Consider the following 57671-nt stretch of genomic DNA (forward strand, 5'->3'; position numbering starts at 1 on the left):
GGACGTCAGCGACCTCTACCTCGAGCAGGTTCGCCCCGACGGCTACGTCTACGACGGCAAGGTGCTCCCCTTCGCCACCCGCGAAGAAGTCATCCAGGTGGCCGGCGGCGAGCCCAAGAAGATCACCGTCCGGACCACCAACAACGGCCCGCTGGTCTCCGACCGCAGCGACGAGCTCGGCACCGTCGGAACCCGCGCCCCCGTCGACGCCTCCGCCCCCGACCGGGGCAACGGCTACGCGATCGCCCTGCGCTGGACCGCCCTGGACCCGGGCAAGTCCATGGACGCCATCTTCAAGCTGAACCGGGCCAAGGACTTCGCGACCTTCCGCGAGGCCGCCCGCGACTTCGAGGTCCCCTCGCAGAACCTGATCTACGCCGACAACAAGGGCCAGACGGGCAACATCGGCTACCAGGCCCCGGGCCGGATCCCGGTCCGCAACCTCGGCGACGGCAAGATGCCCGCCCCCGGCTGGGACTCCAAGTACGCCTGGAAGGGCACCCCCGGCAGCACCGCCGGCTGGATCCCGCAGGACGAGCTGCCCTGGGACTACAACCCCAAGCGCGGCTACATCGTCACCGCCAACCAGGCCGTCATACAGCCGGGCGCGGGCAAGTACCCGCACACGCTGACCACCGACTGGGGCTACGGCGCCCGCAGCCAGCGGATCAACGACCTCATCGAGGCGAAGATCAAGGACAACGGCAAGATCTCCACCGATGACATGCGGACCATGCAGATGGACAACAGCAGCGAGATCGCCGCGCTGCTCACGCCCATCCTGTCCAAGATCCACGTCTCGGATCCCGATGTCCGCGCCGCCCAGAAGCTGCTCGACGGCTGGAACTACACCCAGGAGCCGGACTCGGCCGCGGCGGCCTACTTCAACGCCGTCTGGCGCAACATCCTCAAGCTGTCCTTCGGCGACAAGATGCCCAAGGAGCTGCGGGTCGAGGGCAGCTGCCTGAGCGTCCGGGACGAGACCGCCGGCCCCGACGACGACCTCGCCGAGGAAGTCCGCGAGTGCGGCGAGCGCGAGCCCGACGCGGCCCAGCCGGACGGCGGCGACCGCTGGTTCGAGGTGGTCCGCCAGCTGATCAAGGACGAGAAGTCGGCCTGGTGGGCCTCGCCCGCGACCCGCAACGAGAAGGCGACCACCACCCGCGACGAGCTCTTCGCCCGGGCCATGGCGGACGCCCAGTGGGAGCTGACGGCCAAGCTGGGCAAGGACCGGACCACCTGGAGCTGGGGCCGGTCGCACCAGCTGATGCTGCGCAACCAGACCATCGGCACCGAGGGCCCGGGCTTCCTGCAGTGGCTGCTCAACCGGGGCCCCTGGAACCTGGGCGGCGGCGAGGCCACCGTCAACGCCACCGGCTGGAACGCGGCCGGCGGGTACGGGGTCACCTGGGTGCCGTCCATGCGGATGGTCGTGAACCTCAACGACCTGGACAAGTCCCGCTGGATCAACCTGACCGGCGCCTCCGGGCACGCGTACCACTCGAACTACACCGACCAGACCGACCTCTGGGCCAAGGGCGAGCTGCTGGAGTGGCCGTTCAGCCCCGAGGCGGTCGGCAAGGCCGCGAAGAACACGCTGACGCTCAAGCCCGCCGGCTCGTGAGCGGCCGGCTCATGAGCTGAACCGGCGCACCCCCGAGGGGGTGGCCACGGCCTGCACGGGGTGGTCGTGCGGTTCCTCCGGGACCCGCGCGACCACCTCGTCGTCGTAGAGGAGCACCACCAGCGCCGGATGCGCGCCCGCCCGCTCCAGCCGCTCCAGCACCCGGTCGTAGCTGCCCCCGCCGCGGCCCAGCCGCATCCCGCGGCCGTCCACCGCCAGCCCGGGCAGCAGGACCGCATCGGCGGCGGTCACCGCCTGTGGCCCGAGCCGCGGACCGGCGGGCTCCAGCAGTCGCATCTTCCCCGGATGAGCGGCCTCGGCCAGGCTGCCGGGCCCCTCGTACGCCGCCCAGTCGAGGTCGTTGTCGGGCAGCAGGACGGGCAGCAGCACCCGCTTGCCGGCCCGGCGCAGCCCGTCGAGCAGCTCGCGGGTGCCGGGCTCGGTGCCCACCGAGACGTACGCGGCGACCGTGCCCGCGTCCGCCAGCTCGGGCAGCTCCAGCGCCCGGCGGGCGAGCGAGGCCGCCGCCGCGGCTGCGGCCTCCGGGGGCAAGGCGCGGCGGGCCGCCAGCAGTTCGCGGCGGAGCTCCGCCTTGAGGGCGGAGCCGACGGAACGGTTCTCTACCACAGCTGTGTCACAATCCCTTCTCATACCGGAACAAACACGGAGATGTTTACCGGAATCTAACATTGGGTCTTTGCGCACCGTCTATCGTTCTGCCCATGACTCAGTTGCACCCCGTGATCACGAAGGCCGTCATTCCGGCCGCGGGCCTCGGCACTCGCTTCCTCCCGGCGACGAAGGCCACCCCCAAGGAAATGCTCCCGGTCGTGGACAAGCCGGCCATCCAGTACGTGGTCGAAGAGGCTGTCTCCGCCGGACTGGACGACGTTCTCATGATCACAGGACGTAACAAGAGGCCCCTCGAGGACCACTTCGACCGCAACTACGAGCTGGAGTCGGCCCTCGTCGCCAAGGGCGACGACGACCGCCTGAAGAAGGTCCAGGAGTCCAGCGACCTGGCCACCATGCACTACGTCCGCCAGGGCGACCCGCGCGGCCTGGGCCACGCCGTGCTCTGCGCCGCCCCGCACGTGGGCAACGAGCCCTTCGCCGTGCTGCTCGGCGACGACCTCATCGACCCGCGCGACCCGCTGCTCCAGCAGATGGTGAACATCCAGCAGAACACCGGCGGAACCGTCATCGCCCTGATGGAGGTCCCGAAGGAGAACATCCACCTCTACGGCTGTGCCGCCGTCGAGGCCACCGACGAGGCCGACGTCGTCCGGATCACCGGTCTGGTCGAGAAGCCGGACGCGGCCGACGCGCCCAGCAATTTCGCGGTCATCGGACGCTATGTCCTCAACCCCGCGATCTTCGACATACTGCGGGAGACCCAGCCGGGCCGCGGTGGGGAGATCCAGCTCACCGACGCCCTGCAGAAGCTGGCCGCGGACGAGACCGTCGGCGGTCCGGTGTACGGCGTTGTTTTCCGGGGCCGTCGCTACGACACCGGAGACCGAGCCGACTACCTGCGGGCCATCGTCCGCCTCGCGTGCGAGCGTGAGGACCTGGGCCCGGAGTTCCGCACCTGGCTTCACAGTTACGTCACGGAGGAGATGGAACGGTCTTGACCAGCACCGCACCGCAGGACACCGGCCGGCAGCAGCAGCGTCTGTGGTCGGTGGACGAGCACCTGGCGGACATCCTGGCCGCGATCCGGCCGCTGGAGCCGATCGAGCTGCAACTGCTCGATGCCCAGGGCTGTGTTCTCGTCGAGGACGTCACCGTGCCCGTCGCCCTGCCGCCCTTCGACAACAGCTCCATGGACGGCTACGCCGTCCGGGTGGCCGACGTCCAGGGGGCGAGCGAGGAGTTTCCCGCGGTGCTGACGGTGGTCGGGGACGTGGCGGCGGGCAGTGACGAGCTGCCCGCCGTGGGCCCCGGCCAGGCCGCCCGCATCATGACCGGCGCCCCGCTGCCGCCCGGCGCGGAGGCCGTCGTACCGGTCGAGTGGACCGACGGCGGTCGCGGCGGCGGCGCCGTGACGGGGATGATCCCGGCCGGCTCGGCCCCCGAGGGCGCCGGCGGCGAGGTCCGGGTGCACCGGGCCGCCGAGGCCCGCGCCCACGTCCGGGCGCGCGGCAGCGACGTACAGGCCGGGGACCTGGCGCTGGCCGCCGGAACCGTCCTCGGACCGCCGCAGATCGCCCTGCTCGCCGCCATCGGCCGCGGCACGGTCCGGGTCCGCCCCCGGCCGCGCGTGGTGGTCCTCTCCACCGGCAGCGAACTCGTCCAGCCCGGCGAGGCCCTGGCCTCCGGCACGATCTACGACTCCAACAGCTTCGCGCTGGCCGCAGCCGCGCGGGACGCCGGGGCCATTGCCTACCGGGTCGGCGCGGTCGCCGACGACGCGGACACCCTGCGCGCCACCATCGAGGACCAGCTGATCCGGGCCGACCTCCTGGTCACCACGGGCGGGGTGAGCGTCGGCGCGTACGACGTGGTCAAGGAGGCGCTGTCCACGGCCGGGAAGCCGGAGGACGCGGCGGAGGGCGCCGAGATCGACTTCCGCAAGCTCGCCATGCAGCCGGGCAAGCCGCAGGGCTTCGGCTCGATCGGCCCCGACCGCACCCCGCTGCTGGCCCTCCCCGGTAACCCGGTCTCCTCCTACGTCTCCTTCGAGCTCTTCGTACGGCCGGCCATCCGCGCCCTGATGGGCCTGCCCGACGTGTCCCGGCCCAGCCTGCGCGCGGTGCTGCAGGCGGACAAGGCCATCGGCTCCCCGGCGGGCCGCCGCCAGTTCCTGCGCGGGATGTACGACGCCGGGTCCGGCACGGTCAGCCCGGTCGGCGGATCCGGCTCGCACCTGATCGCCGCGCTGGCGCACGCCGACTCCCTGCTGGTGGTACCGGAAGAGGTCACTTCGGTGGAGCCGGGCACCGACCTGGAAGTGATCCTGCTCCGCTGAAGGAGGGTTGGTGCGGGTAGCGTGTGTCGCACCACACAGGCCCTTGCACGGCCCAGAGCGGAGCGGCACAGCATGAGTACCCAGAGCAGGCTCACCCACATCGACGAGGCCGGGGCGGCGCGGATGGTCGACGTATCCGAGAAGGACGTCACCACCCGCACGGCGCGGGCCAGCGGGCGGGTCCTGGTCTCGCCGCGGGTGATCGAACTGCTGCGGGGCGAGGGCGTGCCGAAGGGCGACGCCCTCGCCACCGCGCGGATCGCCGGGATCATGGGCGCGAAGAAGACCCCGGACCTGATCCCGCTCTGCCACCCGCTCTCGGTCTCCGGCGTGAAGGTCGACCTGACCGTCGCCGACGACGCCGTGGAGATCCTGGCCACCGTCAAGACCGCGGACCGCACGGGCGTGGAGATGGAGGCGCTGACCGCCGTCGCGGTCGCCGGACTGACAGTGATCGACATGGTCAAGGCGGTCGACAAGGGCGCCGTCATCACCGATGTCCGGGTGGAGGAGAAGACCGGCGGCAAGTCCGGCGACTGGACCCGCTCGTGAACGCCCCCCGCGGCGGCGAGGTGTACAGCCACAGCCACGGCCACACCGATAGTCACCCCGCCCCCGGGCAGGCCTGGTCCGCGGCCCCGGACCGGACCGCGGAGCCGGCCGCCCTGCGCGGGCTGGTCGTCACCGCATCCAACCGGGCCTCGCAGGGCGTGTACGCGGACAAGGGCGGCCCGCTGCTCGCCGAGGGGCTGGGGCAGCTCGGGTTCGCCGTCGACGGCCCGCGGGTGGTTCCCGACGGGGATCCGGTCGAGCAGGCGCTGCGCGAGGGCGTGGCCGCCGGCTACGACGTCATCCTCACCACCGGCGGCACCGGGATCTCACCCACCGACCGGACCCCCGACGCCACCGCGCGGGTTCTGGACTACGAGATCCCCGGCATCCCGCAGGCCATCCGCGCCGAGAACCTTGCGAAGGTCCCGACCGCGGCCCTGTCCCGGGGGCTGGCCGGAGTCGCCGGCCGCACCCTGATCGTCAACCTGCCCGGCTCCACGGGCGGGGTCCGGGACGGCCTGACGGTACTGTCGCGCATCCTGCTGCACGCGGTGGACCAGATCCGCGGCGGCGACCATCCCCGCCCGTCGGCAGCGACCGGGAGCCAGAGCTGAACGGACCGTCCTGGCCGGTGGTGCTCACGGAGGGTGAGGTTTCACTCCGGCCGATAAAGCTGCGCGACCAGGGAGCCTGGCGCGAGGTGAACCGGCGCAACCGCGAATGGCTGCGCCCCTGGGAGGCCACGATCCCGCCGCCCGCTCCCTGGGGGCCGGTGATCCAGCGGCCCACCTACCGGCAGATGGTCCGGCACCTGCGGGCCGAGGCGAACGCGGGCCGGATGCTGCCGTTCGTCATCGAGTACCAGGGCCGGCTGGTGGGGCAGCTGACGGTGGCCGGGATCACCTGGGGCTCGATGTGCGCGGGCCACGTCGGCTACTGGGTGGACCGGGAGGTGGCCGGCCGGGGCGTCATGCCCACGGCGGTCGCGCTGGCCGTGGACCACTGCTTCCGGAAGGTCGGACTGCACCGGATCGAGGTGTGCATCCGGCCCGAGAACGGGCCGAGCCGGCGGGTGGTGGAGAAACTCGGATTCCGCGAAGAGGGACTGCGTCCGCGCTATCTGCACATCGACGGGGCGTGGCGGGACCATCTGGTCTATGCGCTCACGGCGGAGGAAGTTCCGGAGGGCCTGCTCGAGCGGTGGCGCCGGGCACGCGCATAGCCGGGCACGCGCATAAGCGAGTGCCTGTTTCATTCGCTCATTCGTTCGAATTTGACCGCTGTGGACCGGGCTCACCCATAACCTGATCCGAAGAATCACAAAAAAAGTCCGTGATATCAGCCAGATCGTGCGACACACCGGTCCAATTGGCCGATGCCTTCGGCCGCGTCCCTCTACGGTGTGGGGTGTGAGCAGCAGCGGCCTCATCTACGCAGTCATTGTCGGGGCCTGGGCCGCCTACTTGGTGCCCATGTGGCTCCGGAGGCAGGACGAGCTGAACGAAGCCCGTCCGACGGAACGCTTCTCCACCGCCATCCGGTTGCTTTCCGGCCGGGCGGGAATGGAGCGCCGTTACGCCAAGGAGCTGCGTGAACGCGGCGGCGAGGAGGCGGAGCCCCCCGCGGACCCGGACGCCGCGACGGAATTGGTGAATTCCGTCGACGCCGACGCCCGGGCCTCCGGCATGTCCCCGACCCGGGCGGAACCGCGGGCCCAGGCCGCCGAGCGCATCGAGCGCAACCGGCGCGAACAGCGCCTCCAGGTGCTCGCCCGGCGCCGCCGCACCACCGCGCTGCTCTTCCTCGTCTTCACCCTCGGCGCCGTCGTCGCCGCCGTCGGCGGGCTGCGGTTCCTCTGGGCCCCGGCCGTCCCCGCCGTGCTGCTCAGCGTGTACATCGTGCACCTCCGCGTCCAGGAGCGGCGCCGGTTCGCCTTCACCATGGACCGCCGCCGGGCCGAGGCCGCCGCGCGCCGGCTCCGGGAGAGCCGCCCGCGCCGCCGCGCCGCCGAGGCCCCGGCCGCCGCCGCGGGCGCTGATCCGGACCCCGCGCCACCGGTCTCCCCGCAGGAAGCCGGCCGGCGCGCCCTGGTCGAGCAGACCGACCACGCCGAGTGGGTCGACCAGCAGAAGGAACGCGAACGCGGCCCCGCCCGCGGTGACAGCTGGGAGCCGGTCCCGGTCCCGCTGCCCACGTACGTCACCGCACCGGTCGCCCCCCGGGCCACCGGCTCCCCGGCCCCGGACGCCTGGAGCCCGGCCCGCTCCAGCACTGCCGAACCGACCAACCCCCGGCTGCGTGCCCAGCGCCCGGCCCCGGAGGACAGCAGCCCCCAGCCCGCCACCCCCACCACCCCGCGCCCGCGGGGCCGCGACCGGGGGCGTACGCCGCTGTTCGACCAGTACGAGAGCGACGACCGCCCGCGCGCCGCGAACGAGTGAGCCATGACCTGCGCGGACGCTCCCGGAAACGGATTTTGGAGCACCCGCGCGGGGATGCTAATGTTTCACACGTCGCAAGGGCCTGTGGCGCAGTCTGGTAGCGCACCTCGTTCGCATCGAGGGGGTCTGGGGTTCAAATCCCCACAGGTCCACAGACATTGAGGATCCCGTCCGATCGCAAGATCGGGCGGGATCTTCTGCATTTCCGGCTCCGCAGGGCGGGGCGCCCGGTGGAGGACCGGGCGCCTTCCCGGTCAGGCCAGCGGCTTCGCCATGCAGCGGCTGGAGTCGTAGTCACGGTAGTAGCCGAACTTGGCGCACATCGCGTAGCCCGAGGAGAGGTACAGGGCGATGGCCTCCGGCTGCTGGTCGCCGGTTTCCAGAACCATGCGGGTCCGGGCGGCGGCGCGGGCGTCCGCCTCCAGCTCGGCCAGAATGCGCCGGGCCAGACCGAGGCCGCGGGCCTCGGGTATGACGTACATCCGCTTCAGTTCCGCGTCGCCGTCCGAGTAGCCCTCGTCGTTCGCCTCCTGCCGGCGCCAGCCGCCGCTGGCCACCGGGGAGCCCGCGGCGTCGTACGCCAGCAGGTAGAGGCCCCGCGGCGGGGCGAACATCGCCGGGTCGAGCGGGGTCGCGTCGCCCTCGCCCTGGTACCGCTCCTGGTACTCGAGCTGGACCTGGTCGTTGAGTTTCACCGCGTCCGGGTGGTCGTACGGCACGGCGCGGAGTTCGATCCCGTGAGACATCCGGACATCGTACGGAACCCTCGGGCTATGGTGCTGTGATGCTCACCGTGACCTCCGTGAACGTGAATGGGATCCGTGCCGCCGCCAAGAAGGGCTTTGTGCCGTGGCTGGCCGGGACCGATGCCGATGTGATCTGCCTGCAGGAGGTCCGGGCCGAGGAGGACCAGGTTCCGGCCGAGGTTCGGGCGCCCGAGGGCTGGCACACCGTGTTCGCGCCGGCCGCCGCCAAGGGGCGGGCCGGGGTCGCGCTGTACACGCGCCGGGAGCCGGAGCGGGTGCAGGTCGGTTTCGGCAGTGCGGAGTTCGACGGCAGCGGGCGCTACCTGGAGATCGATCTGCCGGGGGTGACGGTCGCGAGCCTGTACCTGCCCTCGGGCGAGGCCGGGACCGAGAAGCAGGACGAGAAGTACCGGTTCATGGCGGAGTTCCGCGGGTACCTGGCGGAGCTGAAGGCGCGGGCCGCCGCCGATGGGCGGGAGGTGCTGGTGTGCGGTGACTGGAACATCTGCCACCAGGAGGCCGACCTCAAGAACTGGAAGACCAACCGGAAGAACGCCGGCTTCCTGCCCGAGGAGCGTGAGTGGCTGGGGAGTGTGTACGACGGGGCCGGGGCAGGGGTCGGGTACGTGGATGTGATGCGGGAGCTGCATCCGGAACAGGAGGGTCCGTACTCCTGGTGGTCCTACCGCGGGCGGGCCTTCGACAACGACGCCGGCTGGCGGATCGATCTGCACGTCGCGACCCCCGGGCTGGCCGGCCGGGCCGTGAAGGGGTTTGTGGAGCGGGCCGAGACGCACCCCGAGCGGTGGTCTGATCATGCCCCTGTGACCGTGGTCTACGAGCTCGGCCTCGGCTGACCTTCCGGCCGGACGCGGGCCGCCAGTAGGCGGTCCAGGGCCATCGACAGCTCCGCCTCCACCACGCTCTTGGCCAGCGGGCGGAGCCGGCCCACCGCCTCCGGGTCCGCCACATGGGCCGAGATCAGGTCGGCGAAGAGGGCCGCCATCGCGTCCGCGTGCGCGCGGACCGTACGGCCGGTCTCCAGGACCGCCGCGAGCGGGACGCCCTCGCGGACCAGGGCCGAGGAGACGTCCAGCAGCCGGCGGCTGACGTGCACGATCTCGTCCCCGTCGGTGGCCAGGTAGCCGAGGTCCAGGGAGGCCGCCAGGTTCTCGGGGGTGACCTCGCCCTCGAAATAGTCGGCCAGCGCCTCGGGGGTGAGGCGGACCGGGGTCTCCTCGGACCAGCCCATGCCGAGCAGCTCGCTGAGCTGGCCGAGGTCACGGCCGCTCTCGAAGGCCGCCGTCAGTTCGGCGATGCCGCCGAGGGTATGGCCGCGGTCGAGGAGGGCGGCGATGGTCCGCAGCCGGGCCAGGTGGTGGTCGTCGTACCAGGCGATCCGGCCCTCGCGGCGCGGCGGCGGCAGCAGCTTGCGCTCGCGGTAGAAGCGCAGGGTGCGCACGGGGATGCCGGCTGCCTCGGCCAGCTCCTCTGTCCGGTATTCGCGTACCGTCTGTTCGTCCGCCACACGCGCAGCCTATGGCGTACCGAGGGTAACTTTCCCGGCGCGACCCCTACCCATGAGTACGGAGAAGCTCTACTCTCCCAACCGTGCCAGTGATTGCTGGCAGAGTCTGTGAAGGGCGGCGGGCGTGGGCGAGCATGTGCGCGTGGCGGTGATCGGGTCCGGCTTCGGCGGGCTGGGGGCGGCCGTCCGGCTGCGGCGCGAGGGGATCACCGACTTCGTGGTGCTGGAGCGGGCGGACTCCGTGGGCGGCACCTGGCGGGACAACAGCTATCCGGGGTGCGCCTGTGACGTGCCCTCCCATCTCTACTCGTTCTCCTTCGCGCCGAACCCGGACTGGCCCCGCACCTTCTCCGGACAGCCGCACATCCGCGCCTATCTGGAGCACGTCGCGGACACCTTCGGGCTGCGCCCGCACATCCGGCTGAACCACGAGGTCCGGATGATGCGCTGGGACGCCGACGAACTGCACTGGCGGATCGAGACCTCCGGCGGGGAGTTCACCGCCGATGTGGTGGTGTCCGCGACCGGGCCGCTGTCCGACCCGAAGATGCCGGAGGTGCCGGGACTGGCCGAGTTCCCCGGCAAGGTTTTCCACTCCGCCCGCTGGGACCACGACTACGAGCTGCGCGGCAAGCGGGTCGCGATGATCGGGACGGGCGCCTCGGCCATCCAGATCGTGCCGGCGATCGCGCCCGAGGTGGAGCGGCTGACCCTGTTCCAGCGGACCGCGCCGTGGGTGCTGCCGCGCACCGACCGGGCGATCAGCGGGGTGGAGCGCTGGCTGCACCGGCAGCTGCCGTTCACCCGGGCGGCCCGCCGCGGGCTGCTCTGGGGCATCCGGGAGCTCCAGGTCAGCGCCTTCACCAAGCACCCCAACCAGCTCGGACTGATCGAGTCCATGGCCAAGGCCAATATGGCCCGCTCGGTCAAGGACCCGGCGCTGCGGGCGAAGCTGACCCCGTCCTACCGGATCGGCTGCAAGCGGATCCTGCTGTCCAGCGAGTACTACCCGGCGCTGGCCCGCCCGAATGTGGACCTGGTGGCGAGCGGGCTCAAGGAGATCCGCGGCTCGGTGCTGGTGGCGGCCGACGGCACGGAGACCGAGGTCGACGCGATCGTCTTCGGCACCGGCTTCCATGTCACCGACATGCCGATCGCCGACCGGGTGGTGGGCGCGGAGGGCAAGACACTCGCCGATGTGTGGAAGGACGGCATGCAGTCGCTGCGCGGGGCGACCGCGGCCGGCTTCCCGAACTGGATGACGATCATCGGCCCGAACACGGGGCTCGGCAACAGCTCGATGATCCTGATGATCGAGTCCCAGCTGAACTACATGGCGGACTATCTGCGGCAGCTGGACGTGCTCGGCGGGCGGGCGGCGCTGGCCGCCCGGCCCTCGGCGGTGCACACCTGGAACCGTCGGGTGCAGGACCGGATGAAGCGGACCGTGTGGAACACGGGCGGCTGCACCAGCTGGTACCTGGACGCGAACGGCCGCAACACCACCGTCTGGCCGGGGACCACGGGCGAGTTCCGCCGGGAGACGCGGAGCGTGGACCTCTCCGAGTACGAGGTGCAGCGCGTCCGGGACCGGGAACCCGCCCCGGCCGCAGCGAAGGCCGCCCCGAAGAAGGCCGCCCCTGCCGAGGCCGCCGTTGCCGCGGAGGGGGCCGCATGAGCCGCCTGACGCACGTGACCAGCGGACCGTACGCCCCTCCCACCGCCCGGCGCGAGCTCACCGCGGTGTCCGCCGACGGCGCCCGGCTGCATGTGGAGGTGCACGGGGAGGAGGACGCGCCCGCCGTGGTGCTGGCGCACGGCTGGACCTGCTCCACCGCCTTCTGGGCGGCCCAGATCCGCGAGCTGGCCGGCGAACACCGGGTCATCGCCTACGACCAGCGGGGCCACGGCCGCAGCCCGGCCGCCGCCGAGTACAGCACCACCGCCCTCGCCGACGACCTGGTCGCGGTCCTCAAGGCCACCCTGGGCGAGGGCGAGCAGGCGGTGGTCGCCGGGCACTCCATGGGCGGGATGACCATCATGGCCGCCGCCGCCCGCCCCGAGTTCACCGAGCGGGCCGCCGCCGCACTGCTGTGCAGCACGGGCAGCTCCCGGCTGGTCGAGGAGTCCCTGGTGCTGCCCGTCCGGGCCGGCCGCGCCCGTACCCGGATCACAAGTGCGGTGCTCGGCTCGCGAGCCCCCCTAGGGCCGGTCACCCCGGTGGCCCGGAAGGTCCTCAAGTACGCCACCATGGGCCCCGGTTCCGCCCCCGAGCGGGTCGAGGCCTGCGCCCGTATCGTGCACGCCTGCCCGACCCGGGTCCGGCACGCCTGGTCGCAGGTGCTGGCCGGGCTGGACCTGGACCACGGCGTCGGGCGGCTCACCGTGCCGACCGCCGTGATCGGCGGCACCGCGGACCGGCTCACCCCGATCGTGCACGCCCGCGGCCTGGCCGCCGCGCTCCCGAACTGCGTCGGGCTCACCGAACTGACCGGCATGGGCCATATGACCCCGATCGAGGCCCCCGAGGCCGTCAGCCGGGCGATCCGCGAACTCGCCCGGCTGACCGGGCTGACCGAGATGAAGGAGAAGGCTTCGTGAGCGCTCGCAGGAGTCTGGAAGGCCAGGTCGCCGTCGTCACCGGGGCGGCCCGTGGGGTCGGCGAGCTGCTCGCCCGCAAACTCTCCGCCCGCGGCGCGAAGATCGCCCTGGTGGGCCTGGAGCCGGAGGCCCTCAAGGAGGTCTCGGAGCGGCTGCACACCGACAGCGACCACTGGTACGCCGATGTCACCGACCACGAGGCCATGGCCCGGGTCGCCCAGGAGGTCAAGCAGCGCTTCGGCAAGGTGGACATCGTGGTCGCCAACGCCGGGGTCGCGGCCGGCGGCCCGTTCGCCGACTCCGATCCGGACGCCTGGCGGCGGGTCATCGAGGTGAACCTCATCGGCGGCGCCGTCACCGCCCGGGCCTTCCTGCCCGTGCTGATGGAGAGCCGCGGCTACTTCCTCCAGATCGCCTCGCTCGCCGCGATCACCCCGGCCCCGATGATGACGGCGTACTGCGCCTCCAAATCGGGCGTCGAAGCCTTTGCGCACAGCCTGCGTGCCGAGGTCGGCTACAAGGGGGTCCGGGTCGGGGTCGGCTACCTGTCCTGGACCGACACCGACATGGTGCGCGGGGCCGACCAGGACGAGGTGATGCGGGAGCTGCGGCAGCGACTGCCGTGGCCGTCGAACCGGACGTACCCGCTGGGGCCGGCCGTGGACCGGATCGTGGCGGGCATCGAGCGGCGGTCGGCGCATGTGTACGCGCAGTGGTGGCTGCGCGGGATGCAGTCCGTGCGCGGTTACCTGCCGGGCCTCATCGCCACCGTCGGACAGCGGGAGATGAAGCGCTTCGAGCCCCGACTGGCCGGTGTTTCCAAGGGGCTTGTGGGAGCCGGCGGGGCCGCCGACGAGCAGGAGCGCACCGGGAGCCACTGATCGAAACAGGGGCGCGATTCCCTCGTCCGGGGAATCGCGCCCCTCCCCATGCCCGTTCAGGGGCGCGGCGGCAGCTTCGGGCGCCGGCCGTCCGGTACGTCCGTGTAGCCCGGCGGCACCGCGGCCGGGTCCTGCTCCAGCAGTTCCAGGGCCAGGTGCACCGCGTCGTCGAGCTGTGCGTACCGGCCCTCGGCCCAGTCCAGCGGGGTGCGCAGGATCTCCAGGTCCGGTTCGACCCCGTGGTTCTCCACCGACCAGCCGTACTCCGGGAACCAGGCGGCGTTCATCGGCACCGTGATCACCGTGCCGTCGCCCAGGGTGTGCCGGCCGGTCATGCCGACCACCCCGCCCCAGGTCCGCTGGCCCACCACGGGGCCCAGGCCCAGCAGCTTGAAGGCCGCGGTGATCATGTCCCCGTCGGAGGAGGTCGCCTCGTCGGCGAGCGCCACGATCGGACCGCGGGGCGCGTTGGAGGCGTACGACACCGGCTGGGCGTTGCGGGTGAGGTCCCAGCCGAGGATGGAGCGGGTCAGCTTCTCCACCACCAGCTCGCTGATGTGCCCGCCGGCATTGCCGCGTACGTCCACGATCAGCGCGGGCCGGGACATCTCCATCCGCAGGTCCCGGTTGAACTGGGCCCAGCCGGAGCCGCCCATGTCGGGGATGTGCAGGTAGCCGCACTTGCCGCCGCTGAGCTCGCGGACCACCGCGCGCCGCTTGGCCACCCAGTCCTGGTAGCGCAGCGGCCGTTCGTCGACCAGCGGCACGACCGCCACCCGCCGGGCCGGGCCCTCGCCCTCGGCGGTCTGGAAGGTGAGCTCCACCGTGGTGCCGCCGGCCGAGGCCAGCAGCGGGTAGGGCCCGGCGACCGGGTCCACCGCCCGGCCGTCGACATGGGTGAGGATGGCGCCGTCGCGGATGCCGGTGCCGGCCAGCGGGGAGCGGGCCTTGGAGTCCGAGGAGTCACCGGGCAGGATCCGCTTGACCATCCATTCCCCGTCCCGGCACACCAGATTGGCGCCGAGCAGCCCGATCGGCCGCTGGTAGTGCGGCGGGCCTTCGTTGCGGCGGGCGGGGGAGACATAGGCGTGGGAGGTGCCGAGCTCGCCGAGGACCTCGCGCAGCAGGTCGGCGAACTCGTCGGGCGAGGCGACCCGTTCGACCAGCGGGCGGTACTGGTCCAGCACGCCGTCCCAGTCGATCCCGCACATCTTCGGTTCCCAGAAGAACGCGCGGATGATCCGCCCGGCCTCCTCGAAGGCCTGCCGCCACTCGGCCGCCGGGTCCACCTCGTGCAGGATCCGCCGCAGGTCCAGGTAGACGGTCGAGTCGCTGTCCCCGGACTCGGCGGCCGGTACCGCCCGCAGGTCGCCCTCGTCGTTGAGGACCAGCCGGGTGCCGTCGCCGCTGACCGCGAACCAGTCGAGCTCGGAGGCGAGTTCGGTCTTGCGGGCCTTGGTGAGGTCGAAGTGCTCCAGGGTGGGTTTGCCGCTGGTGTGCGCCGGGTTGGCGAAGGTCTCGCCGAGGGCGCCGGAGATCGGCCAGCGCAGCCACACCAGTCCGCCGCCGGCCACCGGGTGCAGGGCCGAGTACTTGGACGCGGTCACCGGGAACGGCGTCACCCGGCTTTCCAGCCCCTCCATTTCGACGGTCACGGTGGCGTCGCCCGAGTCCCCTTCCAGCGGGTCGAGTCCGCCCGCGGCCGGACGCCCCTCGGCGGAGAGCGCGAACGGGGAGGGGGTCGCCGAGGACAGCGGCACCAGGTAGGGGCGGCAGCCCAGCGGGAAGGACAGGTCGCCGGTGTGCACGTCGTACACCGGGTCGAAACCGCGCCAGGACAGGAAGGCCAGATAGCGGCCGTCCCGGGTGAACACCGGATTCTCGTCCTCGAAACGGCCGTTGGTGACGTCGACGATCGTCCGTTCGTTGGGGCCGGAGATCCGGGCCATCTTGATCTGCCGCAGGGAGCGCCCGATCCCGGGGTGCGACCAGGTCAGCCAGGCTCCGTCGGGGGAGAAGGCCAGGTCCGTGACCGGTCCGTTGATGGACCGGATCAGCTCGGTGACCTCTCCTGCGCCAGAGTCCTCAGTGTCCGCAGTGTCCTCCGTTGCGTCGATGAGCAGCAGCCGCCCGTCGTCGGAGGCGATCGCGATCCGCTCCCCGTCCGGGTCGGCGACCAGTTCCAGGACCCGGCCCAGCTTGCCGGAGGCCAGCCGGCGCGGCTCCCGGGCGCCGGAGGCCCGCGGCAGGTAGGCGATCTCGATGGCGTCCTCGCCCTCGGCGTCCGTCACGTACGCGACCTGGCCGCCGGAGCCCAGCATCTCGGGCAGCCGGACCCGCACCCCGGGGGTGTCGGCGATGGTCCGGGCCGGGCCGTCCCGGTGGGTGAGCCAGTACAGGCTGCCGCGGACGGTCACCGCGCTGGCCCGGCCGGTGGAGTCCACCGAGACGCTCTGGACGTGGCTGGCGGCGGGCACCTGGTACGTACGCCGGCCCGCGCGCGGACCGCCCAGCCGGACCGGGAGGCGGCGCGGCAGGGCGTCGGGGGCGAGCGAGTCCACCAGCCAGATCTCGCCCGCGCACTGGTAGACGATCCGCTGTCCGTCGCTGGCGGCGTGCCGGGCGTAGAACTCCTCGTGGTCGGTGTGCCGGCGCAGGTCGGTGCCGTCGGGCAGGCAGGAGTAGACGTTGCCGACGCCTTCGTGGTCGGAGAGGAAGGCGATCCTCCCGGCCACGAACATGGGGGAGTCGATATGCCCGCCGAGGTGCTCCAGGAGCCGCTTGCCGTGCAGCCACAGCCGGCCGGTGGCGCCGCCGCGGTAGCGCTTCCAGGCGGCGGGCTCGTGCGGGGGCTTGCCGGTGAGCAGCAGTGTGTGGCGGGCTCCGTCAGGTTCGTCGTGGACCGCGATGTGCGACACGGGGCCCCACGGGAGCTTCCCGCCCGGGCTGCCGTCGGTGGGCAGGCTGTAGGACCAGGCGTAGTAGGAGAAGGGCTGGCCGTGTGAGGAGACGGCGAGGATGTCGCTGCGGCCGTCCTTGTCGGGCGGGGTCCAGCCGCAGACCCGGGTGTCGGTGGAGCCCCAGTGGCTGAGCCGGTGGGCCGGGCCGCCCTCCACCGGCGCGAGGTGGATCTCGGGGTCGAGGCTGCGCCAGGTGGTGAAGGCGATGTGGCGGCCGTCGGGGGAGAAGCGTGGGTGGCCTACCCGGGTCCGGTCGACGGTGATCCGCCAGGCCCGGCCGGGGGCTTCGCCGTCGGCGACCAGGGGCGCGACCCAGAGGTCGTCCTCGGCGGCGAAGCACAGCAGGTCGTCGTGCAGGTGGGGAAACCGGAGATACGCGACTTGACTCACTCCCCAATGCTTTCCGCGCAGCGGGGGCCCGGCAACTCGTACTGTTGATCCAGTCGACGGATCCGGTCGACGGATCCGGCCACGGGCGCGTGACGGACACCACTCCCGAAAGCGAAACGAAACGGTTTCGTTTCGGTGTGGGCGCGGGTATCGTCCTCGATGGAGGACGGACATTTCCGAGCGGTGGGAGGGTACGGAGCAATGGTCAGCCGGATCACCCCCGAGCGGGAGGCCGAGCTTCACGGAGCGGTCCTGGACCTGCTGCGCGAGGTCGGTTACGAGGCGCTGACCATGGATGCCGTCGCCACCCGGACCAAGTCCAGCAAGGCCACGCTCTACCGTCAGTGGGGGAGCAAGCCGGAGCTGGTCGCCCGGGCACTGCGCTGCAGCCAGCCGGTCTCCCTCCGGGAGATCGACACCGGCACGCTGCGCGGCGATTTCGCCGTGATGGTCGAGCATTCCGACGACGATCAGATGGCGAAGGACACCGCGTTGATGCGTGGCCTGGCCCATGCCGTCCACGAAAGCCCGGAGCTCCACAAGGCGCTGCGCGAGCTGTTGGTGGAACCGGAGATCAACGGGATCCAGGTCATGCTGCAACGAGCCGTGGACCGGGGCGAGATGGCCCCGGACTGTCCGGCCGTGAAGTTTGTGCCGCACATGCTCATCGGCGCGTTCATCTCTTTGCCCTTGATCGAGGACAGACCCGTCGACCGGGACTTCCTCACCGATTTCATCGAAGCCGTGGTTTTCCCCGCCCTCGGCGTCTGACCCTCCGCTAGCCCACAGTCCCCACTGTGGTTCCTGCTGCTCCTGACACGCCGCTCTCGTCGTCGGGCCGGCTCATCACGCACTGATTCGCTGATCCCATCCCACGACCCGAACGGGAGAACCACCGACGTGGCCACCTTCCTCTATCGACTCGGCAAGGGCGCCTTCCGGCGCCGCCGCTGGGTCGCACTTCTCTGGGTGGCGCTGCTGTTCCTCGCCGGCTTCGGCGCGGCTTCGGCGTCCACACCAACCTCCAGCTCCTTCTCCATGCCGGGCACGGAAGCTCAGAAGGCCTTCGACCTTCTCGAGGAGCGCTTCCCGGCACTCGCCGCCGACGGCGCGACCGCCCGTGTGGTGATCAAGGCCCCGAACGGCCAGAAGGTCACCGACCCGGCCGCCAAGGGCGAGGTCCAGAAGATCGTCGCGGACCTGAAGTCCGGCTCGGACCAGGTCGCCACGGTCGACGACCCGTACCAGGTCCAGGCCGTCAGCCAGGACGGCAGCACCGCCTACATCACGACCAAGTACAAGGTCGACGCGATGGGGCTGACCGACAAGACCCGCGAGGCGCTCAAGGAGACCGGCAAGGACGCCCAGAAGTCCGGCCTGACCGTGGAGATCGGCGGTGACGCGCTCCAGACCATGCCGGAGAACGGCTCCGGCGAGGCCATCGGCATCATGGTCGCCGCGGTGGTCCTGGTCATCACCTTCGGCTCGCTGATCGCGGCCGGACTGCCGCTGCTGACCGCGCTGATCGGCGTCGGCATCGGCATCTCCTCCATCACCGCGCTCGCCAATGTGCTCGACCTCGGCACCACCACCGGCACCCTCGCGATGATGATCGGCCTCGCCGTCGGCATCGACTATGCGCTGTTCATCGTCTCCCGCTACCGGGCCGAGCTCGCCGAGGGCCGGGAGAAGGAAGAGGCCGCCGGCCGCGCCGTCGGAACCGCCGGCTCCGCCGTGGTCTTCGCCGGTCTGACCGTGGTCATAGCCCTGGTGGGCCTGGCCGTGGTGAACATCCCGATGCTCACCAAGATGGGTGCGGCTGCCGCCGGCACCGTGGTCATCGCCGTCCTGGTGGCGCTCACCCTGGTTCCGGCCCTGATCGGCTTCGCGCAGAAGCGCGTCCTGCCGGCCGGGGAGAAGAGCCGGCTGTTCGGCGGCGGCAAGGCCAAGGCCGCCGGCGCCGAGGCCAAGCCGAACGGCGGCACCCGCTGGGCCCGCTTTGTGCTCCGTCGCCCGCTGGTGGTCCTGCTGCTCGGTGTGATCGGCCTCGGCACCATCGCCCTGCCGGTGAGCCAGCTGCAGATGGGCCTGCCCGACGAGGGCTCCCAGCCGGTCTCCACCACCCAGCGCCGCGCCTACGACCTGCTCTCCGAGGGCTTCGGCCCGGGCTTCAACGGCCCGCTGATGCTGGTCGTGGACGGCGACAAGGCCGCCGCGGACAAGGCGTCCGAGCAGGTCAAGGCCCTGAACGTGGCTGAGGCGGTGCTCCCGCCCACGCCCAACAAGGAGAAGGACGCCGACACCTGGATCATCACGGTGGTCCCCAAGGACCGTCCGTCCTCGGTCGCGACCGAGGACGTGGTCCACAAGATCCGTGACGTTGCCGGGGACGAGGTGCTGGTCACCGGCCAGACCGCGATGAACATCGACTTCTCGCAGAAGATGGACGACGCGCTGCTGCCCTACCTGGCGCTCGTGGTCGGCCTGGCCTTCCTGCTGCTGATGATCGTCTTCCGCTCGATCCTGGTCCCGCTCAAGGCGGCCCTCGGCTTCCTGCTCTCGGTGGTGGCCGCCCTCGGCGCGGTCGTCGCGGTCTTCCAGTGGGGCTGGCTCGGCGGGGTCTTCGGGGTGGAACAGCCCGGCCCGATCATGAGCATGATGCCGATCTTCATGGTCGGTGTGGTCTTCGGTCTGGCCATGGACTACGAGGTCTTCCTGGTCACCCGGATGCGTGAGGCGTACGTCCACGGCGAGCGCCCGGGCCAGGCCGTGGTCACCGGCTTCCAGTACGGCGCCCGGGTGGTCACCGCCGCCGCCGTGATCATGATCGCGGTGTTCTCCGGCTTCATCGGCTCCAGCGAGCAGATGGTGAAGATGATCGGCTTCTCGCTGGCCATCGCCGTCCTGTTCGACGCCTTCATCGTCCGCATGGCGATCGTGCCGGCGGTGCTGGCGCTGCTCGGCCACCGCGCCTGGTGGCTGCCGAAGTGGCTGGACCGGATCCTGCCCAATGTGGACGTGGAGGGCGAGGCCCTGCGCAAGCACCTCGCCGACCCGGCCACCGGCGGCGGCCCGGACCAGGACCGCAAGCTCGTCGAGGTCTGATCCTCGAAGTTTTGCAGCCCAAGAGCCCGAAAGCCTGAAGGCCCGGCCCCGTACCCGAACTCCTCGGGTACGGGGCCGGGCCCGTTCCGGCTAATGGGTGAGCGGGTCGTACGTCCGGCGCAGGAAGCGGCGCAGCGCGGCGATGTCGAACTGCACCACGGCCACCCCTTCCGGCGAGTGGAACTCCACCACCGCCTGCACCCGGCCGCAGGGCCAGACGCGTACGTCGCCGCTCCCGGAGGGGGCCTGCAGGCCGGCCTCCAGCAGGGCGCGCGGGAAGACCCACTCGTTCTCGGTGCCCTCCGGGGACAGGCCCGCGGGGAAGACGATCCGTACGGCGAGGGGCTCGGCGGCGGTGAACCGCAGGGCCACCGGGATGGCCCGGTAGAGGGGGTCGTCGGTGATCACGCGGGCACGCACTCGCTCTTCGACGGCGGCGGTGGTGGCAGACATCGACCGGCTCCTCGCGTCATAAAGCGGAATAAAACGCTCCGTATTGCTCTCCAGCCTCGCACATTCCCACCAGCGCGCGCCGTCGGTTTTGTGACCGGAGCGCTATTGCCAATGGTTTGCAACTGCCGACATGCTGAGACAGATAAAGACTGTGTGAAGAAGCGGAGCGGACACACCATGCATGTACCCGACGGATTCATCGATGCACCCGTCTCGGTGGCAGCGGGCGTCGCAGCCGCCGGGGCCGTGGCCGTCAGCCTGCGCGGCGCCCGCCGGGAGCTCGACGAACGGACCGCGCCGCTGGCCGGTCTGGTCGCCGCGTTCATCTTCGCCGTCCAGATGCTCAACTTCCCGGTGGCCGCCGGCACCAGCGGCCACCTCCTCGGCGGTGCCCTGGCGGCGATGCTCGTCGGCCCCTTCACCGGCGTGCTCTGCGTCTCCGTGGTCCTGCTCATGCAGGGCATCCTGTTCGCCGACGGCGGCCTGACCGCCCTCGGCGTGAACATCACGATCATGGGCGTGGTCACCGTGGTCGTCGCCTACGCGATCTTCCGCGGCCTGCTCGCCGTGCTGCCCCGCACCCGTGCCTCGGTCACCGCCGCCGCCTTCACCGGCGCGCTGGTCTCGGTGCCCGCGTCCGCCGCGGCCTTCACCCTGCTCTACGCCATCGGCGGCACCACAGATGTGCCGGTGGGCAAGGTGCTCACCGCCATGGTCGGCGTGCACGTGCTGATCGGCCTCGGCGAGGCGCTGATCACCGCTGCGACCGTGGGCGCCGTACTCGCCGTACGGCCGGACCTGGTGCACGGTGCGCGGGGCCTGACTGCCCCGCTCAAGTTGCGGGTGGACGGCGAGCTCATCGACGTACCGGCCGAGCCCGCCGTCGCCCCTGCCGCCGCCGGAACGCACCGGAAGCTGTGGGGTGCCGGCCTGGCCACCGCCCTGCTGCTGGCCGGCTTCGCCTCCTTCTACGCCTCCGCCAGCCCCGACGGCCTGGAGAAGGTCGCCGCCGACAAGGGCATCGACGCCAAGGCCGAGGAGTACGAGCACGCCACCGCCGGCTCCCCGCTCGCCGAATACGGCGAGACCAAGGACATCCCCGTCGGAGTCGCGGGCGTCATCGGCGTCGGCACCACCGTCGTCGTCGGCACCGGGATCTTCTGGGTGGCGCGCAGCCGCCGCCGGGACACCGAGCAGCCGGCGAACACCGAGCCCTCGGCGGTCTGACCGTGGCAGCGGGGCACAGCCACAAGCTCTACCGGCACGGCCACTCGCCCGTGCACGGCTTGCCGCCGCACTGCAAGCTAGCCGCCACCTTCGCCTTCGTCCTCGCCGTCGTGTCCACCCCGCGCGAAGCGGTGTGGGCCTTCGGCGCGTACGCGGTCCTGCTCGCCGGGGTCGCCGCGGCGGCCCGGATCCCGGCCGGCTTCCTGCTGCGGCGGCTGGTGATCGAGGTCCCGTTCGTCGGGTTCGCGGTCCTGATGCCCTTCGTCGCCGAAGGCGAACAGGTCGAGGTGCTCGGCCTCTCGCTGTCCGTCTCCGGACTGTGGGGCGCCTGGAACGTGCTGGCCAAGGGCACCCTCGGGGTGGCCGCCTCGGTACTGCTCGCCTCCACCACCGAGCTGCGGGCCCTGCTGCTCGGACTCCAGCGCCTCAAGCTGCCGCCGCTGCTGGTGCAGATCGCCTCCTTCATGATCCGCTACGGGGACGTCATCACCGACGAGCTGCGCCGGATGTCGGTGGCCCGGCGCTCGCGCGGCTTCGAAGCCCGCGGGATCCGCCACTGGGGGGTGCTGGCCAAGACCGCCGGCGCCCTGTTCATCCGCTCGTACGAGCGCGGTGAGCGGGTCTACCTGGCGATGGTCAGCCGGGGGTACGCCGGCTCCATGCCGGTGATCGACGAGGTGGCGGCGACCCGCGCACAGTGGGCGTACGCGGCCGTACTGCCGGTGGCGGCACTCGCCGTCTGTCTGATGGGCTGGACGATCTGATGGGGATGGACGATCTGATGGGTTGGACGATATGACCACGACAGCTCCCTCCCTGGAGGTCTCCGGCCTCGCCTTCGCCTATCCCGACGGGCACCAGGCCCTGTTCGGGGTGAACCTGACCGTCGGGCACGGCGAGCGGGTCGCCCTGCTCGGCCCCAACGGCGCCGGCAAGACCACCCTCGTCCTGCACCTCAACGGCATCCTCGGCGGCGGCGCCGGCTCCGTGACGGTGGCCGGCCTGCCCGTGGAGAAGCGGAACTTCGCCGAGATCCGGCGCCGGGTCGGCATCGTCTTCCAGGACCCCGACGACCAGCTCTTCATGCCCACCGTCCGCGAGGACGTGGCCTTCGGCCCGGCCGCGGCCGGGCTGCGCGGCGCCGAACTGGAGGCGCGGGTCCACACCGCGCTCGACCGGGTCGGCATGACCGCCTTCGCCGACCGGCCCCCGCACCACCTGTCCTTCGGCCAGCGCCGCCGTGTCGCCGTGGCGACCGTCCTCGCCATGGAGCCCGAGATCCTGGTCCTGGACGAGCCCTCGTCCAACCTGGACCCGGCGTCTCGGCGGGAGCTCGCGGAGATCCTGCGCTCGCTGGACGTGACCGTGCTGATGGTCACCCACGACCTGCCGTACGCGCTGGAACTCTGCCCGCGCTCGGTGATCCTCAGCGAGGGCGTGATCGCCGCGGACGGCCGCACCCAGGAGCTGCTGTGCGACGAGGACCTGATGCGGGCGCACCGGCTGGAGCTGCCGTTCGGCTTCGACCCCCGCTCGGTGGCGGTGGCATAAGCGGAGTCCGCCGGGTGTTGGACCGCCCGTGGACAGTGTGGACAACGTGAACATCCAGGGTGTGGTGGCGGAGGGCTTCGAGCCCGTGCGGGACGCGTTCGCGCGGAACTTCGAGGTGCTCGGGGACCGGGGCGCGGCGGTGGCCGTGTACCGGGACGGCCGCAAGGTCGTGGACCTGTGGGGCGGCACCAAGGACGCCGACGGCGGCCCCGGTGGCGAGCCGTGGGCGCAGGACACCGCGGTGGTGGTCCGCTCCGCGACCAAGGGCGTTGCCGCGGCCGTCCCGCTGCTGCTGCACCAGCGCGGGCTGCTGGACCTGGCCGCGCCCGTTGCCGCGTACTGGCCGGAGTTCAAGGACGGCGGCAAGGAACGCACCCTGGTCGTGGACCTCCTCGCGCACCGGGCCGGGGTCCCGGCGCTCGACCGGCCGCTGACGGCCGCGGAGGCCGCGGACGGCATGTCCGGGGCGCGCGCGGTCGCCGGGCAGCAGGCCTTCTGGGAGCCCGGCACCGCGCACGGCTACCACGCGCAGACCTACAGCTGGCTGCTGTCCGAGCTGGTGCTGCGGGTGACCGGGCGCTCGATCGGCACCTGGCTCGCCGAGGAGATCGCCGAGCCGCTCGGGCTCGACTTCTGGATCGGCCTGCCGGAGACGGAGGCGCACCGGGTGGGCCGGGTGGCGCCGGTGGAGCCGCCGGAGAAGGCGGGCATGCTGCGGACCCGGCCGCGGAGAAACGTTTCCGAGGCGTATGCGGATCCCGGGTCGCTGACCCGGCGGGCCTTCGCGGCGATCGATCCGCTGCCGGACGAGAACGACCCGGGCTGGCGGTCGGCGGAACTGCCCGCCTCGGCGGGCATCGGCACGGCGCGGGCGCTGGCCCGCTTCTACGCGGCGACGATCGGGGTGGTCGAGGACGGCGCCCGGATCTTCACCCCGGCGATCACGGCCCGGGCGGGCACGGAGCTGTCCGCCGGCCCGGACCGGGTCCTGGTCGTCCACACCCGCTTCGGCCCCGGCTTCATGCTCCACGGCCCGGCCTCCCCGCTGCTGTCCCCGGCCTCCTTCGGCCACCCGGGCCGGGGTGGCTCACTGGCTTTCGCGGACCCGGAGTCCGGCATCGGCTTCGGCTACACCACGAACGCCCTGGCCAAGTCGGTAACGGCAGACCCCCGCGCCCAGGCCCTGGTCAGGGCGGTGCGGTCAGCGCTGTGACCCCGGCCGCCGGCCAGGCTGACCGTGTCCCCCGGGGCAGGCCCGTGTCCACCGGGTAGGCCGGCGGTGGCCGGGCCCGGCCGCGGGGTCCGGGGCGGAGCCCCAGGGAGCGGGGGAGGGGCGCCGCCCCAGCGGCGCCCCTCCGGCCCGCTCAGGCCGGGCGGGGGCCAGCTCCACCCGGCGGCGCCCCCCAGCCCGCTCGGGACGGGCGGGGCGCCGGGGGTGTCAGCCCGCGCGGAGGACTGTGGCTACCAAGGGGCCCGCGGCTTCGCCGCCGTGGCCGCCGGCTTCGACCATGGCCGCGGCCACCAGGTCCCCCGAGTACCCGGTGAACCAGCTGTCCGGGCTGTTGTCCTCCCCGCCGACCTCCGCCGAGCCGGTCTTCGCGCCCTTGTCCCCGCCGACCGAGGCCATCGCCTCGGCCGCGGTGCCGCCGGGAGCCGCCGTCCGCCGGAGCATCTGCACCAGCTGCTGCTGCACCGACGGCTTCATCCGGCGCTCCGCCTGCGCGATCGGCCGGCCGTCCAGATCGGCCGGCACGATCACCGGCTGCCGGAACACACCCGTCTTCGCCGTCGCCGTGACCGACGCGATGTTCAGCGGGTTCATCTGGATCGCGCCCTGGCCGATGTACTCCGCCGCCGCCTCCGGACCCGAGGCCTCCGGGACCATGCCGTCGAAGGACACGATCCCGGTCTTCCAGTTGTCCAGGCCGATGCCGAAGACCTCGCGCGCCTCACGCGGCAGCGCCCCGTTGTCGCCCACCTCGTCGATCTGCCCGATGAAAGCGGTGTTGCAGGACCTGGCGAAGCTGGTGGCGAAGGTCTGGCCGGTCAGCGAGAAGCCCTTCAGGTTCTTGAAGACCTTGCCGTCCCAGGACACGCTCGGCTCGCACGGCGCCACCTTGTCCGCCCCGACCAGGCCCCGGTCCAGCAGCATGGCCGCCGTCATGATCTTCAGCGTGGAGCCGGGCGCCCGGGTCCCCTGCATCGCCGCGTTGAACCCGTCCTTGCGGTTGTTGGCGACAGCCAGGATGTCCCCCGTACTCGGTTTGACCGCCACCACCGAGGATTCCGGATACTTCTTCACCGCCTGCTCGGCCGCCGCCTGCACCCCCGCGTCCAGCCGGGTCCGGATCGTCCCCGGCTTGCCCTCGACCAGGGTCAGCAGGGTCCGCTTCGGTGCGTCCTGGGCGGCCGGCTCGATCCACAGTTCCGCGCCGGGGGTGCCGCCGGCCTTCTCCCCGTACGTCTTGCGCAGCTGGTCCAGCACCGTCCGCAGCGAGGGGTACTTCTCCGGGCTGAGCTCCTTGCCGTTCCGGTCCACCGCCGTCACCGGCGGAGCCGCCGGGGTGCCCGCGCGCAGCGTCTCGTCCTTCTGCAGCTGCGGGTGGAGCACCGAGGGCTGCCAGTCCACCAGCGCCTTCCCGGTGGTCACCCCGCGCACCACGGTCAGCTGGGACGCGTACGCCAGCGGCTTGGTGGTGCCCTCGTAGGTGACCTCCGCGGCGACCGTGAACGGGACCGTGGTCCCGGCCGCCGCGCCGGGGGTGATCACCGCCTTGGACACGTACGCCTTGGCCTTGAACCCGGCCACCGCGGGCTGCGCCGCCTGCGCGTTGTTTGTCAGGTCGGCCGCCGCCCGCTCGTCCCCGGCGGCCCAGGCCGCCAGGAAGGCCTTGGCGGTCTGCTCGACCTCCTTGGTGCTCGGCGGGCCACTGCCCACCGCCGCCGGGCGGTCGCCGTCTCCGGCCCGTCCGCTGCCCGCCGAGTCGTCCGAGACCAGGGCGTACACCCCGTACCCGGCCCCTCCCACCATCGCCAGGAACACCCCGCCGACGATGGCCCCCTTGGCCGCCCCGTTCACGACAGTCCCCTCCCCAGGAGTCACAATTGTCTGAACATGTTCAACCAGTCAGACCCAGGTGTCCAGCCACATACGGTTGCGCCAGGAGTCCATCGGGAGGGACTGACCGGTGTAGATCGGCCAGAAGTAGATGAAGCTTCGCCGAATAACCGGCCCTGACCAGCCAAAACCTGACCGGTCAGGGCCGCCGGATGGCTACTGGGCCGTCTCTGGGCCGTGATCATGCTCGTCGGGGCCGTTGAACAGCCCGTCGACGGCCTTCCGGGTCCGGCTCTCACTGCTCGGCATCAGGTGCGTGTACGTGCGGCGTGAAGCCCGGATCGGCGTGTCCGAGGTACTGGCTCAGGGCCCTGATGCTCTCGCCCGAATCCAGCAGTACGGACGCATAGAAGTGTCTCAGGGCGTGCATCCCGTCGTGCGGCGAGGCCACGAACCGCTTGCCTTCCTCGGCCGACGGGATGATGCCCGCGACGGCCAGGGCGGGCTTCCACATGAAGTCGTTGAAGTAGCTCACCTGTCCTCAGAGTAGCGGGGAGGTATGGGGGTGGGCTGCACAATCACGGGGGCTCGCTTCCTTGTGAAATTCAGGCAGAAGGAGTTTCTGTCGCGCTCGCCGCCGGTTCTTCGCTCTCCGGTTTCGAGCCTCCGTCAATGGCTTGAACGGGCATTTTTGGCAGCAGGTCGAAGCATTCGTCGACGATTCGTTTGCGCTGCCACGTGGACGGGTGTTGCATTTTGATTTCGTTGATCTGGTTGGCGTTGAACCCCAGGTGGCACAGGAACGCGCACTCCAGGATGTGGAGGAGTATCTCCGATCCGCATTCAAGGGCCCTGGTGTCGCGCGAAAAATCCTCGGATGATTCCAGGCCGTGACTTACCACGTGTCGAAGTTTGGCGACACGGTTGGTCCACAGTGGCCGGTCGATCAACTGCTTCATCGCGTCTGGGGCGAGTTCAGTCAGTCTGGCTATGCGCTGATCTAGGGATGTTTCCGTCGGGCGCTTTATGCCGGAGATAATCTTTCCGCGATCCTTTCCGTTGAGACTGGTCTTCTTCAGTTCTTCCTTCACCCTCGCGATCAATTCGTCATCCGGGGCATACGGCTTCTCTGGGGGATTGAGGATTCTGTCGAGCGCTTCAACGGCTGAGGCGGCAGTTGCGAAGCGGGCGACTGGCCAAACGAAGCGGCTGTCGAGCAGTAGGGCCCATTGCTCGATGCTGTATGCCCAGGCAGTCGAGAGATCGAAGACCGCGGGGGCCTGGGCTTCCCAGTTGAAGCACTCAAACGGGACCAGGAGCTCCGGCACTCGCCTACGTCCACGGGCGTCGGGTGCTCGGAGGCGTGCGGTCACCCAGTGGGGCTTGCTGGGCGCGCTGCCGTCGATTTCCCATGTAGTGTCGGTGAATTTCAGGCCTTCAACGCCGCATCGCTCGCCAGTGATCATGGTCATGAGGACTTGCAGGCTGCGGAGGTGATTGTCGAAGAATTCTGTGAGCAAAACGGGCTCTTCGAACAGGAAATGAAACTCGGTCTTGCTGGATATGGACACCTCGCTGTCGTTTCCTCGCCAGCTGGAGGCGTCCCAAATGGTTGCGCACCCATTCTGAACCCATGAAACTTTCTGCGGGAACGTCGACATGGTGACGCTCTTCATCGACCCATCCGAGTTGAGTGACCTGGTGAATCTGGGTGAGGTAATCCAGTCGTCCTGACCTTGAATGCGTACGCGAGCCTCTGTGAGTCGAAGCTCATCCTGAAAGAGGTGTAGCCCTTCAATTGCCAAGTGTGGATGCAGCTCGATATCGGCCTGTAGTCCGAAATTCCACTGGAATTTTTTCGTGCGCGAATTGAGCAGGGTTACAGGCTTTCCGAAAGCTACGCCATGGATTAGAGGGTGTGGTATCGCAGAGTTGGAAAAGAGGGCCGCTTCCCCTCCAATAGGGCGGTGAAGTCGAATCATGCTGTTTCCGGTTGCGAGAACACTGTAGGTTCCCGGGACGCTGTCCTCTGATCCGGCTTCTGGGAGCCACCAGTCCGATACGACTGACTCTGGTCTTGCGTCCTGTGCCACGGTGCCCCCGCAGTGCCGGTCCCGGTTGAGTGTCGACCAGGGTAGGGCCAACCGAGACGAACCGCGGTTGGATCAGGGGATTGATGGCATAGGGCTACACCCGCCAGCTGGTGTCCCGGGCCGTCACTGGGCCGTGAGCGGACGGTCGGGGACGGCCAAAGGCGACCAACGACACCCAAGACGTGTCTGACGGCAGAAGGTGCTGGACTTCGCGTCCGCCCTGCTAGACCCAGGTGTCCAGCCACATACGGTTGCGCCAGGAGTCCATCGGGAGGGTCTGGCCGGTGTAGATCGGCCAGAAGTAGATGAAGTTCCAGATGATCAGCAGGATCAGGACGCCCGCCCCGATCGCGCCCACCGCGCGCCGGCGTTCGGATGATCCGGCCGGGCCCAGCAGGGCGCCCACCAGCATGGCCACCGCCAGGCAGAGGTACGGGACGAACACCACCGCGTAGAAGTAGAAGATGGTCCGTTCCTGGTAGTTGAACCAGGGCAGGTAGCCGGCGGCCACCGCGCAGGCGATCGCGCCCGCGCGCCAGTCGCGGCGGAACGCCCACCGCCACAGCACGTAGAGCAGCGCGAAGCAGGCCGTCCACCACAGCAGCGGGGTGCCCAGGGCCAGGACCTCGCGGGCGCACTTGGCCGTCTCGGTGGCCGGGCAGCCGGCCGTGCCGGGGGCGGGGGACTCGTAGAAGTAGGACACCGGTCGGCCCAGGACCAGCCAGCTCCACGGGTTCGACTCGTAGGTGTGGCCGTCGGTCAGGCCGACGTGGAAGTTGTAGACCTCCACCTCGTAGTGCCACAGGCTGGTCAGCCAGTCCGGCAGCCAGGACACCCCGCCCTGCTTGGCCGACCAGTCGCGGAAGTAGCCGCCCTTGCCGTTGTCCGGGCTGAGGATCCAGCCCGTCCAGGAGGCCACGTACACACCGAGCGCGACCGGGACGGTGGACAGGAATGCCGGGAGCGCGTCGCGGCGCAGCATTGCCGCGTACGGGGCGCCCGCGCCCGCCACGCGGCGGGCCGAGGCGTCCCACAGCACCGTGAGGATGCCGAAGAAGGCGAGGACGACGAGGCCGTTCCACTTGGTGCCGAAGGCCAGGCCGAGGCAGACGCCCGCGACCAGCCGCCACGGCCGCCACCCCAGGCGCAGGGTTTCTGCGATCGTCACGTCCGGGCGGGTCCGCCCTTCCTCGTCCACCGGCAGGGCGGCGGCGAGCCGGGCCCGGGCCGCGTCCCGGTCGATCAGCAGCGCGCCGAAGGCGCCCAGTACGAAGAACATCAGCACCAGGTCGAGCAGCGCGGTGCGGCTCATCACCAGGTGCAGGCCGTCGACCGCCAGCAGCAGGCCCGCCAGACAGCCCAGGAAGGTGGAGCGGAACAGCCGCCGCCCGATCCGGCACAGCATCAGCACGGACAGGGTGCCGAGCACGGCGGTCATGAACCGCCAGCCGAAGGGGTCGAACCCGAACATCCACTCGCCGAGGCCGATCACCCACTTGCCGACCGGCGGGTGGACCACGTAGCCCGGCTCCAGCGGGAGTGGCACCCCGTCCGGATTGGCGATGACCGACTTGTCGATGTCCTTGGGCCAGCTCGCCTCGTAGCCCTGCCGGATCGTCGCCCACGCGTCCTTCGCGTAGTACGTCTCGTCGAATATCACCGTCTTCGGGTTGCCCAGCTGCCAGAACCGCAGCACCCCGGCGACCAGCGCCACCAGCAGCGGGCCCGCCCAGGCCAGCACCCGGTTGACGGTGCCGGTCGCCGTCTGTGGCACCTTCAGGGCCAGCCACAGCAGGGCGGACGGCTTGGCGTACGGCGGCACCAGGCGCGCGCGTACGTCGTCCCGGCGGGGCGGGCTGGGCGCGTGGGGCTCGGTGAGCGTCGCGGTACTGGTCACCGGAGCATCGTAGGGAACGGTTCTGTGCGAACCCCAGCACCGGGGGGCCTCGGGGCGCGGGCTGAGAGGATGGGCAGGTGACCGATACCCAGCCCAACCAGCCCAACCAGCCCAGCGGCCAGCCCGGCGGCCAGCTCGGCAGCCAGTCCGGCAGCCAGTCCGGCCACCCCGGCCGGTCCGGCGGCCCCGGCGTTCTCGTTCTCGCCGGAACGCCCATCGGCGACCTCGCCGACGCGCCGCCCCGGCTCGCCACCGAGCTCGCCGGAGCCGATGTGATCGCGGCCGAGGACACCCGGCGGCTGCGCCGGCTCACCCAGGGCCTGGGCGTGCACACCACCGGCCGGGTGGTCTCGTACTTCGAGGGCAACGAGTCCGCCCGCACCCCCGAGCTCGTCGAGGCGCTGCTCGGCGGCGCACGGGTGCTGCTGGTGACCGACGCGGGCATGCCCTCCGTGTCCGACCCCGGCTACCGGCTGGTCGCGGCGGCCGTGGAGAAGGACATCAAGGTCACCGCCGTTCCCGGGCCGTCCGCCGTGCTGACCGCGCTGGCGCTGTCCGGGCTTCCGGTGGACCGGTTCTGCTTCGAGGGCTTCCTGCCCCGCAAGGCCGGCGAGCGGCTCGGCCGGCTGCGGGAGGTCGAGGGCGAGCGGCGCACGCTCGTCTACTTCGAGGCCCCGCACCGGCTGGACGACACCCTGGCGGCCATGGCCGAGGTGTTCGGGGCGGACCGGCGCGCGGCCGTCTGCCGCGAGCTGACCAAGACGTACGAGGAGGTCAGGCGCGGCGGGCTCGGCGAGCTGGCCGAGTGGGCCGCCGAAGGCGTGCGCGGCGAGATCACCATCGTGGTCGAGGGCGCCCCGGAGGCGGCACCGGGCGAGGTGGACGCCGCGGAGCTGGTGCGCCGGGTGCAGGTGCGCGAGGAGGCGGGGGAGCGGCGCAAGGAGGCCATTGCGGCGGTCGCCGCCGAAGCCGGCCTTCCCAAGCGGGAGGTCTTCGATGCCGTGGTCGCGGCAAAGAACGCGGCTCAAAAGGTGCCGTAAGTCGGTAAAGGGCTAACCTGAAATGCAAAGCCCAGACAAGCTCAGACCGCGCACCGGGCGCTTTGGGGAATGAATCGCCCAAAGACCGTCCAACAGTCGACAGGGCCTGATGCGCTCCCGGCCGGAGAGGCGTCCACTGGTCGTGACACCAGCGGAACAAGAGGAGCTGGCATGAGTGAGACCGCCCAACCCCCTGTCACGGCAGCAGCCCCGGCAGCCACGGCAGCCGCCCCCACTCCGGCGGCTCCCGGGCCCATGTTCTCCGCCCCCGTGGGGACGGTGCGCGAGGCGTATTCCTTCGCCTGTATGCGATGCGGATACGGCTGGGAGCAGTCGTACGAGATCGAGCACCACACCGACGGCAACGGCCAGCCCTTCATCATCTACAAGGCCAACGGCGAACGCGTGCCGTCACCCCTTTCCAACCCCACCTGCCACAACTGCGGCGGGCATGTGGTCCGGATCATGCGGGAGGGGCAGGTCTCCTCGGTGCGCGGCATGATCGACGAGATCTACCACCACCAGATCGCCCCTGGGATAGCCGGCCCGGTGCCGGCCGGGGCCGACGTGCCGCGCCCGCCCAAGCAGCGCAAGGCCAAGGCGGCCCGGACGCAGACGCACGATGCGCCGGGACCGGTGGCCATCGACCCGGAGGAGCGGACCGGCTGGTTCGCCCGCCTCAGGGCCCGGCTGAGCCGGTCATAAGATCGGCTGTATGAGCCCCAGCACTGACGAGATGCCGCCGCTGCCCGAACCGCTCCGGGTGGCGGTGGCCGATTCCCACACCCATCTGGACATGCAGCGCGGCACGGTGGAGGAGGGCCTGCGCAAGGCCGCCTCGGTCGGCGTGACCACCGTCGTGCAGGTCGGCTGCGATGTGAAGGGCTCCCGCTGGGCGGCCGAGACCGCCGCCGCGTACGAGAACGTCCACGCGGCGGTCGCCCTTCACCCGAACGAGGCCCCTCGGATCGTGCACGGGGATCCCGACGGATGGTCCAGGCAGGGCGCGCGCTCCGGCGGCGGCGAGGCCGCCCTCGACGACGCGCTCGCCGAGATCGAAGCCCTGGCCGCACTCCCGCAGGTCAAGGCGGTCGGTGAGACCGGCCTCGACTACTTCCGGACCGGGCCGGAGGGCAAGGCTGCGCAGGAGCGTTCCTTCCGGGCGCACATCGAGATTGCGAAGCGGCAGGGCAAGGCCCTGGTGATCCACGACCGCGAGGCCCACGAGGACGTCCTGCGCATTCTGCGCGAGGAGGGCGCACCGGAGCGCACCGTCTTCCACTGCTACTCCGGCGACGCCGACATGGCGCGCGAGTGCGCCGCCGCCGGCTACTACCTGTCCTTCGCCGGCACCGTCACCTTCAAGAACGCCCAGCCGCTGCGGGACGCGCTCGCCGTGACCCCGCTGGAGCTTGTCCTGGTCGAGACGGACGCGCCCTACCTCACCCCAGCGCCCTACCGCGGACGGCCGAACGCGCCGTACCTGATTCCGCTCACGGTCCGCGCCATGGCCGCGGTCCGCGGCATCGACGAGGACGCGATGGCCACGGCCCTCGCCGCCAACACGGCGAGAGCTTTTTCTTATTAGGGCTCGGTTCGCCTCCGGGGCGCTTCTGCCGAGCTCACAGGGTCGTGCGTCCTCGAAAACGCTCGTTCCTCGCGTTTCCTCCGGGCGCTCGACCCTGTTCCCTCGGCGCGCCCCTTCGGCTCACTCGCCCGTGGAGGCTGCGACACGGGCGGGACAACGGGCGACTTCGGGCGGGACGGGGATTTTTCGACACGCTGGGTATCCAGTCGGTTTTTCTGTGTGACCATCGCTCCGCTAGTGTCCCGTGCCCGAACCAGGGCCGGCCGGACCAGTGGAGCGAGCGTCGTGAGCGATACCCAGCCGTACATGGACACGTACGCCGATCCGTACCGCGGGCCGGACCCGTATGGGCAGCCGTATGCCGGCCTGTACGCGGATCCGTACGCCAACCCGTACGTCAACCCGTACGCAGATCTGTACGCCGGTCCGGAACCGGCGCTGGACACCCTGCCCGCCGCCGTCCTGCCGGACACCCTGGCGGATCCGGCGCCCGGCGCCCTCCCCGGCCCGCGCGCCGGCCGCCGCCGCAAGGCCCCCGCCCCCGCCCCTGCCCCCCTGCCGGCCCCCGGCGGGCGGGCCGCCGCCCGGGCCCGGCGCGGCGGCTCCGGCGGCGTCGACAACTGGCGGCGGATCGTTCCGCAGGCCCTGGTCGTCGCCTTCCTGGCCGGCGGCACCTCCGCCTTCGTCGCCGCCGACAAATCCGTCCGCCTCACCGTCGACGGAGTCCCCCGCACCCTCAACACCTTCGCCGACGACGTCGACGAACTGCTCCGGCAGGAAGGCGTCGGCGTCGGCACCCACGACCTGGTGGCCCCGGCCCGCACCGCCGACCTCGACGACGGCGACGAGATCGTCGTCCGCTACGGCCGCCCGCTCGTCCTCACCCTCGACGGCGAACACCGCCAGGCGTGGACCACCGCCGAAACCGTCGAAACCGCCCTCCGCCAGCTCGGCGTACGCGTCGAAGGGGCCCACCTCTCCGCCCCCCGCACCGCCCCCGTACCGCGCCGCGGCCTCACCCTGAACGTCCGCACCGAACGCAGCGTGACCTTCATGGCCGACGGCCGCGAACGCACCATCCGCACCAACGCCGCCACCGTCCGGGAAGCCCTCGACCAGGCCGGAATCGGCCTCAACGGGCAGGACACCACCTCGGTGCCCCCCGGCTCCTTCCCGCGCGACGGCCAGACCGTCACCGTGCTGCGGATCACCGGCAGCCGGGAGGTCCGCGAGGAGCAGATCCCGTACGAGACGAACAAGGTCAAGGACCCGGAGCTGTTCGCCGGCACCGAGGTCGTCGAACGGGCCGGGCGGCCCGGCGCCCGCCGTGTCATCTTCGCCCTGCGGACCGTCAACGGAGTCCGGCAGAAGCCCCGCCGGATCGCCGAGGAGACGGTCCGGGAACCCGTCGACGCCCTGATCAAGGTCGGCACCCGGCCGCTGCCCGGCTCCGTCGCCGGCGCGGACGGCCTCAACTGGGCCGCCCTCGCCCAGTGCGAGTCCGGCGGCCGGCCCGCCGCCACCGATCCGTCCGGCACCTATGGCGGCCTCTACCAGTTCGACGTACGCACCTGGCAGGCCCTCGGCGGCAGTGGCCGCCCCCAGGACGCGAGCGCCGCCGAGCAGACGTACCGGGCCAAGAAGCTCTACGTGCAGCGGGGGGCGAGTCCGTGGCCGCACTGCGGCCGTAGGCTTTACCGGTGAGCACCACTGAGCCCCCCGCGACGCCCGAAGCCAACGAAGCCTCCGACGCCCTCCTCGGGCCCGCCGACATCCGCGAACTTGCCGCGGTCCTCGGCGTGCGCCCGACGAAGCAGAAGGGCCAGAACTTCGTCATCGACGCCAACACGGTGCGCCGGATCGTGCGCACCGCCGGGGTCCGCCCCGAGGACGTGGTCGTCGAGGTCGGACCGGGCCTCGGCTCCCTGACGCTCGCGCTGCTGGAAGCCGCCGCGCACGTCACCGCCGTCGAGATCGACGACATCCTGGCCGCTGCGCTGCCCGCCACCATCGAGGCCCGGCTGCCGCAGCGCAAGGACAGCTTCGCGCTGGTCCACTCCGACGCCATGCTCGTCCAGGAGCTCCCCGGCCCGGCCCCCACCGCCCTGGTCGCGAACCTCCCGTACAACGTGGCCGTGCCCGTCCTGCTGCACATGCTGGACCGCTTCCCGACCATCGAGCGGACCCTGGTCATGGTCCAGTCCGAGGTCGCCGACCGGCTCGCCGCCGGGCCCGGCAACAAGGTGTACGGCGTGCCCTCGGTCAAGGCCAACTGGTACGCGGAGGTCAAGCGGGCCGGCGCGATCGGCCGCAACGTGTTCTGGCCGGCCCCCAATGTCGACTCCGGCCTGGTCTCCCTGGTCCGCCGCACCGAGCCGGTGCAGACCACCGCCACCAAGGCCGAGGTCTTCGCCGTGGTGGACGCCGCCTTCGCCCAGCGCCGCAAGACCCTGCGGGCCGCCCTGGCCGGCTGGGCGGGCTCCCCGGCCGCCGCCGAAGCGGCCCTGGTCGGTGCCGGGATCTCCCCGCAGGCCCGGGGCGAAGCCCTCACGGTCGAGGAGTTCGCGGCGATCGCCGAGCACAAGCCCGCTGCGGAGAGGCCCGCACTGTGAGCACCGGCCGCCCCGTCACCGTACGCGTCCCCGCGAAGGTCAACGTCCAGCTGGCGGTGGGCGCCGCCCGCCCCGACGGCTTCCACGACCTGGCCAACGTCTTCCTCGCCGTCTCCCTGTACGACGAGGTGACCGCCACCCCCGCCGACTCGCTGCGCATCACCTGCGAGGGGCCGGACGCCGACCAGGTCCCGCTGGACCGCACCAACCTGGCGGCCCGCGCCGCCGAGCTCCTCGCCGCCCGGCACGGCATCGAACCCGCCGTCCACCTGCACATCACCAAGAACATCCCGGTGGCCGGCGGCATGGCCGGCGGCAGCGCGGACGGCGCCGGCGCCCTGCTCGCCTGCGACACCCTGTGGGGCCTGGACACCCCGCGCAGCGAACTCCTCGACATCTGCGCCGAACTCGGCAGCGACGTCCCGTTCAGCCTGGTCGGGGCCGCGGCCCTCGGCACCGGCCGTGGCGAGCACCTCACCCCGCTCGAAGCCGGGACCTTCCACTGGGTGTTCGCCGTGGCCGACGGCGGGCTGTCCACCCCGGCGGTGTTCCGCGAGTTCGACCGCCTCACCGCCGGTACCGCCGTCCCCGAGCCAGTCGCCTCGCCCGCCCTCCTCGCGGCCCTGCGCTCCGGCGACCCGGACGCCCTCGCCGCGACCCTGGCCAACGACCTCCAGCCGGCCGCCCTCTCGCTCCGCCCCCAGCTGGCCGCCACCCTGGACGCCGGCCTCGGCGCGGGCGCCCTGGCCGCCCTGGTCTCCGGCTCCGGCCCCACCACGGCCTTCCTGGTCCGCGACCCGGAAGCCGCCCTCAAGGTCTCCGCCGCCCTGGAAGCCTCCACCACCTGCCGCACCACCCGCACCGCCACCTCCCCGTCCCCGGGAGCCACCGTGCTGCCCTGATCGCGTGCCCGGCAGCGGCCCGGTGGCCATCGGGATGGTGGTCGGCGGTCGGCCGCTGGTCGAGCGTCCGTGGGCCGGTGGGAAGGTTAGGCTGAGGGGCTGATCCATCCCTTTCCCTGGAGCGCGTCTGATGGCCGTCAATCTGGTCAATGTCGAGGCAGTCAGCAAGGTGTACGGCACCCGTACCCTGCTCGACGGCATCTCCCTCGGCGTGTCCGAGGGGGACCGGATCGGTGTCGTGGGCCGCAACGGCGACGGCAAGACCACCCTCATCCGGATGCTCGCCAAGCTGGAGGAACCCGACACCGGCCGGGTCACCCACACCGGTGGAGCCCGGATCGGAATCCTCACCCAGCACGACTCCCTCGATCCGGCCGCCACCATCCGGCACGAGATCATCGGCGACATGGCCGACCACGAGTGGGCCGGCAACGCCAAGATCCGCGATGTGCTGACCGGCCTGTTCGGCGGCCTCGACCTGCCCGGCTTCGGGCAGGGGCTCGACACCGTCATCGGCCCGCTCTCCGGCGGCGAGCGCCGCCGCATTGCGCTCGCCAAGCTGCTCATCGCCGAGCCGGATCTGCTCGTCCTCGACGAGCCCACCAACCACCTCGACGTCGAGGGCATCTCCTGGCTGGCCCGGCACCTCCAGGAGCGCCGCTCCGCACTCGTCTGCGTCACCCACGACCGCTGGTTCCTGGACCAGGTCTGCACCCGTATGTGGGACGTCCAGCGCGGCGAGGTGCACGAGTACGAAGGCGGCTACAGCGACTACGTGTTCGCCCGTGCCGAGCGCGAGCGGATCGCCGCCACCGAAGAGGTCAAGCGGCAGAACCTGATGCGCAAGGAGCTCGCCTGGCTGCGCCGCGGCGCCCCGGCCCGTACCTCCAAGCCCCGGTTCCGCATCGAGGCGGCCAACGAGCTCATCGCCGATGTGCCGCCGCCCCGCGACACCTCCGAGCTGATGAAGTTCGCCAACGCCCGGCTCGGCAGGACCGTGTTCGACCTGGAGAACGTCACCGTCCAGGCCGGACCCAAGACCCTGCTCAAGCACCTCACCTGGCACCTCGGCCCCGGCGACCGGATCGGCCTGGTCGGCGTCAACGGCGCCGGCAAGACCTCCCTGCTGCGCGCCCTCGCCGAGGCCGCCCGCACCCAGGGCGAGACCCAGCCCGCGGCCGGCAGCGTCACCGTCGGCAAGACCGTCAAACTTGCATATCTTTCCCAGGAGGTCGGCGAGCTCGATCCGTCCCTGCGGGTGCTGGAAGCCGTGCAGCGGGTCCGCGACCGGGTGGACCTCGGCAAGGGCCGCGAGATGACGGCGGGTCAGCTGTGCGAGCAGTTCGGCTTCACCAAGGAGAAGCAGTGGACGCCGGTCGGCGACCTGTCCGGCGGCGAGCGGCGCCGACTGCAGATCCTGCGGCTGCTGATGGACGAGCCGAACGTGCTCTTCCTCGACGAGCCCACCAACGACCTCGACATCGAGACCCTCACCCAGCTGGAGGACCTCCTCGACGGCTGGCCCGGCTCGATGATCGTCATCTCCCACGACCGGTTCTTCATCGAGCGGACCACCGACACGGTGATGGCCCTGCTGGGTGACGCCAGCCTGCGCATGCTGCCGCGTGGCCTGGACGAATACCTGGAGCGGCGGCAGCGGATGATCGAGGCGGCGGCCCCGGCGCCCGCCCCGGCCGCCGCGCCGAAGTCCACCGCCTCGGGCGACTCGCGCGCCGCGAAGAAGGAACTGCAGAAGATCGAGCGGCAGCTCAACAAGCTGTCCGACCGGGAGACCAACCTGCACGCCCAGATCGCGGAGAACGCCACCGACTACGACAAGGTGGCCAAGCTCGACGCCGAGCTCCGGGAACTGCTCTCCGACCGCGACGAGTTGGAGATGCGCTGGCTGGAGCTGGCCGAAGAGGCCTGAGCCGGCGACATCCCGGCGACATCCCGGCGACGTAACGACGGCATCACGGGCCGGTCCTCCCTTGGGAACAGGGGTGCGACCGGCCCGTCCGCTGTCGGGAGCGAGTGGTAGAAAGGTCATTCCCCCCACGCCTCCTGACGCTGAAGGTATGCGCTGATGACGAACCCGCCGCCGGTTCCCGAGGGTTACGGGCATCTGCCCGGTCCTCCGCCACAGGGGTACGGGCACCCGCAGCCGGGTCCCAACCCGTACGCGGGGCAACCGCAGCAGCCGCAACAGCCCCCGCAGCCGCCGCAGTACGCGCAGCAGCCGCCCGTGGGGTACGGGTACCCGCCGCCGATGCCGCCCGGCCCGCCGCCCGGCTCCGGCACCCCGGCCAAGCGGAAGACGACCATCCTGATCGCCGCCGCAGTGGCCGGCGTACTCGCCCTCGGCACGGGCGGGTTCTTCCTCTTCACCGGCGGCGACGACGAGAAGAAGCCGCTTGCCCAGCCCTCGTCGAGCGCGAGCGGCGACGCCAAGCCCGATGGCGCGCCCTCCCCGGACGCCTCCGTGGACGACGGCGACGGCAACGGCACCGGCCGCACCGAGAACGAGGACCTCAACGCCGACCGCAAGCCCGGTGAGGACAAGGTCCTCTGGCTGAAGAAGAACGAGGTCGAGCTGCCCGGCGGCGGTGGCGACGCCCCCGCCCAGTGGATCGTCGGCGACACCGTGGTCAAGGCCGTCTACAAGTCAGTTACTGCTTATGGCGTCACCGACGGCAAGCAGCGCTGGACCGTGCCCTTCCCGGCCGAGATCTGTGCCGCCACCGGCCAGACCACGGCCGACGGCAAGACCGTCGTCATGTTCAACAACGGCGACTCCAGCAGCGCCGACTGCAATCAGATGAAGCTGATCGACCTGAAGGCCGGCAAGGAGGGCTGGACGAAGGAAGTGCCCCAAGAGGGCCAGTTCGACTTGCTGAGCTCGGTCAGCCTGTCCATCACCGGGGACACCCTCGGCGTCAGCCGGCTCGGCAAGGCCAGCGCCTTCAAGGTGAGCACCGGCGACAAGCTGTTCGGTCCCCCCGAGCAGGGCTGCAAGCCCGACTCCCTGGCCGGCGGCGCCAAGCTGATCGCGATCGCCGGCTGCGCCAAGGACACCGAGGAACTGCAGGGCCTCGACCCGGCCACCGGCAAGATCACCTGGAACTACAAGTGGGCCGAGGGCTGGAAGGTCAGCCGGGTGTACTCCACCGACCCGCTCGTCGTGGACGCGTCCAAGAAGGCGACCAAGGAGCGCGTCATCGCGGTCTTCGGACCCGACGGCAAGGTGCGCAGCCAGCTCACCGGCGAGGGCAAGTTCTCGGCCCGCTGCGGGATATCCATCTTCTCCGGGCCGCAGGCCTGCACTGGCGTGGTGGTGGACGGCACCGCCAACACCATCTACCTGCCCACCGAGGGCGACTCCAACGAGATCGTCGCCTTCGACCTGGGCACCGGCAAGATCAAATGGCGGCACCCGGCCGGCCAGGGCCGCTCCGCGGTCCCGCTGAAGGCCGAGGGCGGCAACCTGATCGCCTACCTCGAGCCCGACTACGACAAGGGCGGCGAGGTGCTGTCCTTCCCGGCCGGCGGGGGCAAGCCGAGCACCCTGCTGCGCAATCCCTCGGGAGTGGCCGCGCCGGTCGAGAGCGGGTTCTACAACCCGCAGGTCGACTACGCCGACGGCCGGCTCTTCCTCTCCGCCACGCGCCTGTCCGGCAGGAGCGAGGGTCCGGAGAAATTCCTGATGGTCTTCGGCAAGTGAACGACGAGAGGCAATAGAACCCCATGAGCACCCCGCCCCCACCCCCGCCGAACCAGCCCCCGCAGCCGCCGAACCAGCCGCCCGCGGGTGGGTTCGGCGCGCCGCAGGAGCCTGCGCCCGGCGGCTTCGGTGCGCCTCCGCCGCTCCCGCCGACGCCTCCGCAGCAGCCTGCGGTCCCCCCGCAGCAGCCCGCCGCCCAGCCCGGCTTCGGCGCTCCCGCCGACTCCGGCTTCGGCCAGCCTGCCCAGCCCGCACAGTCCGGCTTCGGCGCCCCCGCGCAGCCCGGCCAGCCGAGCTACGGATACCCGCAGGACTCCTACGGCTATCCGCAGACCCCGCCGCCGGCGCCCGGCTATGGCTTCCCGCAGGGCCCGCACACCCCGCAGCCCGCCCCCGTGCCCCCGGCCGGCACAGGCCAAGGCGGCGGTAACGCCAAGCGCAACCAGCTGATGATCATCGGCGCGGCGGTCGTCGCGATCGCCGTGATCGTGGCCGGCGGCGTCTGGCTGGCCTCTGGCGACGGCGACGAGGGCGGCAACAAGCCCGTGGCCAATGGCTCGCAGAGCCCCGGCGGCGGCGACAAGCCGGGCGGCTCCGGCGGTTCCGGCGGCTCCGAGAAGCCGACGGGCAAGACCCAGTCCAAGACCCTGATCAACCTCGAGCAGCCCAACGTGCCCCCGGACGCGGACGGCGGCTACAACACCATCGGCACCCACGGCTCCTGGCTCACCGACTCGGTGTACGCCAAGTCGGACGTCGCCAAGGTCGTCGGCTACAGCCTGGACAACGGCAGCCAGAAGTGGACGATCCCGCTGCCGGCGCACATCTGCGCCGCCAGTCCGCAGGCCTCCGACAACAAGGCGGCCATCCTCTTCCAGGACTTCCTGCCGACCGCCGAGAAGAAGTACCCCAAGTGCAGCAAGGTCGGCGTCCTCGACCTCAATGCCGGGAAGCTGCTCTGGTCCGGCGATGCCAAGTCCAGCACCGGCGGTGACGACAAGGTCACCTTCGACGAGATCACCGTCAGCGGCCAGACCGTCGCGGCCGGCGGCACCAACGGCGGCGCCGCCTGGAACCTCGCCGACGGCAAGGTCCTGTGGGAGCCCAAGGTCGACGGCCAGCGCTGCTTCGACATGGGCTACGCGGGCGACGCGAACGGCCTCGCCGTGCTCCGCAAGTGCGGCCAGATCGGCAGCCAGACCCTGCACGCCCAGGTCCTGGACCCCACCACCGGCGCGCCGAAGTACTCGTACAAGATGTCCCCGGGCATCGAGTGGGGCCAGATCATCTCCACCAAGCCGCTGGTCGTCGTCGCCAACGTCAACCGCAGCGCCCCGAACGCCACCGGCGTCAGCGACATCTTCGTGGTCGACGAGAGCGGCAACCTGAAGACCACCATCTCGCTCACCTCGGGCAACTACGACCCCAAGTGCAACAGCACCAACGTGCAGGAGTGCTCCAAGATCGTGGTCGGCAACGGCAAGGTCTACCTGCCGTCCATCGAGCACCAGGGCACGGGCAACGCCGGCGGGCCGCGGACGAACGAGATCCTCTCCTTCGACCTGAACACCGGCAAGCAGACCACCGACCGGGCCGACGCCGGCGAGCGGTACACGATGTGGCCGCTGCGCATGGACGGATCGAACATCATCGCGTACAAGCGCCCGCCCTACGACAAGGGCGGCCAGGTCGTCTCCCTCGACGGCGCGACGATGAAGGAGACCGTGCTGATGGTCAACCCGGACGACAAGGAGACCCGGAGGGCTGAGACCCAGTTCCTGCCGGGGTCGGAGTTCCTTTACAACAACGGCCGGCTGTTCATCGCCGACAACATCATCAGCAACTCGAGCCGGATCGAGAAGCAGTACCTCTTCGCCTCGTTCACCACGCACTGACCCGACCGGGTTCGCCCGACACCCGAGCGGTTCAGGCCGAAGCCCCCGGAAGGTCCGTCCTTCCGGGGGCTTCTGCGCAGTAACCCCGACGCATCCTCGAACAAGCGTGTAGCTTGCCGGGACATGGGCGTACGGGTGATGGTGGTCGACGAGCACCGGCTGCTGGCCGAGGCGCTCGCCTCCGCGCTGAAACTGCGCGGGCACCGCGTGCTGGCCGCTGCCGCGCCGGCGGCGGGCGCGGCCGAGCTGGTGATCAGCCGGGCCCCCGAGGTCTGCCTGCTGGGCACCGCGACCCCCGCCGAGCCGGGGGTGTTCGAGCCGGTGGTGCGGATCAAGCGGGAGCGCCCGCAGATCGCCGTGGTGGTCCTGGGCCCGGTGCCCAGCCCGCGCGGCATCGCCGCCGCCTTCGCGGCCGGCGCCTGTGGGTACGTACGGCAGGACGAGCGCATCGAGGGCGTGGAGCGGGCCCTGGCCAAGGCCCGGGCCGGGGAGGTCGCCGTATCCCCGCAGCTGCTCCAGGGGGCCTTCGCCGAGCTGCTGAACCCGGCCGCCCAGCCCGACGACGAGGCCGGGCGGCTGCTGCGGCTGCTCACCCCGCGCGAGGTGGAGGTGCTGGTGCGGGTCGCCGAGGGCGAGGACACCCGGCTGATCGCGGCCGGCATGGCCATCGCCCCGAGCACCGCCCGCACCCATGTGCAGCGGGTGCTGATGAAGCTGGGCGTGGGCTCCCGGCTGGAGGCCGCCGCCCTGGCCGCCCGTACCGGCCTGCTCGACCGGGCCGAGCTGCCGGCTCGCTAGGCTCGGTCCGGTTCCGGGGTCAGATTCCGGGGTCCGGAGTCCCGTTCGGGACGCGCCCGTGCGGGTCCGATTTCCCCGTGGGCGCCGAATCGGGTAAGCCAGAGACGACAGGCCGCGCGGGTGCGCGGTGGTGCGACTGCGAGAGTGAGCTACGCGAGTGAGCAAGTATCTGGTCACCGGCGGCGCCGGATACGTGGGCAGCGTGGTCGCGGCCCACCTTCTGGAAGCCGGCCACGAGGTCACCGTCCTCGACAACCTCTCCACCGGCTTCCGCGCCGGAGTCCCCGCCGGTGCGGCCTTCATCGAAGCCGACATCAAGGACGCCGCCCGGCACCTCGACTCCTCCTACGAGGCCGTGCTGCACTTCGCGGCTTTCTCGCAGGTCGGCGAGTCCGTGGTCAACCCGGGCAAGTACTGGGACAACAACGTCGGCGGCACCATGGCGCTGCTGGCCGCGATGCGCGAGGCCGGGGTCCGCAAGCTGGTCTTCTCCTCCACCGCCGCCACCTACGGCGAGCCGGAGGCCACGCCGATCACCGAGACCATGCCGACCGCGCCGACCAATCCGTACGGCGCGTCCAAGCTGGCCGTGGACCACATGATCACCGGCGAGTGCGCGGCACACGGCCTGGCCGCGGTCTCGCTGCGCTACTTCAACGTGGCCGGTGCGTACGGGCAGTACGGCGAGCGGCACGACCCGGAGAGCCACCTCATCCCGCTGGTCCTGCAGGTGGCCCTGGGGCAGCGCGAGGCGATCTCGGTGTTCGGCGACGACTACCCGACCCCGGACGGCACCTGCATCCGCGACTACATCCACGTCGCCGACCTGGCCGAGGCCCACCTGCTGGCCCTCGGCGGCGCCACCGAGGGCGCGCACCTGATCTGCAACCTGGGCAACGGCAACGGCTTCTCCGTGCGCGAGGTCATCGAGACCGTCCGCAAGGTCACCGGGCACGAGATCCCCGAGGTGGTCTCCGCCCGCCGGGCCGGCGACCCGGCCGTGCTGGTCGCCTCCGCCCGGGCCGCGCACGAGAAGCTCGGCTGGACGCCGCGGCGCCCGGACCTCGCCGGCATCGTCGCGGACGCCTGGGAGTTCACCCGCCGCCGTCAGGCCGAGCAGGGCTGAGCCGGAAGAGCCCCTCAAAGGCCCCTCAAAGGCGTACGGCCCCGGCGCGCGCGACAGCGTGTGCGCCGGGGCCGTGTCATGTGCGCGGGCGCCCAGCGCGTACACGCCGCGTGAAATGCCCCCCGTGCAACTGCCTGTGGCACCCGCAGGGCCGGAAACAGGCTTCCGAAGCGCATAGACGGTTCATTTTCGGCCACTCCACGGCGCGCTCGAAGCCCCCTCGCCGGAAAACAGCGAGAAAAACTTCTGCTATTCGGCCAACCGCGCACCGCACCCGCCCCTACGCTGAAGCGTGACACCGGTGGGGGCCGGTGTTGATTCAGGGGTCGAGATACGTCGGGTACGACGTCCGGTCCGGGGTAGTGCAGTGATGTTGCGGCGGCGGCCGTGCGACTGCGGATCACCGGGTCCCGGTCGTCGTACCCGCCGTTGTCCGTTCCCCGACCCTTGGGGGTGTCTGTGGTGCGTATCCGGGTTCTCGTGGTGGACGATCACCGCATTTTCGCCGAGTCGCTCGCTGCCGCGCTCGCGGCCGAGCCGGACGTGGACGTGTCCGCGGCCGGCAGCGGTCCTGCCGCGCTGCGCTGCCTAGAACGAGGCGCGGCCGAGGGCCGCCGCTTCGATGTCCTGCTGGTCGACGCCGACCTCGGCGCCGCCGCCGGGGCCGTCGCCGTGCCGGCCCAGCGCGAATCGGGGTCCGGTCCGCCGCCGGGCACCGCGACCGCGGGCGGCCCGCCGGGCGCCGCGGGTGCTCCGGGTGCCGCGGGTGCCCCGGGCGCCTCGGGCGACGGGATCGCGCTGGTCGCCGGTGTCCGCACCTCCCACCCGGGCGTCCGTACGGTCGTCCTGGCCGAACGCGACGAACCGCGCCGGGCCGCCCTGGCCCTGCAGGCCGGGGCCACCGGCTGGGTGGCCAAGGACTGCTCGCTGTCCCGGCTGCTGGCGGTGATCCGGGGCGTGCTCCGGGAGGAGACGCACCTGCCGCCCGCGCTGCTCACCGGGGTGCTGCGGGAGCTGACGGCGGCCCGCAAGCACCGTACCGACAGCGAGCGGCTGGTCGAGTCGCTGACCCCGCGCGAGCACGAGGTGCTGCGCTGCATGGTGGCCGGGCTGGGCCGCAAGGACGTGGCCGCGCGGCTGTTCCTGTCCCCGCACACCGTCCGTACGCACATGCAGAACGTGCTGGGCAAGCTCGGGGTGCACTCCACGCTGGCGGCCGTGGCGCTGGCCCGCCGGGCCGGCGTACGGCCGGCCGACCTCGGGCCGGGACTAGCCGGGGACGTTGTCGAACGGAGCGGTCAACCGGCGTAGCAGTGCGGCCAGGTCCCCGCGCTGGGCCCGGGAGAGCTGGGCCAGGATCGCCCGCTCCTGGGCGAGCAGCCCGGCCAGGGCCTGGTCGGCCGCCTCGCGCCCCTCGGGGGTCAGGCGGACCAGTACCCCCCGCCGGTCGCTGGGGTCGGGCAGCCGTTCGACGAGGCCCTTCTTGGCGAGCCGGTCGATGCGGTTGGTCATGGTGCCGGAGGTGACCAGGGTCTGGGTCAGCAGCTGCCCGGGGGAGAGCTGGTAGGGCGCTCCAGCCCGGCGCAGGGAGGTCAGGACGTCGAACTCCCAGGGCTCCAGTCCGTGCTCGGAGAAGGCGATCCGGCGTGCCCGGTCGAGGTGGCGGGCGAGCCGCGAGACCCGGCTGAGCACCTCGAGCGGTTCCACGTCGAGGTCAGGGCGCTCCCGCCGCCATGCCGCGACCAGTCGGTCGACCTCGTCCTCCATGCCGATCATTGTAAGGGGTCTGTCGATGTGAAGTCTCTTGACGTCAAGATATATTTTGCGCCACTCTGGGCATGGAGGGGGCCGGAGAAGCTTCCGCTTCCACCGGATCCGCCAGCAGGGAGGCTCGAACATGCATTCCGACATCGCGCCGGGTCGATGCCCCACGACCACGGTCGACCAGCAGGCCCCCAACACCCCCACCACCCCCGTCACCGCCGCCGCGCCCGCCCCACCCGTCTGGGACCCCCAGCAATATCTGCGACATGCGGACCATCGCGCCCGGCCATTCCTCGACCTCCTCGCCCGCATACCGGAACTGCCCACCCGGCCCGCCCGCATCGCCGACCTCGGCTGCGGCCCCGGCAACGTCACCGCCCTGCTCGCCGACCGCTGGCCCGAGGCCCGTATCACCGGTTTCGACCTCTCCCCGGAGATGCTCCACCGCGCCGACCGCGAGTACGCCGGCCCCACCCCGGGAGGCGGCAGCCTCGACTTCCGCCGCGCCGACCTCGCCAGCTGGCTGCCCGAGGAGAGCTACGACCTGATCGTCTCCAACGCGGCCCTCCAGTGGGTGCCCGGCCACCCCGGCTCCTTCGCCTCCTGGATCAACGCACTCCGCCCCGGCGGCACCTTCGCCTTCCAGATCCCGGGCAACTTCACCGCCCCCAGCCACTCCCTGCTCGCCGCGCTCTGCGACACCCCGCGCTGGCGGACCCGGCTGGCCGGCCACGGCGCCCGCTATACCCACCTCCTCGAACCCGGCGAATACCTGGCCCGGTTCACCGAACTGGGCTGCACCACCGACGTCTGGGAGACCACCTACCACCAGCTGCTGACCGGCCCCGACCCGGTCCTCGACTGGGTCAAGGGCACCGCACTGCGGCCCGTCCTCACCGCCCTCGGCAAGGACCACGAGGCCGTCGACGCCTTCCTGCTCCAGTACCGCGACCTGCTGCGCGACGCCTACCCGCCCGGCCCCCGGGGCACCGTCTTCCCGTTCCGGCGCATCTTCGCCATCGCCCGCAGAGAGGCCTGACCGGTGCTCAGCTCCGGCGGGATGAGCGCGCACCGGTTATGACGCGGCGGCGCCCCGCCACCGGGAAACCGGTGACGGGGCGCCGCCATGTGCTGTCCTGCTGGCCGGACTAGTTGAACTGGGCGTACGTGTTCCAGCCCTGCGCCAGCCACTCGCGGCCCGCGAAGGCGTGGGTGCCGCCCCAGCCCTGTGCGCGGTAGAGCCACATCGTGCCGCTGGAGTCCCGCGCGATCAGGTCCGCGCGGCCGTCGCCGTTGAGGTCACCCGGGACGGCGATCCCGCTGTAGCCGTTCCAGCCGTGGCTGTACCACTCGCGCGCGCCGAAGGGCGCGGAGGCAGAGCCGGTGCCCTTGTAGACGTACAGGTGGCCGTCGTGGGCCGCGGCCACGATGTCCGGACGGCCGTCGCCGGAGATGTCTCCGCCACCGACGATGGTCTTGTACGTGTTCCAGCCCGCGCCGATCTTGACCGGGGTGCCGAACCAGGTGCCGGATCCGTTGCCGGCGCGCAGCCACAGGTTGCCCCAGCTGTCGCGGGTCAGCAGGTCGCCCTGGCCGTCGCCGGTCAGGTCGCCGGGGCCGACCACCAGGTTGGTGTTCGAGAAGTCGCCGGCGACGTTGGTGCCCTTGCTGCGGTTGTGGAGGGTGGAGCCGTTCCAGACCAGCTTGTGCAGCCAGTTCGTCTTGTCCAAGCCCGCGGCGCTGACCAGCGTGGTGCCGGGGGTCCACGGCTGCACCCAGTCGAGGCGGTCGTCGATGAACCGGCCGTTGGTCTGGTTGACGTGCTCCCAGACCTCGTTCGCCCCGTCGACACCGACCACGCTGTGCTTGCCGTAGACCGGGGTGACGCCGGAGTTCACGATGGCCTCGTCGACCGTCCAGCCGCTGCCGATCTTCTGCCGGGCGGCGAACTTGCCGTTGCCCAGGGAAGCGTAGCCGTACAGGTCACCGTTGGGCTGGACCGCGTACAGGTCGGCCTTGCCGTCGCCGCTCCGGTCGTCCACACCGAGGATCTTGTTGTAGGTGTTCCAGCCGCCGCCGACCCAGGTGCGGGCCTTGAACGGGGCAGAGGCAGAGCCGGTGCCCTTGTAGTAGTAGAGGTGGCCGTCGGGGCTCTTGGCGACCAGGTCGGCGATGCCGTCGGCGTCGAGGTCGTTGGCGCCGACGATCTGGTCGTACGCCCCCAGCCGCTGCCGACCTTGACCCGGCCGGCGAAGGGCTCGCCGGTGGCCGCGCCGGTGGCGCGGTACAGGTAGAGGTCGCCGGACGGGGTGCGGGCCAGCAGGTCGCCGCGGCCGTCCTTGGTGAGGTCGCCGGCGGCGATCAGCTTGTTGTAGACCTGCCAGCCATGGCCGGTCCAGGTCGCGGCCTGGGTGCCGGTGCTGTACGCCTGGTGCATGGCCAGACGGCCGTCCCCGTGCCACAGCAGGAGCTCGGTGCCCCAGCCGCCGCGGATGTTGCCGACCGCGATCATGTCCCGGGCGGTCTCGGTCGCCTCCCCGGAGATCTTGTAGGTGTCGACGTTGTCCGTGGTGCTCTGCAGGCTTCCGGTGTACCCGGAGTGGTTGCGGAACATGAAGTCGGACAGGCCGTCCCCGTCCAGGTCCAGACGCGGCTTCGCGGCGCGGGCGGCGAAAGTGCCCTTGGCCGGAGCGGGGGCGAAGTCGCCGGCCGTCCGCTGCTGCTTCGAGGCGGACGCGGACGGCTGCGGCTTCACGGGCTCGGCGCCCGCCGCCTGGGCGGGAGCCGCCGACAGCAGGGTGCCCGCGGCGACGGCGAGGGCGGTGCAGGCCGCGAGGCGGCCGAAGCGCTGAGAGCGCAAGGAAGACAAAGGGTTCCCCCTGGATCGCAGGTGAAACCGGGTGGAAGTCGACACGCGAAGGCGCACGCGGAAAAGGCCGGCGGCGCGCGGTGAATCGAAATTCCCCCCCGGGAAAGTGATCGAAGGCTATCCGCGGCACCTGATGAGGCAGAAGAGGTTTTCCGTACAACCTTTGGCGGACCCCGGCTGTCGGCGTCGGCCGGGCCTGGCGGAACGGGCTGCGCCCCGTCACCGGGGACCCGGTGGCGGGGCGCAGTCTGGTGGCGATCCGGCAGGCGCGAGCCGTTAGTTGAAGCTCTTGTAGATGCCCCAGTTGGCGTCGATCCAGTGGCGGCTGTTGAAGGTGTGGGTGCCGCCCCAGCCGGTGGCGGTGTAGCCGTAGAGGTTGCCGTTCCCGTCGCGGGCGACCAGGTCGGCACGGCCGTCGCCGTTGATGTCGCCGGGTGCGGCGATGGCGGAGTAGCCGTTCCAGCCGCCGCCGATCCACTGGCGCTCGCCGAACGGCGCCTTGGCGTTGCCGGTGCCGGGGTGGATGTAGAGGTTGCCGTTCCAGTCGTGGCCGATGATGTCGGTGCGGCCGTCGCCGTTGATGTCGCCGGCGCCGACGATCGCCTTGTAGGTGTTCCAGTAGGGGCCGACCCAGGTCGGGGCCCAGAACTCGACGCCGTCGTTCCAGCCGGCCTTGAGGTAGAGGTTGCCCCAGATGTCGCGGGTCAGCAGGTCGCCCTTGCCGTCGCCGGTGAGGTCGCCGGGGCCCACCACCAGGTCGGTGTTGGTGTAGTCGCCCGACACGTTCTGCCCGAGGGTCAGGTTGGTCAGGGCGGAGCCGCTCAGGCTGAGCTTGTGGCCCCAGTTGGTGGGGTTCAGGCCCGCTGCGTTGACCAGCTTGCCGGTCGCCGGGAAGGCGTTCCAGTTGCCGCTGTTGTAGCGGTTCGGCGCGAACTTGCCGTTGGTCTGGTTGACGTGGCCGAACGCGCTGTTCGACTCGTCGACGCCGTACACGCCGTGCTTGCCGTACACCGGGGTGATGCCCTGGCCGACCATGATCTCTTCGTTGACCGCGCCGCTGCCGAGCAGGTAGCGGGGGTGGAACTTGCCGAGGCCCTTGCCGACGTAGAGGTACAGATCGCCGGAGTGCGTGATCCCGACCAGCTCGGCGCGGCCGTCACCGTCGACGTCGTCGATCGCGACGATCTTGTTGTACGCGTTCCAGCCGCCGCCGACCCAGGCGCGGGCCTTGAACGGGGCGGAGGCCGAGCCGGTCCCCTTGTAGTAGTACAGGTGGCCGTTGGGGTCCTTGGCGACCAGGTCGGCGATGCCGTCGGCGTCGAGGTCGTTGGTGCCGACGATCTGGTCGTAGGCGCCCCAGCCGCTGCCGACCTTGACCCGGCCCGCGAACGGCTCGCCGCTCTGGTTGCCGGTGCCCTTGTACAGGTAGAGGTCGCCGGAGGGGGTGCGGGCCAGCAGGTCCGGGCGGCCGTCCTTGGTCAGGTCGCCGGCGCCGATGACGCGGTTGTAGATCTGCCAGCCGTAGCCGGTCCAGCTCGGAGCGGCGGTGCCGGTCTTGTTGGCCTGGTGGAGGGTCAGGCGGCCGTCCGCAGCCAGCTGCAGGACCTCGGGCGCCTGGGTGCCCCGGACGTTGCCGACGGCGATGATGTCCTTGACGGTCTCGTTCTGGTCGTTCCAGAACGAGTACGCGCCCTCGCCGCCGGTGTTGGACAGCGAGACCGCGCCGTAGCCGGTGACGCTGCGGAACAGCCAGTCGCGCTGGCCGTCACCGTCGATGTCGAGGCGGGCCTTGCCGCCCGAACCGACGAGCGCGGACTTGCCCGGCGCGGCCTCGCCCTTGGCGGCGGCCACGCCCGCGCGCAGCTTCGCCTGCGAGGGCATCGTGGAGTCGGCGGCCGGGGCCGGCTTGTCGGCCGCCACGGCGGGCGCGGCGGCGAGCAGCGTGCCCGCGGACAGGGCGAGCGCGGTGCAGGCCGCGAGGCGGCCCAGGCGCTGGGAGCGCGAAGAAGACAAAGGGGTTCCCCCTGGATCGAGCAGGTGAAACCGGGTGGAAGTCGACACTCGCGGGCCCGCGGAACAGCGGGCGGCACGACGAATGGATCATTCCCCCCCGGGAAAGTACTCGAAGGCTATCCGTGCGTTTCCCGAGGTAGAAGAGGTTTTCCGTACAACCTTTCGCCGACTCCGCTGTCGGCGCGGTGGTGCCGCCCGCTGCGAGCGTGAGCTGTTAGTTGAAGCTCTTGTAGATGTTCCAGTTGGCGTCGATCCAGTGGCGGCTGTTGAAGGTGTGGGTGCCGCCCCAGCCGGTGGCGGTGTAGCCGTAGAGGTTGCCGTTCCCGTCGCGGGCGACGAGGTCGGCGCGTCCGTCGCCGTTGATGTCGCCGGGTGCGGCGATGGCGGAGTAGCCGTTCCAGCCGCCGCCGATCCACTGGCGTTCGCCGAAGGGTGCCTTGGCGTTGCCGGTGCCGGGGTGGATGTAGAGGTTGCCGTTCCAGTCGTGGCCGATGATGTCGGTACGGCCGTCGCCGTTGATGTCGCCGGCGCCGACGATGGCCTTGTAGGTGTTCCAGTAGGGGCCGACCCAGGTCGGGGCCCAGAAGTCGACGCCGTTGTTCCAGCCGGCCTTCAGGTAGAGGTTGCCCCAGATGTCGCGGGTCAGCAGGTCGCCCTTGCCGTCGCCGGTGAGGTCGCCGGGGCCGACCACCAGGTCGGTGTTGGTGTAGTCGCCCGACACGTTCTGCCCGAGGGTCAGGTTGGTGAGCACGTTGCCGTTCAGGCTGAGCTTGTGGCTGCCCCAGAAGCCGGGGGCCATGCCCGCGGCGTTCACCAGTCTGCCGGTCGCCGGGAACTGGCCCCAGCCGTCGTTGACGTAGCGGTTCGCGACGAAGCGGCCGTCGTACTGGGTGAGGTGTGTGTACACGGTGTTGGACGCGTCGACGCCGGACACGCCGTTCTTGCCGTGGACCGGGGTGATGCCCTGGCCGACCATGAGGTCGAAGTGCTGCCAGCCCTTGCTGAGCATGTACCGCGGGTGGAACGTGCCCGCGCCCTTGCCGACGTAGAGGTACATGTCGCCGGAGTGCGTGATGCCGAGCATTTCGGCGCGGCCGTCGCCGTCGACGTCGTCGATCGCGACGATCTTGTTGTAGGTGTTCCAGCCGCCGCCGATCAGCGCGCGGGACTTGAAGGGGGCCGCGGCAGAGCCGGTTCCCTTGTAGAAGTACAGCTTGCCGTCGGGCTGCTTGGCCACGAGGTCGGAGACGCCGTCGGCGTCGAGGTCGTTGGTGCCGACGATCTGGTCGTAGATCTGCCAGCCGCCGCCGACCTTGACCCGGTCGGAGAAGGGGTTGCCGGACTGGGCGCCGGTGCCCTTGTACAGGTACAGATCACCGCCCGGGGTGCGGGCCAGCAGGTCCGCACGGCCGTCCTTGGTCAGGTCGCCGGCGCCGATGACGCGGTTGTAGATCTGCCAGCCCGTGCCGGTCCACAGCGGGGCGGAGGTTCCCCGGGCCTCCGCCGTGTGCAGGCTCAGGCGCCCGTCCGCGGTCAGCTGGAGGAGCTCGGGCTGCCTTCCGCCGCGGACGTTGCCGAGGGTGACGATGTCCTTGTGGGACTGGATCCGGTCCTGCCAGAAGTCGTAGCTCGCAGCGGACAGAGAGCTCTCGCTGTAGCCGAAGATGGTGCGGTACACCCAGTCGCTCTGCCCGTCACCGTCGATGTCGAGCCGGGGCTTGCCACCGGAGCCGACGAGCGCGGACTTGGCCGGCGCGGCCTGGCCCTTCGCGGCAGCCGTGGCCTTGCGGAGCTCAGCGGCCGACACGCCGGGCCGGGGAGCGTTGGCGGTGGGGGCGGGGCTGCCGGGGTTGCCGGTGGCGGCGGCCGGCGTGGCCGCGAGCAGGCTGCCCGCGGCCACGGCGAGGGCGGTACAGGCCGCGAGGCGGCCCAGGCGCTGGTAGCGCGAAGAAGACAACGGTCCCCCTGGATCGTGCAGGTGAAACCGGGTGGAAAGATCGAGTTCCCCCCCGGAATTTAGCTGCAGGCTATCCACGGGTTTCCTGAGGCAGAAGAGGTCCCCAGTACAACCTTTGGTGGCTTCCGTCCGTCGCCCGCCCGGCGCATCCGCCCTGCTCAGGGGGGATGGGCGGGGCGGGCGGGCGACGCCTCAGTTCTTGCGGTGGCCCACCAGTCGCGGCTTCGCCTCCAGGCCGTCCAGCCCGTGCCAGGCCAGGTTCACCAGGTGGGCGGCCACTTCCGCCTTCTTCGGGCGGCGCGTCTCCAGCCACCACTGGCCGGTCAGCGCCACCATGCCGACCAGCGCCTGCGCGTACAGCGGGGCCAGCTTCGGGTCGAAGCCCCGGGCCTTGAACTCCAGGCCCAGGATGTCCTCCACCTGCGTGGCGATATCGCTGATCAGCGAGGCGAAGGTGCCAGTCGACTGGGCCACCGGGGAATCCCGGACGAGGATCCGGAAGCCGTCCGTATAGCTCTCGATGTAGTCCAGCAGGGCGAAGGCCGCCTGCTCCAGCAGCTCCCGCGGATGGCCCGCGGTCAGCGCCCCCGTCACCCCGTCCAGCAGCTGCCGCATCTCCCGGTCCACGACGACTGCATACAGCCCCTCCTTGCCGCCGAAGTGCTCGTACACCACCGGCTTGGACACCCCGGCCTTCGCCGCGATCTCCTCGACCGAGGTGCCTTCGAAGCCCTTCTCCGCGAACAGGGCGCGACCGATGTCCAGCAGTTGCTGGCGCCGCTCGGCGCCCGTCATCCGGACCCGGCGGCCACGCCGGGGCTTGTCGCTGCTGGAATTGCTGCCGTCGATCGCCACGTCACCCATCATGCCGGGTTCGCGCTCTTTTCCCGGCGCCGGGCGTCGATCCGGGCCCCGCTCGGCCAGCGCACGTCCGTTGCCCAGCCGAACACCTCGAACCAGCGGATCAGCCGGGCGCTGGAATCCACCTGGCCGCGCAGCACCCCGTGCCGGGCGGAGGTCGGGTCCGCGTGGTGCAGGTTGTGCCAGGACTCCCCGCAGGACAGCACCGCCAGCCACCAGACGTTGCCGGACCGGTCCCGGGACTTGAACGGCCGCTTGCCCACCGCGTGGCAGATCGAATTGATGGACCAGGTCACATGGTGCAGCAGCGCCACCCGGACCAGGGAGCCCCAGAAGAACGCGGTGAACGCGCCCCACCACGACATCGTGACCAGGCCGCCCACCAGCGGGGGGATTGCCAGCGACAGGATGGTCCAGAAGACGAAGTCACGGCTGATCCGGCGGATCGCCGGGTCCTTGATCAGGTCCGGGGCGTACTTCTGCTGGTCGGTCTGCTCCTCGTCGAACAGCCAGCCGATGTGTGCCCACCACAGGCCCTTCATCAGCGCCGGGAGCGTCTCCCCGAACCGCCACGGCGAATGCGGGTCGCCCTCGTGGTCGGAGTACTTGTGGTGCTTGCGGTGGTCCGCCACCCAGCGCACCAGGGGGCCCTCCACCGCCATCGAACCCGCGATGGCCAGTGCGATCCGCAGCGGCCGGTTCGCCTTGAAGGAGCCGTGCGTGAAGTAGCGGTGGAAGCCGATGGTGATGCCGTGGCAGGCCAGGAAGTACATGAACACCATCAGGCCGAGGTCCAGCCAGCTCACCCCCCAGCCCCAGGCCAGCGGAACCGCCGCCAGCAGCGCCACGAAGGGGACGGTGATGAAGAGCAGCAGCGCAAGCTGCTCCACCGAGCGCTTGTTCTCTCCGCCGCGGGTGGCGGATACGGGCGGCACGCCGGCCGCCTCCGGAGTCTCTTCGAGCAGATCGGGGCTGAGGGTCATGGGGCGTCCCCTGGGGGGTGAGGAGTCGGCAGGCGCTCTAGGCTACGGAACCGTAACCTACGGCATCGTAAGTATGGCAAAGCCCGGCCGTGCGGCAAGACCCGGCGAAACACCGGCACCCGCCCGCACCCCGGGAAGCGAGCACGCCGCCAGCGGGCTTTGACCAGGCACCTCGCCCGGCCGCCTATCCTTGTGTCGTCGGACAGCGCGGTCCGCACGGGCAGCCCGAGCTGCGCAACAGATGACGGTCCCCCGGACAGACTCTGGGGGAGCACCGCCGCGCGCACCCGGGTGCCCCACCTCCCAGTAGCGCGACACACTGCAAGGAGCCGCACCTGTGAGCAGTGCCGACCAGTCCACCCCGAACGCAGAGCTGCGCGCGGACATCCGCCGCCTCGGCGACCTCCTCGGCGAGACCCTCGTCCGCCAGGAAGGTCCCGAACTCCTCGACCTCGTCGAACAGGTACGCGCCCTCACGCGCACCGACGGCGAAGCCGCCGCCGAGCTGCTCGGCAACACCGACCTGGAGACCGCGGCCAAGCTGGTCCGGGCCTTCTCCACGTACTTCCACCTCGCCAATGTCACCGAACAGGTGCACCGCGGCCGGGAGCTCCGGGCCCTGCGCGCAGCCGAGGGCGGCCTGCTCGCCCGCACCGCCGACATGCTCAAGGACGCCGACCCCGAGCACCTGCGCGAGACGGTCAAGAACCTCAATGTGCGGCCCGTTTTCACCGCCCACCCCACCGAGGCGGCCCGCCGCAGCGTCCTGAACAAGCTGCGCCGCATCGCCGCCCTCCTCGAAGAGCCCGTCACCGGCGCCGGCGACCGCCGCCGCCACGACCTCCGGCTCGCCGAGAACATCGACCTCGTCTGGCAGACCGACGAACTCCGCGTGGTCCGCCCCGAGCCCGCCGACGAGGCCCGCAACGCCATCTACTACCTCGACGAGCTCCACGCCGGCGCCGTCGGCGATGTCCTCGAAGACCTCGCCGCCGAACTCCAGCGCGTCGGCGTCGAGCTGCCCGCCGGCACCCGCCCCCTCACCTTCGGCACCTGGATCGGCGGTGACCGCGACGGCAACCCCAACGTCACCCCCGAGGTCACCCGGGAAGTCCTGATCCTCCAGCACGAGCACGGCATCACCGACGCCCTCGAGCTCGTCGACTTCCTCCGCGGCCTCCTCTCCAACTCCATCCGCTACACCGGAGCCACCGAGGAACTCCTCGCCTCCCTCCAGGCCGACCTGGAACGCCTCCCCGAGATCAGCCCCCGCTACAAGCGGCTGAACGCCGAGGAGCCGTACCGCCTCAAGGCCACCTGCATCCGGCAGAAGCTCGTCAACACCCGCGAGCGCCTCGCCAAGGGCATCCCCCACGAGGAAGGCCGCGACTACCTCGGCACCGCCGAGCTTCTCTCCGACCTCACCCTCATCCAGACCTCCCTGCGCGAGCACCGCGGCGCCCTCTTCGCGGACGGCCGGATGGACCGCACCATCCGCACCCTCGCCGCTTTCGGCCTCCAGCTCGCCACCATGGACGTACGCGAGCACGCCGACGCCCACCACCACGCCCTCGGCCAGCTCTTCGACCGGCTCGGCGAGGAGTCCTGGCGGTACGCCGACATGCCCCGCGACTACCGGCAGAAGCTCCTCGCCAAGGAGCTCCGCTCCCGCCGCCCGCTGGCCCCCACCCCCGCCCCCCTGGACGCGGCCGGGCAGAAGACCCTCGGCGTGTTCGGCACCATCAAGGACGCCTTCGAGAAGTTCGGCCCCGAGGTCATCGAGTCCTACATCATCTCGATGTGCCAGGGCGCCGACGACGTCTTCGCCGCCGCCGTCCTCGCCCGCGAGGCCGGCCTGATCGACCTGCACGGCGGCTGGGCCAAGATCGGCATCGTGCCGCTGCTGGAGACCACCGACGAGCTCCGCGCCGCCGACGTCATCCTCGACGCCATGCTCGCCGACCCCTCCTACCGCCGCCTGGTCTCCCTCCGCGGCGACGTCCAGGAGGTCATGCTCGGCTACTCCGACTCCTCCAAGTTCGGCGGCATCACCACCAGCCAGTGGGAGATCCACCGCGCCCAGCGCCGCCTCCGCGACGTCGCCCACCGCTACGGCGTACGCCTGCGCCTCTTCCACGGCCGCGGCGGCACCGTCGGCCGCGGCGGCGGCCCCTCCCACGACGCGATCCTCGCCCAGCCCTGGGGCACCCTCGAGGGCGAGATCAAGGTCACCGAGCAGGGCGAGGTCATCTCCGACAAGTACCTGGTCCCCTCCCTCGCCCGGGAGAACCTCGAACTGACCGTCGCGGCCACCCTGCAGGCCTCCGCCCTGCACACCGCCCCCCGCCAGTCCGACGAGGCCCTCGCCCGCTGGGACGCGGCCATGGACACCGTCTCCGACGCCGCCCACAGCGCGTACCGCGCGCTCGTCGAGGACCCGGACCTGCCGGCGTACTTCTTCGCCGCCACCCCCGTCGACCAGCTCGCCGACCTCCACCTCGGCTCCCGGCCCTCCCGCCGCCCCGACTCCGGCGCCGGCCTCGACGGCCTCCGCGCCATCCCGTGGGTGTTCGGCTGGACCCAGTCCCGGCAGATCGTCCCCGGCTGGTACGGCGTCGGCTCCGGCCTCAAGGCCCTCCGCGAAGCCGGCCAGGACGACGCCCTCGCCGAAATGGGCGAGCGCTGGCACTTCTTCCGCAACTTCCTGTCCAACGTCGAGATGACGCTGGCCAAGACGGACCTGCGGATCGCCCGCCACTACGTCGACACCCTCGTCCCCGACGAGCTCAAGCACGTCTTCGCCCGCATCGAGGCCGAGCACGAGCTCACCGTCAACGAGGTCCTGCGCATCACCGGCGGCCAGAAGCTCCTGGACTCCAACCCGGTCCTCCAGCAGACCTTCGCCGTCCGCGACGCCTACCTCGACCCCATCTCCTACCTTCAGGTCTCCCTGCTGGCCCGCCAGCGCGCAGCCGCCGCAGCCGGCGAGGCCCCCGACCCGCTGCTCGGCCGCGCCCTGCTGCTCACCGTCAACGGTGTGGCGGCGGGCCTGCGCAACACCGGCTGAGACATGACAGTGCCCCCACACCGGCCGGTGTGGGGGCACCGTCATGTCCGGGGTCAGGAGTTGTACGTCGACTGGGCCCGCTCCAGGCCCTCCAGGACCAGCGCCTCCACCGCGTCCGCCGACCGGTCCACGAACCAGTCCAGCTCCTTGCGCTCCGTCGAGGAGAAGTCCTTCAGCACGAAGTCCGCGACCTGCATCCGGCCCGGCGGACGCCCGATTCCGCACCGCACCCGGTGGTAGTCCGGTCCCATCGACTTCGTCATCGACTTCAGACCGTTGTGGCCGTTGTCCCCGCCGCCCAGCTTCAGCCGCAGCGTCGCGTAGTCGATGTCCAGCTCGTCGTGGACGGCGATGATCCGGTCCAGCGGGACCTTGTAGAAGTCGCGCAGCGCCGTTA

47 protein-coding genes, 1 tRNA gene and 1 pseudogene (2 of these 49 cut by a window edge) are annotated in these 57671 nt (G+C 71.2%); 32 read left to right on the top strand and 17 right to left on the bottom strand.

From position 1 onward, the window contains the following. Positions 1 to 1624: the 3' portion of a penicillin acylase family protein gene (locus ABT123_RS05140; RefSeq protein WP_351309929.1), read on the top strand. Its footprint begins 1232 nt before the window's first position; the window shows 1624 of its 2856 coding nt (coding positions 1233-2856); the start codon falls outside the window, past its left edge; it ends in the stop codon at positions 1622 to 1624. Between the two features lie 9 nt (positions 1625 to 1633). Here ABT123_RS05140 and ABT123_RS05145 read toward each other — a convergent pair whose 3' ends face one another. Beyond that, positions 1634 to 2251: a 5-formyltetrahydrofolate cyclo-ligase gene (locus ABT123_RS05145; protein WP_502970872.1), complete on the bottom strand. Its 618-nt coding sequence runs from the start codon at positions 2249 to 2251 to the stop codon at positions 1634 to 1636. A 95-nt stretch (positions 2252 to 2346) separates the two neighbouring features. Here ABT123_RS05145 and galU point away from each other — a divergent pair, with 95 nt between their 5' ends. The 7 genes from galU (at position 2347) to ABT123_RS05180 (ending at position 7740) form a co-directional block, all read left to right on the top strand. Beyond that, complete coding sequence (gene galU / locus ABT123_RS05150) at positions 2347 to 3258, top strand: UTP--glucose-1-phosphate uridylyltransferase GalU (protein WP_351309933.1); 912 nt, start codon at positions 2347 to 2349, stop codon at positions 3256 to 3258. After that, a complete protein-coding gene (glp, locus tag ABT123_RS05155; RefSeq protein ID WP_351309935.1) occupies positions 3255 to 4595 on the top strand; it encodes a molybdotransferase-like divisome protein Glp in 1341 nt (446 codons plus the stop codon). The genes galU and glp overlap by 4 nt, the downstream gene beginning before the upstream one ends. 72 nt (positions 4596 to 4667) lie before the next feature. After that, positions 4668 to 5147 carry a cyclic pyranopterin monophosphate synthase MoaC gene (gene moaC, locus ABT123_RS05160; RefSeq protein ID WP_351309937.1) on the top strand — a complete coding sequence of 160 codons (480 nt, stop codon included), beginning with the start codon at positions 4668 to 4670 and terminating at the stop codon, positions 5145 to 5147. Positions 5148 to 5260: 113 nt separating this feature from the next. Continuing rightward, positions 5261 to 5761, top strand: coding sequence for a MogA/MoaB family molybdenum cofactor biosynthesis protein (locus tag ABT123_RS05165; RefSeq protein ID WP_351310124.1), 501 nt, complete (start codon positions 5261 to 5263; stop codon positions 5759 to 5761). 17 nt (positions 5762 to 5778) lie between these two features. Next, on the top strand, positions 5779 to 6369 hold the full coding sequence (locus ABT123_RS05170) for a GNAT family N-acetyltransferase (RefSeq protein WP_351309939.1): 591 nt from the start codon (positions 5779 to 5781) through the stop codon (positions 6367 to 6369). A 187-nt stretch (positions 6370 to 6556) separates the two neighbouring features. After that, positions 6557 to 7588, top strand: a complete 1032-nt coding sequence (gene sepX, locus ABT123_RS05175; protein WP_351309941.1) for a divisome protein SepX/GlpR — start codon at positions 6557 to 6559, stop codon at positions 7586 to 7588. A 78-nt stretch (positions 7589 to 7666) separates the two neighbouring features. After that, a tRNA-Ala gene (locus ABT123_RS05180) sits at positions 7667 to 7740 on the top strand. 102 nt (positions 7741 to 7842) lie between these two features. On the opposite strand, the gene ABT123_RS05185 is transcribed toward ABT123_RS05180, so the two are convergent. Then, positions 7843 to 8334, bottom strand: coding sequence for a GNAT family N-acetyltransferase (locus ABT123_RS05185; RefSeq protein ID WP_351309943.1), 492 nt, complete (start codon positions 8332 to 8334; stop codon positions 7843 to 7845). Positions 8335 to 8372: 38 nt separating this feature from the next. Between ABT123_RS05185 and ABT123_RS05190 the strand changes: the two genes are divergently transcribed. After that, positions 8373 to 9191, top strand: a complete 819-nt coding sequence (locus ABT123_RS05190; protein ID WP_351309945.1) for an exodeoxyribonuclease III — start codon at positions 8373 to 8375, stop codon at positions 9189 to 9191. Here the strand turns inward: ABT123_RS05190 and ABT123_RS05195 are convergent. Further along, positions 9170 to 9862: a MerR family transcriptional regulator gene (locus tag ABT123_RS05195; protein ID WP_351309947.1), complete on the bottom strand. Its 693-nt coding sequence runs from the start codon at positions 9860 to 9862 to the stop codon at positions 9170 to 9172. The genes ABT123_RS05190 and ABT123_RS05195 overlap by 22 nt on opposite strands. Positions 9863 to 9986: 124 nt before the next feature. Here ABT123_RS05195 and ABT123_RS05200 point away from each other — a divergent pair, with 124 nt between their 5' ends. Genes ABT123_RS05200 through ABT123_RS05210 form a run of 3 tightly spaced genes read left to right on the top strand, consistent with a single transcriptional unit; the run spans position 9987 to position 13344 of the window. Further along, positions 9987 to 11540, top strand: coding sequence for a flavin-containing monooxygenase (locus ABT123_RS05200; RefSeq protein ID WP_351309948.1), 1554 nt, complete (start codon positions 9987 to 9989; stop codon positions 11538 to 11540). Next, positions 11537 to 12463, top strand: a complete 927-nt coding sequence (locus ABT123_RS05205) for an alpha/beta fold hydrolase (RefSeq protein WP_351309949.1) — start codon at positions 11537 to 11539, stop codon at positions 12461 to 12463. The genes ABT123_RS05200 and ABT123_RS05205 overlap by 4 nt, the downstream gene beginning before the upstream one ends. After that, the gene (locus ABT123_RS05210) at positions 12460 to 13344 is read left to right on the top strand and encodes an SDR family oxidoreductase (protein WP_351309951.1); all 885 of its coding nucleotides are present in this window, start codon (positions 12460 to 12462) and stop codon (positions 13342 to 13344) included. Before ABT123_RS05205 ends, ABT123_RS05210 begins: the two co-directional genes overlap by 4 nt. A 56-nt stretch (positions 13345 to 13400) precedes the next feature. Here the strand turns inward: ABT123_RS05210 and ABT123_RS05215 are convergent, their stop codons facing one another. Further along, on the bottom strand, positions 13401 to 16694 hold the full coding sequence (locus tag ABT123_RS05215; protein WP_351309952.1) for a S41 family peptidase: 3294 nt from the start codon (positions 16692 to 16694) through the stop codon (positions 13401 to 13403). Positions 16695 to 16895: 201 nt separating this feature from the next. Between ABT123_RS05215 and ABT123_RS05220 the strand changes: the two genes are divergently transcribed. Then, positions 16896 to 17465, top strand: coding sequence for a TetR/AcrR family transcriptional regulator (locus ABT123_RS05220; RefSeq protein ID WP_351309954.1), 570 nt, complete (start codon positions 16896 to 16898; stop codon positions 17463 to 17465). Between the two features lie 129 nt (positions 17466 to 17594). Beyond that, on the top strand, positions 17595 to 19799 hold the full coding sequence (locus tag ABT123_RS05225) for an MMPL family transporter (protein ID WP_351309956.1): 2205 nt from the start codon (positions 17595 to 17597) through the stop codon (positions 19797 to 19799). Between the two features lie 90 nt (positions 19800 to 19889). On the opposite strand, the gene ABT123_RS05230 is transcribed toward ABT123_RS05225, so the two are convergent. After that, positions 19890 to 20252, bottom strand: coding sequence for an SsgA family sporulation/cell division regulator (locus ABT123_RS05230; protein ID WP_351309957.1), 363 nt, complete (start codon positions 20250 to 20252; stop codon positions 19890 to 19892). Positions 20253 to 20429: 177 nt separating this feature from the next. Between ABT123_RS05230 and ABT123_RS05235 the strand changes: the two genes are divergently transcribed. The 4 genes from ABT123_RS05235 to ABT123_RS05250 are packed head-to-tail and all read left to right on the top strand — an operon-like array spanning position 20430 to position 24243. After that, positions 20430 to 21479: an energy-coupling factor ABC transporter permease gene (locus ABT123_RS05235; RefSeq protein WP_351309959.1), complete on the top strand. Its 1050-nt coding sequence runs from the start codon at positions 20430 to 20432 to the stop codon at positions 21477 to 21479. Positions 21480 to 21481: 2 nt separating this feature from the next. Beyond that, on the top strand, positions 21482 to 22243 hold the full coding sequence (gene cbiQ, locus ABT123_RS05240; RefSeq protein WP_351309961.1) for a cobalt ECF transporter T component CbiQ: 762 nt from the start codon (positions 21482 to 21484) through the stop codon (positions 22241 to 22243). 31 nt (positions 22244 to 22274) lie between these two features. Then, positions 22275 to 23030 carry an energy-coupling factor ABC transporter ATP-binding protein gene (locus ABT123_RS05245; protein ID WP_351309963.1) on the top strand — a complete coding sequence of 252 codons (756 nt, stop codon included), beginning with the start codon at positions 22275 to 22277 and terminating at the stop codon, positions 23028 to 23030. Between the two features lie 28 nt (positions 23031 to 23058). Next, the gene (locus ABT123_RS05250) at positions 23059 to 24243 is read left to right on the top strand and encodes a serine hydrolase domain-containing protein (protein ID WP_502970873.1); all 1185 of its coding nucleotides are present in this window, start codon (positions 23059 to 23061) and stop codon (positions 24241 to 24243) included. A gap of 225 nt (positions 24244 to 24468) precedes the next feature. Here ABT123_RS05250 and ABT123_RS05255 read toward each other — a convergent pair whose 3' ends face one another. The 4 genes and pseudogenes from ABT123_RS05255 to ABT123_RS05270 form a co-directional block, all read right to left on the bottom strand. Then, entirely contained in the window at positions 24469 to 26109 is a 1641-nt protein-coding gene (locus ABT123_RS05255) for a penicillin-binding transpeptidase domain-containing protein (RefSeq protein ID WP_351309965.1), read from the bottom strand. Positions 26110 to 26304: 195 nt separating this feature from the next. Beyond that, positions 26305 to 26617: pseudogene (locus ABT123_RS05260) on the bottom strand (tyrosine-type recombinase/integrase); the annotation flags it as partial. 76 nt (positions 26618 to 26693) lie between these two features. Beyond that, positions 26694 to 28181 carry an ApeA N-terminal domain 1-containing protein gene (locus ABT123_RS05265; RefSeq protein ID WP_351309967.1) on the bottom strand — a complete coding sequence of 496 codons (1488 nt, stop codon included), beginning with the start codon at positions 28179 to 28181 and terminating at the stop codon, positions 26694 to 26696. A 223-nt stretch (positions 28182 to 28404) separates the two neighbouring features. Next, positions 28405 to 30078, bottom strand: a complete 1674-nt coding sequence (locus tag ABT123_RS05270; protein WP_351309969.1) for a dolichyl-phosphate-mannose--protein mannosyltransferase — start codon at positions 30076 to 30078, stop codon at positions 28405 to 28407. A 77-nt stretch (positions 30079 to 30155) separates the two neighbouring features. Between ABT123_RS05270 and rsmI the strand changes: the two genes are divergently transcribed. The 12 genes from rsmI (at position 30156) to ABT123_RS05330 (ending at position 45071) form a co-directional block, all read left to right on the top strand. Next, positions 30156 to 31118, top strand: coding sequence for a 16S rRNA (cytidine(1402)-2'-O)-methyltransferase (gene rsmI, locus ABT123_RS05275; RefSeq protein ID WP_351309971.1), 963 nt, complete (start codon positions 30156 to 30158; stop codon positions 31116 to 31118). Between the two features lie 255 nt (positions 31119 to 31373). Then, positions 31374 to 31823: a hypothetical protein gene (locus tag ABT123_RS05280; protein ID WP_351310128.1), complete on the top strand. Its 450-nt coding sequence runs from the start codon at positions 31374 to 31376 to the stop codon at positions 31821 to 31823. 10 nt (positions 31824 to 31833) lie between these two features. Then, a complete protein-coding gene (locus ABT123_RS05285) occupies positions 31834 to 32706 on the top strand; it encodes a TatD family hydrolase (protein WP_351309973.1) in 873 nt (290 codons plus the stop codon). 306 nt (positions 32707 to 33012) lie between these two features. After that, complete coding sequence (locus ABT123_RS05290) at positions 33013 to 34410, top strand: resuscitation-promoting factor (protein ID WP_502970879.1); 1398 nt, start codon at positions 33013 to 33015, stop codon at positions 34408 to 34410. Further along, the gene (gene rsmA, locus ABT123_RS05295; RefSeq protein ID WP_351309977.1) at positions 34407 to 35318 is read left to right on the top strand and encodes a 16S rRNA (adenine(1518)-N(6)/adenine(1519)-N(6))-dimethyltransferase RsmA; all 912 of its coding nucleotides are present in this window, start codon (positions 34407 to 34409) and stop codon (positions 35316 to 35318) included. Before ABT123_RS05290 ends, rsmA begins: the two co-directional genes overlap by 4 nt. Continuing rightward, on the top strand, positions 35315 to 36220 hold the full coding sequence (locus ABT123_RS05300; protein WP_351309979.1) for a 4-(cytidine 5'-diphospho)-2-C-methyl-D-erythritol kinase: 906 nt from the start codon (positions 35315 to 35317) through the stop codon (positions 36218 to 36220). Before rsmA ends, ABT123_RS05300 begins: the two co-directional genes overlap by 4 nt. A 130-nt stretch (positions 36221 to 36350) precedes the next feature. Beyond that, the gene (locus ABT123_RS05305; protein WP_351309981.1) at positions 36351 to 38150 is read left to right on the top strand and encodes an ABC-F family ATP-binding cassette domain-containing protein; all 1800 of its coding nucleotides are present in this window, start codon (positions 36351 to 36353) and stop codon (positions 38148 to 38150) included. Between the two features lie 156 nt (positions 38151 to 38306). Then, complete coding sequence (locus ABT123_RS05310) at positions 38307 to 39941, top strand: outer membrane protein assembly factor BamB family protein (RefSeq protein WP_351309983.1); 1635 nt, start codon at positions 38307 to 38309, stop codon at positions 39939 to 39941. A 23-nt stretch (positions 39942 to 39964) separates the two neighbouring features. Next, entirely contained in the window at positions 39965 to 41836 is a 1872-nt protein-coding gene (locus ABT123_RS05315; protein WP_351309985.1) for an outer membrane protein assembly factor BamB family protein, read from the top strand. A 123-nt stretch (positions 41837 to 41959) separates the two neighbouring features. After that, complete coding sequence (locus ABT123_RS05320) at positions 41960 to 42634, top strand: response regulator transcription factor (protein WP_351309987.1); 675 nt, start codon at positions 41960 to 41962, stop codon at positions 42632 to 42634. Between the two features lie 157 nt (positions 42635 to 42791). Beyond that, complete coding sequence (galE, locus tag ABT123_RS05325) at positions 42792 to 43760, top strand: UDP-glucose 4-epimerase GalE (RefSeq protein WP_351309989.1); 969 nt, start codon at positions 42792 to 42794, stop codon at positions 43758 to 43760. A 459-nt stretch (positions 43761 to 44219) separates the two neighbouring features. Beyond that, on the top strand, positions 44220 to 45071 hold the full coding sequence (locus ABT123_RS05330; RefSeq protein WP_351310130.1) for a LuxR C-terminal-related transcriptional regulator: 852 nt from the start codon (positions 44220 to 44222) through the stop codon (positions 45069 to 45071). On the opposite strand, the gene ABT123_RS05335 is transcribed toward ABT123_RS05330, so the two are convergent. Further along, complete coding sequence (locus ABT123_RS05335) at positions 45030 to 45527, bottom strand: MarR family winged helix-turn-helix transcriptional regulator (protein ID WP_351309991.1); 498 nt, start codon at positions 45525 to 45527, stop codon at positions 45030 to 45032. The genes ABT123_RS05330 and ABT123_RS05335 overlap by 42 nt on opposite strands. A 130-nt stretch (positions 45528 to 45657) precedes the next feature. On the opposite strand from ABT123_RS05335, the gene ABT123_RS05340 reads away from it, so the two are divergent. Beyond that, a complete protein-coding gene (locus ABT123_RS05340) occupies positions 45658 to 46563 on the top strand; it encodes a trans-aconitate 2-methyltransferase (RefSeq protein ID WP_351309992.1) in 906 nt (301 codons plus the stop codon). A gap of 109 nt (positions 46564 to 46672) precedes the next feature. On the opposite strand, the gene ABT123_RS05345 is transcribed toward ABT123_RS05340, so the two are convergent. The 6 genes from ABT123_RS05345 to ABT123_RS05370 all read right to left on the bottom strand — a co-directional run bounded on the left by ABT123_RS05345 (position 46673) and on the right by ABT123_RS05370 (position 54207). Further along, a complete protein-coding gene (locus tag ABT123_RS05345) occupies positions 46673 to 47422 on the bottom strand; it encodes an FG-GAP repeat domain-containing protein (RefSeq protein WP_351310131.1) in 750 nt (249 codons plus the stop codon). Continuing rightward, entirely contained in the window at positions 47419 to 48384 is a 966-nt protein-coding gene (locus ABT123_RS05350) for a hypothetical protein (protein ID WP_351309994.1), read from the bottom strand. The genes ABT123_RS05345 and ABT123_RS05350 overlap by 4 nt, the downstream gene beginning before the upstream one ends. Before the next feature lie 285 nt (positions 48385 to 48669). After that, on the bottom strand, positions 48670 to 50406 hold the full coding sequence (locus ABT123_RS05355; protein ID WP_351309996.1) for an FG-GAP repeat domain-containing protein: 1737 nt from the start codon (positions 50404 to 50406) through the stop codon (positions 48670 to 48672). 214 nt (positions 50407 to 50620) lie between these two features. Beyond that, the gene (locus ABT123_RS05360; RefSeq protein WP_351309998.1) at positions 50621 to 52363 is read right to left on the bottom strand and encodes an FG-GAP repeat domain-containing protein; all 1743 of its coding nucleotides are present in this window, start codon (positions 52361 to 52363) and stop codon (positions 50621 to 50623) included. A 192-nt stretch (positions 52364 to 52555) separates the two neighbouring features. Further along, entirely contained in the window at positions 52556 to 53227 is a 672-nt protein-coding gene (locus ABT123_RS05365) for a TetR/AcrR family transcriptional regulator (protein ID WP_150212100.1), read from the bottom strand. Further along, positions 53227 to 54207: an acyl-CoA desaturase gene (locus ABT123_RS05370; protein WP_351310000.1), complete on the bottom strand. Its 981-nt coding sequence runs from the start codon at positions 54205 to 54207 to the stop codon at positions 53227 to 53229. The genes ABT123_RS05365 and ABT123_RS05370 overlap by 1 nt, the downstream gene beginning before the upstream one ends. Before the next feature lie 337 nt (positions 54208 to 54544). Between ABT123_RS05370 and ppc the strand changes: the two genes are divergently transcribed. Next, a complete protein-coding gene (gene ppc / locus ABT123_RS05375) occupies positions 54545 to 57274 on the top strand; it encodes a phosphoenolpyruvate carboxylase (RefSeq protein WP_351310002.1) in 2730 nt (909 codons plus the stop codon). Between the two features lie 53 nt (positions 57275 to 57327). Here ppc and pth read toward each other — a convergent pair whose 3' ends face one another. Further along, positions 57328 to 57671 carry the 3' portion of an aminoacyl-tRNA hydrolase gene (gene pth / locus ABT123_RS05380; RefSeq protein ID WP_351310004.1) on the bottom strand. 253 nt of this gene lie beyond the right edge of the window, so only the last 344 of its 597 coding nucleotides appear in the window; the start codon falls outside the window, past its right edge — the gene reads right to left on this strand; it ends in the stop codon at positions 57328 to 57330.

It is taken from the genome of Streptomyces sp. NPDC002054 (assembly GCF_040296685.1).
In the GTDB taxonomy this organism is placed as follows: domain Bacteria; phylum Actinomycetota; class Actinomycetes; order Streptomycetales; family Streptomycetaceae; genus Streptomyces.

What these genes read in the sequence shown, in the direction of transcription:
- galU (WP_351309933.1), top strand. Translation starts at nt 2,347, where the DNA reads ATGACTCAGTTGCACCCCGTGATCACGAAGGCCGTCATTCCGGCCGCG.
- moaC (WP_351309937.1), top strand. Translation starts at nt 4,668, where the DNA reads ATGAGTACCCAGAGCAGGCTCACCCACATCGACGAGGCCGGGGCGGCG.
- ABT123_RS05185 (WP_351309943.1), bottom strand. Translation starts at nt 8,334, where the DNA reads ATGTCTCACGGGATCGAACTCCGCGCCGTGCCGTACGACCACCCGGAC.
- ABT123_RS05190 (WP_351309945.1), top strand. Translation starts at nt 8,373, where the DNA reads ATGCTCACCGTGACCTCCGTGAACGTGAATGGGATCCGTGCCGCCGCC.
- ABT123_RS05205 (WP_351309949.1), top strand. Translation starts at nt 11,537, where the DNA reads ATGAGCCGCCTGACGCACGTGACCAGCGGACCGTACGCCCCTCCCACC.
- ABT123_RS05220 (WP_351309954.1), top strand. Translation starts at nt 16,896, where the DNA reads ATGGTCAGCCGGATCACCCCCGAGCGGGAGGCCGAGCTTCACGGAGCG.
- ABT123_RS05230 (WP_351309957.1), bottom strand. Translation starts at nt 20,252, where the DNA reads ATGTCTGCCACCACCGCCGCCGTCGAAGAGCGAGTGCGTGCCCGCGTG.
- ABT123_RS05235 (WP_351309959.1), top strand. Translation starts at nt 20,430, where the DNA reads ATGCATGTACCCGACGGATTCATCGATGCACCCGTCTCGGTGGCAGCG.
- ABT123_RS05245 (WP_351309963.1), top strand. Translation starts at nt 22,275, where the DNA reads ATGACCACGACAGCTCCCTCCCTGGAGGTCTCCGGCCTCGCCTTCGCC.
- ABT123_RS05280 (WP_351310128.1), top strand. Translation starts at nt 31,374, where the DNA reads ATGTTCTCCGCCCCCGTGGGGACGGTGCGCGAGGCGTATTCCTTCGCC.
- ABT123_RS05285 (WP_351309973.1), top strand. Translation starts at nt 31,834, where the DNA reads ATGAGCCCCAGCACTGACGAGATGCCGCCGCTGCCCGAACCGCTCCGG.
- ABT123_RS05290 (WP_502970879.1), top strand. Translation starts at nt 33,013, where the DNA reads ATGGACACGTACGCCGATCCGTACCGCGGGCCGGACCCGTATGGGCAG.
- ABT123_RS05305 (WP_351309981.1), top strand. Translation starts at nt 36,351, where the DNA reads ATGGCCGTCAATCTGGTCAATGTCGAGGCAGTCAGCAAGGTGTACGGC.
- ABT123_RS05310 (WP_351309983.1), top strand. Translation starts at nt 38,307, where the DNA reads ATGACGAACCCGCCGCCGGTTCCCGAGGGTTACGGGCATCTGCCCGGT.
- ABT123_RS05315 (WP_351309985.1), top strand. Translation starts at nt 39,965, where the DNA reads ATGAGCACCCCGCCCCCACCCCCGCCGAACCAGCCCCCGCAGCCGCCG.
- ABT123_RS05320 (WP_351309987.1), top strand. Translation starts at nt 41,960, where the DNA reads ATGGGCGTACGGGTGATGGTGGTCGACGAGCACCGGCTGCTGGCCGAG.
- ABT123_RS05335 (WP_351309991.1), bottom strand. Translation starts at nt 45,527, where the DNA reads ATGGAGGACGAGGTCGACCGACTGGTCGCGGCATGGCGGCGGGAGCGC.
- ABT123_RS05340 (WP_351309992.1), top strand. Translation starts at nt 45,658, where the DNA reads ATGCATTCCGACATCGCGCCGGGTCGATGCCCCACGACCACGGTCGAC.
- ABT123_RS05365 (WP_150212100.1), bottom strand. Translation starts at nt 53,227, where the DNA reads ATGGGTGACGTGGCGATCGACGGCAGCAATTCCAGCAGCGACAAGCCC.
- ABT123_RS05370 (WP_351310000.1), bottom strand. Translation starts at nt 54,207, where the DNA reads ATGACCCTCAGCCCCGATCTGCTCGAAGAGACTCCGGAGGCGGCCGGC.